Annotated in this window: 43 protein-coding genes; 2 read left to right on the forward strand and 41 right to left on the reverse strand. The window is 45.7% G+C overall.

From position 1 onward, the window contains the following. Nucleotides 1–80 precede the first annotated feature (80 nt). The 33 genes from BLS59_RS29590 to BLS59_RS29740 all read right to left on the reverse strand — a co-directional run bounded on the left by BLS59_RS29590 (nucleotide 81) and on the right by BLS59_RS29740 (nucleotide 25124). Entirely contained in the window at nucleotides 81–737 is a 657-nt protein-coding gene (locus tag BLS59_RS29590) for an ArdC-like ssDNA-binding domain-containing protein (protein WP_091157219.1), read from the reverse strand. After that, nucleotides 730–891, reverse strand: coding sequence for a hypothetical protein (locus BLS59_RS31890; RefSeq protein ID WP_162842810.1), 162 nt, complete (start codon nucleotides 889–891; stop codon nucleotides 730–732). The genes BLS59_RS29590 and BLS59_RS31890 overlap by 8 nt, the downstream gene beginning before the upstream one ends. Further along, the gene (locus BLS59_RS29595) at nucleotides 888–1355 is read right to left on the reverse strand and encodes a M23 family metallopeptidase (RefSeq protein ID WP_091157222.1); all 468 of its coding nucleotides are present in this window, start codon (nucleotides 1353–1355) and stop codon (nucleotides 888–890) included. The genes BLS59_RS31890 and BLS59_RS29595 overlap by 4 nt, the downstream gene beginning before the upstream one ends. Next, a complete protein-coding gene (locus BLS59_RS29600; protein WP_091157225.1) occupies nucleotides 1327–1746 on the reverse strand; it encodes a hypothetical protein in 420 nt (139 codons plus the stop codon). The genes BLS59_RS29595 and BLS59_RS29600 overlap by 29 nt, the downstream gene beginning before the upstream one ends. A gap of 25 nt (nucleotides 1747–1771) precedes the next feature. Continuing rightward, on the reverse strand, nucleotides 1772–3769 hold the full coding sequence (locus BLS59_RS29605) for a type IV secretion system DNA-binding domain-containing protein (RefSeq protein WP_091157229.1): 1998 nt from the start codon (nucleotides 3767–3769) through the stop codon (nucleotides 1772–1774). Between the two features lie 60 nt (nucleotides 3770–3829). Next, the gene (gene traN / locus BLS59_RS29610) at nucleotides 3830–4693 is read right to left on the reverse strand and encodes a conjugative transposon protein TraN (protein WP_091157232.1); all 864 of its coding nucleotides are present in this window, start codon (nucleotides 4691–4693) and stop codon (nucleotides 3830–3832) included. A 30-nt stretch (nucleotides 4694–4723) separates the two neighbouring features. After that, nucleotides 4724–5941, reverse strand: a complete 1218-nt coding sequence (traM, locus tag BLS59_RS29615) for a conjugative transposon protein TraM (protein ID WP_091157236.1) — start codon at nucleotides 5939–5941, stop codon at nucleotides 4724–4726. Then, nucleotides 5938–6393: a hypothetical protein gene (locus BLS59_RS29620; RefSeq protein WP_091157239.1), complete on the reverse strand. Its 456-nt coding sequence runs from the start codon at nucleotides 6391–6393 to the stop codon at nucleotides 5938–5940. Before BLS59_RS29620 ends, traM begins: the two co-directional genes overlap by 4 nt. Further along, on the reverse strand, nucleotides 6371–6985 hold the full coding sequence (gene traK, locus BLS59_RS29625; RefSeq protein WP_091157241.1) for a conjugative transposon protein TraK: 615 nt from the start codon (nucleotides 6983–6985) through the stop codon (nucleotides 6371–6373). The genes BLS59_RS29620 and traK overlap by 23 nt, the downstream gene beginning before the upstream one ends. A gap of 66 nt (nucleotides 6986–7051) precedes the next feature. Then, nucleotides 7052–8215: a TraJ family protein gene (locus BLS59_RS29630; RefSeq protein ID WP_091157243.1), complete on the reverse strand. Its 1164-nt coding sequence runs from the start codon at nucleotides 8213–8215 to the stop codon at nucleotides 7052–7054. Between the two features lie 10 nt (nucleotides 8216–8225). Further along, the gene (locus tag BLS59_RS29635; protein WP_091157246.1) at nucleotides 8226–9002 is read right to left on the reverse strand and encodes a hypothetical protein; all 777 of its coding nucleotides are present in this window, start codon (nucleotides 9000–9002) and stop codon (nucleotides 8226–8228) included. Then, on the reverse strand, nucleotides 8999–9664 hold the full coding sequence (locus tag BLS59_RS29640; protein WP_091157247.1) for a hypothetical protein: 666 nt from the start codon (nucleotides 9662–9664) through the stop codon (nucleotides 8999–9001). The genes BLS59_RS29635 and BLS59_RS29640 overlap by 4 nt, the downstream gene beginning before the upstream one ends. Next, complete coding sequence (locus BLS59_RS29645) at nucleotides 9661–10314, reverse strand: hypothetical protein (protein ID WP_240315383.1); 654 nt, start codon at nucleotides 10312–10314, stop codon at nucleotides 9661–9663. The genes BLS59_RS29640 and BLS59_RS29645 overlap by 4 nt, the downstream gene beginning before the upstream one ends. 11 nt (nucleotides 10315–10325) lie before the next feature. Continuing rightward, nucleotides 10326–10961, reverse strand: a complete 636-nt coding sequence (locus BLS59_RS29650; protein ID WP_240315384.1) for a hypothetical protein — start codon at nucleotides 10959–10961, stop codon at nucleotides 10326–10328. 26 nt (nucleotides 10962–10987) lie between these two features. After that, nucleotides 10988–13447, reverse strand: coding sequence for a TraG family conjugative transposon ATPase (locus BLS59_RS29655; RefSeq protein ID WP_091157255.1), 2460 nt, complete (start codon nucleotides 13445–13447; stop codon nucleotides 10988–10990). Next, the gene (locus tag BLS59_RS29660; protein ID WP_091157258.1) at nucleotides 13444–13734 is read right to left on the reverse strand and encodes a plasmid transfer protein; all 291 of its coding nucleotides are present in this window, start codon (nucleotides 13732–13734) and stop codon (nucleotides 13444–13446) included. Before BLS59_RS29660 ends, BLS59_RS29655 begins: the two co-directional genes overlap by 4 nt. Then, complete coding sequence (locus BLS59_RS29665) at nucleotides 13734–14039, reverse strand: DUF4134 domain-containing protein (RefSeq protein WP_091157261.1); 306 nt, start codon at nucleotides 14037–14039, stop codon at nucleotides 13734–13736. The genes BLS59_RS29660 and BLS59_RS29665 overlap by 1 nt, the downstream gene beginning before the upstream one ends. Nucleotides 14040–14115: 76 nt before the next feature. Beyond that, the gene (locus tag BLS59_RS29670) at nucleotides 14116–14415 is read right to left on the reverse strand and encodes a DUF4134 family protein (protein WP_091157263.1); all 300 of its coding nucleotides are present in this window, start codon (nucleotides 14413–14415) and stop codon (nucleotides 14116–14118) included. A gap of 2 nt (nucleotides 14416–14417) precedes the next feature. Beyond that, on the reverse strand, nucleotides 14418–14753 hold the full coding sequence (locus BLS59_RS29675; RefSeq protein WP_091157265.1) for a hypothetical protein: 336 nt from the start codon (nucleotides 14751–14753) through the stop codon (nucleotides 14418–14420). Continuing rightward, a complete protein-coding gene (locus BLS59_RS29680; RefSeq protein ID WP_091157267.1) occupies nucleotides 14750–15124 on the reverse strand; it encodes a hypothetical protein in 375 nt (124 codons plus the stop codon). The genes BLS59_RS29675 and BLS59_RS29680 overlap by 4 nt, the downstream gene beginning before the upstream one ends. Next, nucleotides 15121–15753 (reverse strand): ParA family protein, encoded by a 633-nt coding sequence (locus tag BLS59_RS29685; RefSeq protein ID WP_091157269.1) that lies wholly within the window; start codon nucleotides 15751–15753, stop codon nucleotides 15121–15123. Before BLS59_RS29685 ends, BLS59_RS29680 begins: the two co-directional genes overlap by 4 nt. A gap of 18 nt (nucleotides 15754–15771) precedes the next feature. Next, the gene (locus tag BLS59_RS29690) at nucleotides 15772–16947 is read right to left on the reverse strand and encodes a relaxase/mobilization nuclease domain-containing protein (RefSeq protein ID WP_091157272.1); all 1176 of its coding nucleotides are present in this window, start codon (nucleotides 16945–16947) and stop codon (nucleotides 15772–15774) included. A 234-nt stretch (nucleotides 16948–17181) separates the two neighbouring features. Further along, nucleotides 17182–17523: a hypothetical protein gene (locus BLS59_RS29695; RefSeq protein ID WP_091157274.1), complete on the reverse strand. Its 342-nt coding sequence runs from the start codon at nucleotides 17521–17523 to the stop codon at nucleotides 17182–17184. A gap of 92 nt (nucleotides 17524–17615) precedes the next feature. After that, entirely contained in the window at nucleotides 17616–18131 is a 516-nt protein-coding gene (mobC, locus tag BLS59_RS29700) for a plasmid mobilization relaxosome protein MobC (RefSeq protein WP_240315385.1), read from the reverse strand. Nucleotides 18132–18209: 78 nt separating this feature from the next. Beyond that, nucleotides 18210–19160 (reverse strand): toprim domain-containing protein, encoded by a 951-nt coding sequence (locus tag BLS59_RS29705; protein WP_091157277.1) that lies wholly within the window; start codon nucleotides 19158–19160, stop codon nucleotides 18210–18212. 46 nt (nucleotides 19161–19206) lie between these two features. Further along, on the reverse strand, nucleotides 19207–19515 hold the full coding sequence (locus BLS59_RS29710) for a hypothetical protein (RefSeq protein ID WP_240315386.1): 309 nt from the start codon (nucleotides 19513–19515) through the stop codon (nucleotides 19207–19209). A gap of 208 nt (nucleotides 19516–19723) precedes the next feature. Next, nucleotides 19724–20002, reverse strand: coding sequence for a hypothetical protein (locus tag BLS59_RS29715; RefSeq protein ID WP_143014280.1), 279 nt, complete (start codon nucleotides 20000–20002; stop codon nucleotides 19724–19726). Nucleotides 20003–20111: 109 nt separating this feature from the next. After that, nucleotides 20112–20960 (reverse strand): RteC domain-containing protein, encoded by an 849-nt coding sequence (locus tag BLS59_RS29720; protein ID WP_091157285.1) that lies wholly within the window; start codon nucleotides 20958–20960, stop codon nucleotides 20112–20114. Between the two features lie 454 nt (nucleotides 20961–21414). Further along, entirely contained in the window at nucleotides 21415–22068 is a 654-nt protein-coding gene (locus tag BLS59_RS29725; protein ID WP_091157288.1) for a TetR/AcrR family transcriptional regulator, read from the reverse strand. Beyond that, complete coding sequence (locus tag BLS59_RS29730) at nucleotides 22043–23323, reverse strand: aminotransferase class I/II-fold pyridoxal phosphate-dependent enzyme (protein WP_091157290.1); 1281 nt, start codon at nucleotides 23321–23323, stop codon at nucleotides 22043–22045. The genes BLS59_RS29725 and BLS59_RS29730 overlap by 26 nt, the downstream gene beginning before the upstream one ends. Before the next feature lie 117 nt (nucleotides 23324–23440). After that, nucleotides 23441–24280: a helix-turn-helix domain-containing protein gene (locus BLS59_RS29735; protein ID WP_143014281.1), complete on the reverse strand. Its 840-nt coding sequence runs from the start codon at nucleotides 24278–24280 to the stop codon at nucleotides 23441–23443. Between the two features lie 173 nt (nucleotides 24281–24453). Continuing rightward, nucleotides 24454–24579, reverse strand: a complete 126-nt coding sequence (locus tag BLS59_RS32585) for a hypothetical protein (protein WP_262492982.1) — start codon at nucleotides 24577–24579, stop codon at nucleotides 24454–24456. 83 nt (nucleotides 24580–24662) lie between these two features. Next, nucleotides 24663–25124 carry a protein-disulfide reductase DsbD N-terminal domain-containing protein gene (locus BLS59_RS29740; RefSeq protein WP_091157320.1) on the reverse strand — a complete coding sequence of 154 codons (462 nt, stop codon included), beginning with the start codon at nucleotides 25122–25124 and terminating at the stop codon, nucleotides 24663–24665. 219 nt (nucleotides 25125–25343) lie between these two features. On the opposite strand from BLS59_RS29740, the gene BLS59_RS29745 reads away from it, so the two are divergent. Next, nucleotides 25344–28169 (forward strand): lantibiotic dehydratase, encoded by a 2826-nt coding sequence (locus tag BLS59_RS29745; RefSeq protein ID WP_162842811.1) that lies wholly within the window; start codon nucleotides 25344–25346, stop codon nucleotides 28167–28169. A gap of 110 nt (nucleotides 28170–28279) precedes the next feature. Here BLS59_RS29745 and BLS59_RS29750 read toward each other — a convergent pair whose 3' ends face one another. The 7 genes from BLS59_RS29750 to BLS59_RS29780 form a co-directional block, all read right to left on the reverse strand. Beyond that, the gene (locus BLS59_RS29750) at nucleotides 28280–28996 is read right to left on the reverse strand and encodes a LytR/AlgR family response regulator transcription factor (protein WP_162842812.1); all 717 of its coding nucleotides are present in this window, start codon (nucleotides 28994–28996) and stop codon (nucleotides 28280–28282) included. A 706-nt stretch (nucleotides 28997–29702) separates the two neighbouring features. Further along, a complete protein-coding gene (locus BLS59_RS29755) occupies nucleotides 29703–30296 on the reverse strand; it encodes a TlpA family protein disulfide reductase (protein WP_162842813.1) in 594 nt (197 codons plus the stop codon). Nucleotides 30297–30303: 7 nt separating this feature from the next. Further along, nucleotides 30304–31698 (reverse strand): RagB/SusD family nutrient uptake outer membrane protein, encoded by a 1395-nt coding sequence (locus BLS59_RS29760; protein WP_162842814.1) that lies wholly within the window; start codon nucleotides 31696–31698, stop codon nucleotides 30304–30306. 4 nt (nucleotides 31699–31702) lie between these two features. Further along, nucleotides 31703–35080: a TonB-dependent receptor gene (locus BLS59_RS29765; RefSeq protein ID WP_091157304.1), complete on the reverse strand. Its 3378-nt coding sequence runs from the start codon at nucleotides 35078–35080 to the stop codon at nucleotides 31703–31705. 214 nt (nucleotides 35081–35294) lie between these two features. Further along, nucleotides 35295–36461: a FecR domain-containing protein gene (locus BLS59_RS29770; protein WP_091157305.1), complete on the reverse strand. Its 1167-nt coding sequence runs from the start codon at nucleotides 36459–36461 to the stop codon at nucleotides 35295–35297. Between the two features lie 113 nt (nucleotides 36462–36574). Further along, entirely contained in the window at nucleotides 36575–37168 is a 594-nt protein-coding gene (locus BLS59_RS29775) for an RNA polymerase sigma-70 factor (protein WP_091157307.1), read from the reverse strand. 264 nt (nucleotides 37169–37432) lie between these two features. Continuing rightward, nucleotides 37433–38749 carry a phage integrase SAM-like domain-containing protein gene (locus tag BLS59_RS29780; RefSeq protein ID WP_091157309.1) on the reverse strand — a complete coding sequence of 439 codons (1317 nt, stop codon included), beginning with the start codon at nucleotides 38747–38749 and terminating at the stop codon, nucleotides 37433–37435. 529 nt (nucleotides 38750–39278) lie between these two features. On the opposite strand from BLS59_RS29780, the gene BLS59_RS29785 reads away from it, so the two are divergent. After that, nucleotides 39279–40541, forward strand: coding sequence for a site-specific integrase (locus BLS59_RS29785; RefSeq protein ID WP_091157311.1), 1263 nt, complete (start codon nucleotides 39279–39281; stop codon nucleotides 40539–40541). Nucleotides 40542–40610: 69 nt separating this feature from the next. Here BLS59_RS29785 and BLS59_RS29790 read toward each other — a convergent pair whose 3' ends face one another. Further along, nucleotides 40611–40907, reverse strand: a complete 297-nt coding sequence (locus tag BLS59_RS29790; protein WP_091157315.1) for an HU family DNA-binding protein — start codon at nucleotides 40905–40907, stop codon at nucleotides 40611–40613. Nucleotides 40908–41242 lie beyond the last annotated feature (335 nt).

Genomic DNA, 41242 nt, shown 5'->3' on the forward strand with positions numbered 1-41242 from the left:
AAACTTATAAGTTATGCCGTATGACCGCACCGGAAAGTGGCCTAAATAACCAGCCAGTCTATCCGGTGCGGCATAATCATTCACGCGGCATTATGGCCGACCTCGTGCAGTAAAGTGGCATAATATTTCGCGGCGCTGTCAAACTGCTCTTTTTTGGGCAGCTGGATATAATCTTTGGTTTTGTTGTAAAAGGCATCATTGCCGCCATGCTTCAACTTAGCCTGGCTGGCAGCAAAGATTTGCTCTGCCCGCTCAACGGGTGACCATTTCTGTTCGGCCTGTTTTTCGGCATATGCCTCTTTCCATTCGGGGATGCCTTTGATCTGTTCGCCATTAAACACCCAGGCGGTGGTAATGATGGGCTTGTCCAGTTTCACGGTTTGCATTTTGGGCTTGCCATTTTCGCCCATGACCTTTTCGCCTTTGGCATCGGTCACCGGCACCAGGTCGGTCGTTTTCACAAAATTGATAAGCGTGGCTTTGGAGCCTTTTTCCACCGTCCATTTATTGAAGGAGGCTTGTTTAAGCGTCATCCAGCGCGGATCATCCCGGTTCTGCATGGCCAGCCATAAGGCGTTCATACCGCGATAATTTTTGCCGGTAGTCGGATTGAGCGGGGTTTGGTAACCCGCGGTATGGTCGTCCGTCCAGGGCTTTTGAAAAGGCGATGTGCCTTCTTCCAGCGCCTTGATCAGTTTCTCGGCGATCTGTTCATGCAGGGCTTGTTGCTTACTCATAGTTCAGTTCTCCTTTCTCGTTAAAAAAATCATCTTCCAGTACATCCATACTGTCGATGCCGTATAATTCTGCTTCGGCCTCGGTCAGGGCGATCTCTTGCAGATCGATGAGCAGGCGCAGCTTGCGGGTTAAATTGATTTCTGTTGCATTCATGGTTCTTTTGGTGTTTGGATTGGTTTCAGCAGTTGCCGCAGGAACAGCAAGGGGTTGAGATAATGCTGCCCGAAAGCTATACTGAAATGAAGGTGTTCACCGGTTACCTGCCCGGTGGCACCGGTAATGCCGATAGGCTGGGATTCAGTCAGGGTATCCGCCTTCATTACCCAGCTTTGAGACAAATGCCCGTAAGTGCTGGTGACACCACTGCCGTGATCAATCCTGATATACAGGCCGAGCTTTTGATCATAGCCGGACTGCCTGACCACGCCATCCAGAATACAAAAAACGGTATCAGCACGGGCGGAAAGGTCGATGCCGGAGTGATAGGCCCATTTCCCGGTGATGGGATGAATACGGTAACCAAAGCCGGAGGTCAGGTGCAAATGATGCAGCGGCAGGCAGCACGCCAGGATCATGAGGCAGCGCATGTTAACGCCGCCGGCCTGCGGCCATTTCATAGTTCAGTTCCAGCCCGAGCTTATCCTGCAAGGTCGTTAGGCTGTTTTGCATCACTGCTTCACTTGAGCGCGCCATTTCCAAAGCGGTTTTGGCGTTTTCAGGTCTGCGGTCGGCCTGTAATAAGCTGATCTCCATGAGCTGCTTAAAATCAGCGCCGGAAATTTCAAAGCGTTTATCCATCGCGTTCTGGCTGATGATATCCGGTTTTTGCAAAACCATCAGGGCGTTGGTCGAATAGAGGCCAACCTCGCTTTTGCCGAAGCTGACCCAAATATCGTCATTGTCGATATTGGTATCCACGATCATACCGACCATACCCTGGCGCTTGGCCGGGTCATTTTCCACCTGCGGATTTACCATCGCGTAGGTGCCGTTGGGTACATTTTCCATAAGCTAAAAATTTAAAGGTGTTGGATTAAAGGGTTACTTTTTGTTGGGGCGGAGCCGTGGCAGGCTGGCTGAACTGGCGGACGATGGCTTCCACCTCGCGGTTGATCCGGAAGAAATTTTGCAGGAGCGTAAGTTCCTTATGGTCGCCGAAATCATAATAGACCGGCAGTTCACGATAGTTCTTTTCTTCCTTTTCGATCTCCGGCCGGTCGAGGTTAATGCGGCAATTCACCGCCGAGGTTTCAAATTTGCCGGTGTACTTTTCCTCGGCATCCGAAGCGATCAGCCCCACCATCTCGCCCGTATTTAAGGAAGCGATCTTCCCGGCGGGTATCAGCGCTTCCAATTTTTCATTCAGGGAAGAAGAAGTTTTGTTACGGTCAATGGACAGGCCTTCCCCGATCTGCATGGATTTACCCATCAGGCGTTCCAGCCATTCCAGCGTATCCTTGTTGCGTACCGAGCCGGATAAAATATTACCGACCACGGAGGTGATGGTTGCGGCTGTATCTTTCCCGTATTGCTGGTTCAGCATGGGTAACTCCTGCAAACCGAGTAAAACGGCCGACAAATTCGATCTCGCCTGGGAAATTAAATTTTCCACTTTATGTGTATACAAGCTGGGTGCTTCGTCAATCAGCAGGCCCGCTGGGTTATTTCCTTTGGAATTGATCAGGCTGGTGATGCGGTTCAGGATAACCGAGTAGCTGGCGGAGTTGGTGCTTTGTGTGCTCGGATCATTGGCCAGTATCAGGATGGCCGGATTAGCTTTACTTGAAATTTTCAGATCGAAATCATCGCCCGAGAAAACCCAGAAAGTTTCCTTCGTGGCCAAACGGCTGATAAAGATCTTTAGCGTTCCGACCTGGCCTTCCAATTGGTCGAAAGCCTTTAACTGGTAGGCGCTCCGAAATGGTGATAACAAAGAAGTCAGTTCCGGCTGGGAAAACAGCGTAGAAAAGATCTCTTCATAAGAGCAGTTCAGAAAGGCCAGCACATGCGGAAAGCTTGAATAGCGGCCATCTTCGTACTTACTGAAAAAATAAACACAGGCCGTTAAAAAGTTAATGGCCGATTGCGTGAAGAACTGGTCGCTGCCACCGGCTTTATCGCCCTTTTTCATCGCTTCTACCAAACCTTCGGCGCTTTCCGAAGCATCGGCCAATGTCCGCAGGTAATCCTTGCGCCAGGGATTCACGCGCCGGCTTTTTTCTACCTCGTTCAGGTTAATGACATGGAATTTGTGCTTCTGGCACTTACCCTGCTGCTTAGCCAAAAGGTACTGGTAGTATGCGATCTTACCCAGGTCGGGGAATTTGAAATCATAGATACAGGCGCAGTATTCTTTGGCGATCATTTGCCGGATAAAGGAATTGACCACGCCATAACTCTTGCCCGAACCCGGCGTACCGATCAGCAAGGTTCCCCGGAAAGGGTTGACGATATTGATCCAGCCATCCCTGACCTTACCTTTGTAATAAAACTGCATGGGGATATTGACCGAGTAAGGTGTTTCGATCTTAACCACCTGCTGCATAAAGCTTTCCTGCTCCACGTTCCACTTGTCTTTACCCAAACCGGAGCGGATCATTTTGGAGACGTTATCCATCGCGAGGCTCGTGATCAGCGCGCCGAGCACCGAGCAGGTCATATAGGCCAAGTTAAACCAGGTGGTATAAGGCAGCACGATAGCCGAAGGCCGGTTATAGAACCACATACTGCCGAACAGCAATAACAAACCCAGCGTCAGCGGGTACAGGATATGTTTTTTCGGGTCAAGGTCTATTTTCTTTTTTGCCAGCGTCCCTATACTGACCAGGCAGATCAGGGTAAGCGTGGCGAATTTGCTGTAGACCAATTCCTGATAGATCGGGATACGCTGTATCTTCAGCAGTGCATGGGCAAAAAGTCCCCAGAAGGGTGCGGGTAAGTAAACGAACAGCACCGCTTCCAGTACGACCAGCATGTAAATGGCGCATTGCAGAAAGCCATGCAGCTTCTGCATCTCTCTGGTTTCTTCCATATGATTTGTTTTTTAATGGCCGGAAGGAGGGCTTCGCCGTTCTTCCATAAAAAATCCGAATTAATGCACCGGGATGGTGTCTGCCTCCAGGATATCTGAATAGGCTACCTGGAGCATAATGATCCGGCCGGAAAGCTGCTTTTCGCTGACCTCGATATGCAGGAGCTTATTGCCGGGAAAAGTGAACTTCTTAAAGACGAAAACATTGCGGTAATGCTTTTTGAAAAATGGCGTATCAAACAGCGTAAACTCCGGCTTGATTTCAACCGACTGAACATTACTGGCTTTGGTCACTTTCTTATCATCGATCTTGAAGCGCAATTCATCGATGTCATAGCGCAGGTTCGTTTTGTTTTCATAGCCGATATCCAGGAAGATATAATCGCCCAGCGTATACACATGGTTGAGGTTAGCTTTGATGCCATAGGCTGACGAATGCTGTAAATGCTTCTCCGGTTTTTGCGCCAGTAAACGGAGCGCAAACTGGTGCAGTTCCGGCTGGGAAAGACTTACACCCGGCACATCTAAGGGCCTGATCTCAGCCGGGCCGATCTCAATATCCGTTTGTATGGAACCGGCAACTAAGTCGGCACTAACCACATGGTATTGGGCGATAAATTTCTCACCAACGATGGTCACCACCGCATCGGTGCCGGTATCTCCAAAGGCATGCGCCTTTAAGCTATCCAATGTCATACGCCGGATGCGCAGGATATTTTTAACTGGCAGATCGCCTGTAATTTGTTTGGTCGAAATATCCACGTACTGGATGGGCTCGGGGGAGATAAAATGTACCGTTACGTTCGGCGGCAGGTAGACTACCGGCAGTTCGAGTAACTTGGTCGCATTAACCGGGAATTTCTGGGCATAACTGTGGCCCGCGGCCATCAGCGTGGCCGCTAAAAAAAACAATAATTTTCGCATCGTTAAAGGGGATAAATGAGGAAATAAGATTTAATAATTCTTTTGCGCGTTTTGCAGCGCCTGCGGATCAATGAGATAGATGTAGGAGTTGTATTTAATTTTTGCTTTGTTCTTGCGGATGGCGCTGGCAATGGCGGAAGAAGTAGACTGGAACATTTTATCCAGCGTACTCATGAGGAACTGGTTGCCATCAGCGGAACCGCTCTGGATATTGATGCCCTGCATGGAGTTGCCGCTGAGGTCTTTGGTAAAATCGCGGAAAGCGGATTCGGGCACATACAGGCCCGGCAGGCCGTCCTGGTCATACACTTCCAGTTTAACCGGCAACACCTGGGTACCGTACATGATGGAGGGAACGACGAGCGTTACTCGTTGCTGTGAAAATCCATTGATCAGCGCATACAGGTAAGTGCCTCTTTTAACCAGGGTGTGCCCGGCGCGGATATCTTCCAGTAAGCGCAAGCGGATGCGGGAACCGGCGTAACCGGTCAGGTTTTCATCTATGATCGCCATGATAAAACCCTCCGTCTTGTGCGCGTAGATGGTATTGAAATCATCGGGCAGATCATCTGCTTTACTTACTGCTAATTTGGGCTGCTGCGACCTCGTTGCTTCTAAAGCCGCTATGGCCGCTTTCTTTTGCTGTTCTGCTTTATAAGCAGGGTCGTTGGCCCTACTCATGCTGTCGGCATAAGCCATTTGCGCTTTGAAAAGTTCCATCGGATCTTTTTGCCGCACCGGCGCGGAACTTTTGGGCGGTGTATGAGGCTGGCCGGAAAGATTGGCCAGCGCCTGGGCCAATGCTTTATCTTCTTTGAATTGGTTGTTATGCCGCAAAGGCGGCGGCGAGGTATAAGGCAAGGGTGCGCCGTTATTCCCTGATGGATCGGTACCGCTATGGTACTTTTGTTTCATCGCCTGGTCGACGGAGTCCAATAGCCGCTTCTCCCTGGAAGAATATTGGTTGCCAAAACCGGCGTTCGTGCTTTTTTCTTCGCCGATCGGCGCTAAAGCCGTATAGCCATCCGCCTGCTTATAGGTGTTGCGATAAGCATCCAGTTTGTCTGATAATTCTTTTTGCTGGACGGCGGCAGATACCGCGCCGACATTATCCTGCATGCCGGGAGCTTTTTTCACTTGGACTTGCTTTTTGCTTTGACTGCTGTGGTACACAAAAAAGAACAGGCATAAAAAAGGCAGAAGGATCAGGGGCAGGATGTACTTGGGTTGTTTGAAATTGATCTTCATGGTTTGATGGTTATGGATTGTTGGAGATGCTGTAACCTGTCGAGCGCGGTGGCCAGCCGAGTACTGTCGGCAGCGGTGAGTGAGCGCTTAGTGAGCAGCGTATCGATCTGCTGTTTGAGTTCCAGCGTTTGTCTGAGCGTGAACGTGGTTCGCAGGATCTGCCCGAACCCACTGCTAACCGGGGATAACATTTCTGTCGGCTTACCTGGCTGCACCGAAGTAATTGCAGGTGTTACCGAAACGGCTGGTTCCCGGTGACGAAAAATTGTAAATGATAAAACCAGCGAAACCAGCATGAGCACGACCATAGCGCCGTAGGCTTGTTTCGGATAACGCCGCAGGGAGGCGGTGATCCCGCTTTCTGCCTTGCCGAAATAAACGCTGAACTCCTTTTTAAGCTCCCGGAATAAAGTGTCGCGGGGATCGCGGTTAGAATGTAGTTTTCTGAACATTGTCGAGGTCTTTATTTTCGAGGGTTTTCCAATCGGTGATGAGCACGCCGTGCGGATTATTCTCGCTGCGCGGGATGTCTTTGAGATAGCCTTCGGTGATCAGTGAGCGGGTAACCGTGGAACTGCGCCGGTCAATTTTGAGCTTCCCGTAAAAGCGGAAATACTTTTTGGGCGCGTCCAGTACGATAGAATCGGTTTGCAGCGTAAGCACTGAACTGGATGATAAAATGGAAGTGAAATAGCCTTTTTCTTTTAAGTTGTTGTACTGCTGGACGCCGGACTCATCGATCAGGTACATCGCTTTTTTCATCTGGTATTCGATGTACTTGTCATCAGGCGTGAGCGAAAAGAAAATGGAATGGAACAGATCCACGTGCGCGCGATACTCGGCCGGCCGGTTCATCTGCGCGTCGGTTTGTTTGGCCAGGATCGGCACATTATTATCCAGGATGTAAACCGTTTTGCGGGAACTTTCAACGAGCCGGTAAGCATAGGCGGCGATGATGCCTACGGTAATTACGGCCGTTAGGAAACTGCCGAGCGCCACGAAAGTTGCGAGCCGGACTTTGGCTTCAATACTTTTTACGAGCATGATGGGGAAATAAAAAAGGCCGCTTTAATAAAAGCAGCCTGATAAATAAATAAGGTTAAAGACAGATCAGAAGAAACTGCCGGAGGCTTTACGGGCGAGGCCGGTCATCGTTGCGGCACCACGTCCAAAGCTGGATGAAGCTGAGCTGATGCCCGAAGTAGAAATGATCCAGGTCGAGATACTGGGCACGGTGAACATACAGATGGCACCGATCAGGAAAACCACGATCACCGTACCAAAAGAAAGGATACCATTGCCGGCAAACCAGGCCATTTTTTCGAGATTGGCACTGAGGCCATCTTCCCCGACCAGTTCCTTATACTTGCTGATCTCAGAGGTCAGCGCATATTTCTGCATCAGCGCAATGAGGTACATGATCAGGTAAGCAATACCGGAGTATAGGTTCACCGAAACAAAGCGCGCGATCCAGGTGCTGAAACTATCGCGGAACGCAGGCAGGATACTGACTGCGACGGCAAAAGGGCCGAGAATGATCAGGATGGAAGAATAAATGATCTGGATCATAAACACGATATACACCGCGATGCGCAAGATCCAGATGCCGAGCAGTTCCAGTAATTGGGTAAAGAGTAACTGCATACCCACTTCAAGCCGGTTCTTCAATTCCAGTAAAGGGGAAACCACCGTAGAGATCCCTTCCTTAACCGTACTGGTCACCGAATCCCAGGCCCGGCCGTACCAGGTGTCGGATTCTTTTTCCGCTACTTCAGTTTGCGCCTGAAAGGTGTATAAGGAGTTAGCGACCTTGATCATCAAGTCGGCTCGGGTGAAGCGCAGGTCATCCACATTGCTTTGTTCGCTTTGGAACATTTCCTCGGTTTTAGCGGCCACCAGGTCGGTGGGAAAAGCCACCACTTTGGTAAATGCGCCCCACCACAGGATGACCATCACCAAACCAAAGGGCCGTAAGAGCGGCATGATCTCCATGCGCTTATCGCCAGCCATCATTTCATAGGACTTAATGGCAAAAAAGATCACCATAAAAATGGCGGCCAGGGCTTTGGCATCGGTAATAAATAAATCGAAATGTGTCCAGATGGAATCTTTCAGACCTTTTAAAAAGACCATAACACCTTCCTCATAAACGCCATTGCCCTGCAAAAACTCTAGGGACTTTTTATAGTTGGTATTTGGCGCAGTTTGCGCATAACCCAGGCTGATGCCAAGCAGCGCGAACAGGGCCGTTAAACAGCAAAATTTTCTTTTCATAAAAATGGATTTAATATTTACGGTCTGCCAATACTTTGCGGGCGATGGTCACATCCGTTGCCGGCGTCCAGCTGTCAATAGGGACCTGGTTGGCCCTGACCTTGTTTTGCTGGTCGGTCATTTGGATCGTCATTGCCGCGGCGGAGATCCGCGTGGCCCAGGTAGCGGCCAACACCCGGTATTCCAATAACATCCGGTGGTAAGCCAAAATGCGCGCGCCGCGGTCAAGCGTCGTACTCCTTGCGCCGTCCAGCCTTTCTTTCAGCATATCCAGTTCTTTAGCGTACCAGTCATATAAGCCTTCGGCAACTACTTTTTGCTGAACTACGGCGGGTAAAGGCGAAAGAATCGAAGCAGCCGAATGATCGGTTACCGGTTTTAATTCTTTGGAATAGTAAAGCAACCATAAGGGATCAGCGGGCGCCACTAAACCGGACTGGTTCGCGATCTCGGAAAGTGCCGAATTGCGGAGCGTATCAGCCTGAAGTTTATAGCTGTTCTCCGTGGAATTGAGTACACCAACTAAAGCCAGGCGCTGGGTTTGCGGGCCGGAAGGGCCGAGCGGCCGCAGGTCATTATCGGGATAGCCGGGATGCAGCGCCCAGGTCAGCCAGTAATAAGGATTGAGCCACAAAAAGCCGTGGGTCGGCGTGAATTTATTTTTATCCCATTGTTTAAAAACCATGCGTTCCTGCTGGTAACGCACGCTCTGGTCATTGATGACCATTTGGGCGGATGCCTGTTGCAGCGTCAGGCCCAGTAATAAAAACATACTTAATTTCTTCATCGTTGGAGGTATTTAGCGTTTCTGATAATGTCATCGACAAAAACCTTGTCGTTACTGATCCAGGCGGCGTAAGGGTTGAGCGCTGCGACAATACCCTTTTCTCTCGCCCAGAATACGGCCCGGTAAGCGCCGTAGGCCAGCCCGGATATGATCTGTAGTTCCTGGCGCACATGGCGCAGCAGCTGGTCGCGGCTGTTATAATCGGCCAGCACATTATCACCTTCTTTTAAAATATAGCCGGAAACATCGGTCAGCAAGCGGGTGGCCCTGCCCTGGATCTCGCTGCCATATTGCTGGGTAAAAAGTAAGAGATAGGGTTCGGAACGGGCCATCGCCAGCGTTTGATTGGTATAGTTCAGGATATCGGCAATAATGACCGCCATATCTTTTACCATGAGGCCATCCTTGAGCGCCGAGTTAACATTGGATAGTCCTTGGTAGATCATGGTTTGTGCCACCACCACCGAGCCTACATTGGTATTGATGGTTTGCAGGTTGTTGTTGATCTTATCCAGATACTGGCTGTGCGTCGTTTCCGCTGAGCTTTGCACGGCACCGTTTTCAATGACCGTAGCAGCGTGCTGCGGATCGATCACCACGTATTGCGCAAAAGCGGCAGGACAACAAAAGGCGAATGCCGCTAACCAAAGCAATCGTTTCATTGCTTCAGGTATTTGGCGTTAGTGATAATATCACCCACGATGGCTTTGTCCTGATCGATGTAGTTTTGCATAGGATTGAGCGAACGCAGGAGTGCCGAACGGTTGGTATAAGCAACGGAATTGACCAGGTTCCCCGACAGATCCTGGATATTACTCAGCTCGGACAGGATAAAATCGAACAATATTTTCCGGTCGGATAATTTCATCTGGTTCACATCGCCGATACTGGCGCTCAGTCCGATCAGGTAATTCACCAGGCTGTGCGCTTTATCGACAAACTCGATCTCGGTTTGATAAGCCAGCGGAATGATGGCCGGGTTGCTGTTCGCCAACTGGTAGAGCTGCTCCTGGTTGCTGATGATCCGGTTCACCATCGGCGTAGCCTGGATGCCGATGTTGGCGGCGCTGATCGCAGTGCCCAGCGTATTGTAGCGCTGCTGCAAGGTGCGGTAGGTATTCTTCAGTTTGGTCAGCAAGGTTTTATTACCTGCTTCATTGGTATTCACCACAGCCTGTTTGCTGCGGGCGTCATTTTGCAGGCTGTTCTCGGATTTGGAATAGGATACCAGCTGGTGGATGGCCGGAATGTTCAGTGCGTTAACCTGCGCAAATGAGCGCATGACGAACAGCCAGAACAGGATCGGGGTCACGATAAATACTTTCATCTTCTTAAATATTTAGCTTCAGTTAATACACTGTTTGCGATCTGTACATCCATATTCTGCCATTCGGCCCAGGGGTTAAGTGATGCCCAGATGCCGCGCATGTGCGCCCAGTACATGGCCCGCTGCATACCATAAGCGATACCGCGCAGAATGCGCATTTCGCCGGCGATATGGTTGAGTAATTTGCCCCTTTCACCCGAATCCATCAGGTTATCACCGCCGCCTTTGAGTACGAAGGCGCTGACCTCGATAGCCAGGTTGGTGGCCCGCTGTTTAAAATCGTTGGCCCCCTGCTGGGCGAATAGTAATAGCGCCGGGTCGGATTTGGCGATGGTAACTGATTGTTCTACATCGCTGACGATATCGATACCAATGTCCGTGATCTCGCGGATCGTGCTCAGGTTATTCAGCACGCTGGCGACCTGACTCAGGCCTTTATAAATCTTATCCTGCATATCGTTGACGATCACCAGTTGCGAGGTGACGGCCAGCTGTCCCCGCTGGATCGCGCTCAGGTTATTATTGGTGGTATTCAATTGCCCGTTGATCACGGAACTGTGGGCCAGCATCGCGCCCGAAGTAACCGGGTCGATATAAAGGGTTTGCGCACGGCCTGCCTGGCAGACCAACACAAATAATAAGAGAAAGAGCTGTTTTTTCATGCGGATAATTGGTAAAGCGGTTTGCCGTATTGGTTGACCGCGGTGATAAATTCCGGTAAAGATTTACGGCTACCGGCAAGGTCGGCCAGGAAGGCATCCAGTCCCTGCGGGTAAGTACCGAAATGCGAAGTGTAAATTTCCACGGCAGCCTTTTCAGGTTTTTCGGTGGTGAAGGTGAGGTATTGGGCCAGGGCTACTTCGACCCCATAAACTTCCCCAATTGCGCCCCGCCGGATATAAAATTCGTTGAATTTGCTGCGGCCGGTTTTGTTATCCAGTTGGTTGATCGTGAAGATCTTTTTGCGCTCCGTTTCGTTGATGGATAGCAGCGCGGCGATATCATCGTAATTGTCCTTGAACTTGGTTTGATCGAGCAGGCAGATCGTATCCGAGTTACTGATGATACTGTCTTTAACAATGGCATTTCCGATAATATCTCCCAGTTCCTGGGTAACTAAGGTCGCCGACCCCCAGAACTTACGGACCGTTTTATAGAGGTATAGCAGGTAGCTGGCCATGAGCGGGTTGGAAATCGCTTTCCAGGCTTCTTCGGCGATCAGTGCTTTTCGGCGATCCTGCCGGTGGCGCATCTTCTGGATGAAAACATCCATGATAATGAGCGTGACGATGGGAGCCAAAATCTTGTTCCCGGAAATATTGTCAATTTCAAAAACGATGAAAGGCGCGCTGAACAGCGAAGCATCGGCATCCTCGTTCAGGATGGCGGCAAACTCCCCGCCCCGGTAAAACTTTTTGAGCACGTAACGAAACTCGTCGACATCAAAAGGAATACGCTCGACCGTTTTGATCTCGGGTACCTTTTCCAGCGCATATTCATAAAAGGAATTAAAACTGAGCTCCGGTATCACGCCGTCCTGGCTGAAGTACTGGCTGTAATAGCTGCTAAGGACCTGGGCGATCACATCCCTTTCTACCGGGTTAAAAGCGCCTTCGGCACCTTTCCAGAGTAGGCCGATCAGTGTTCCCAAAAAATCCTTTTTCTCCACGTTATATTCTGCTTCGGAGATCTTAAAAGGGTTCATGGTGATCGGCTTCGCATCCGAATAGGTAATGTATTTCCCCTTGTAATAACTGCACAGGCCGGAATAGGAATGCCCGGTATCGATGATCACGATATCCATATTGTACAGCATGTATTGTTGCAAAAGCGCATTCATAAAAAAGCTTTTGCCCGAGCCGCTGGGGCCTAAGACGAAAGAGTTCCGGTTATTAATGCGCCCGGTGCGCATGGGCAGGTCTGCAGGATCGATCCCAACCGGGATTCCCTGGCGATCCGTAAAGCGGATCAGGAATTTGGAATCTTCATCCTGCATTAAGGATTCCTTAAAGAAAAAACAAAGCGCAGCATCACAGGTGGTCAGGAACCAATCGTAAGGTTTCAGTTCCACGGCATTACCCGGCAATGCGGAGCGGAACAGTTCCAGCTGGTTATAGGCATTCTTGTTCGGGATAATGCCCAAGGCGAACAGTGAACTTTCAATGAAATTGGAAGCCTTCTGCATGTGGCCCGGTTCGGCGGCAATGATGATATTAAAATGAGCGTTAACCAGTAATTGGTTCTCTCGCGCTACGTCCACTAACAACTGATCGATATCTTCCACGCACAGGCTATTAGCCGGATCAGGAATACCGGAGTGCCGCTTCCGTTTAACCTCCAGTTTATTGAGTGTGATTTGCTGGTTGGGAATTTCGATCACCTGGTTAAACAGGATCGTTTCATACGCAGGCACTTTCAGTAAAAATGAAAGCACATCTACCGGGAAACCCCGCATACTGTCCTTATCGTTCAGCTCGATATGGGTACCGACCTCGGTAGGCAGATCGATGTTATCAATATTTACGAGGCTAATGCTGCGCACTTCCAACCCGCCCATTTTGAGTTCCGTTTCGGTGGGCGCGATATTATTCAGCGATAATTTGTCCCGGCTGAAATCCATCGCCAGGATGCGTTTGATCAGCGTATTGATCTCCTTTTCCCCCAATAGCTTGGGCCGGTTTTTACCGGCGACCAGGATATCCATCACCTTGCTGACCGCGCTGCGAAAATCCCGAAGCGCCCTGGCATCATACACATAAAAGCGGCCTTTTTTGACTTGCCGCGTGATCGTGAGGTAAGTAGTGATCTGCAAAAAATCACGTCCCGCAAAATGGGCGTTGTATTTATCCTGTAAATATTCCGGCGAGGGCTGGTACTCGTATTTGGAGCGGCTGAAAATATCCTGTTTTTGCAGCAGATAGCCATCCCCCAGAATTTTAACTAAACCGGTGAACAGGCTGTGAAATTCATCATAAGCGGCAGGCGAAGCCGAATATTGGACCACGGGATTAGTGATTGCGATGACCACTGAAAATTCACCGTTCAGCCCGTACAACAGCTCATAATCTGCCGATTGATCCACCCCGATGAAGGGCAGTTTGAAGGCATTCTTTTTCATGAAATTTTAGATTTTTTAAGGGTGGCCTGGTGGATGTAGATGCCGGCCGAACGGGCCTTGTCATGGAGGCCTCCCTTCTGTTTGTTGAAGGTGTAGATGAGCCCTCCGGCAATAATACCGATCAGGACCAGTACCCCGGCGTACATATTGATGAGTGCCATCGTTACTGAGCCCGCTACCAGTCCGAGTAAGAGCGAGCCTACGCCCCAGTAAATGAATTTACCTTTGAAGCCTTTGAAAATAAGGGGCTTTTGCAGCCCCTTATAAACAGCGAAACGCTTAGCCATTACAAGCCGAAGAAGGCTTTAATGATGAGCGATGACAGTACCAGGAAAAGGCATGAGCCGCCCCAACCCATCAGTTCCTTGTTGATGTCCTGGTCGCCGGAATTCCATTTGGAATACACCCGGATACCGCCGACGATACCGACAATACCGCCGATCACGAGCGCGATATTGGTGACCGGATCTACATAGGTTTTCAGCGTACTGGTGGCCGTGTTTAAGCCGTTGACACCGCTCTGCGCAAACGCAGGGATTTGGGTAATGGCCAATAGCATGGCCAGAGCGAACATTTTGGTTGTTCTCTTCATGTTGATCAAAAAAAATTGGGTTAAAAAAAAAGCCGCCCCGATGAGGGCAGCCCAGGAATTGAAAAAGAATTATTGGCTAAATGCCGAAGATGGCTTGCAGGAATGCGCCCATCAGGATGACGAACAGCGCAGCGTAAAACCAGGCGGCCACATCGGCCGTGATGCGCTCTTTGCCCATTTGCCAGTTATGGTAAATCCGAACCGCGCCGAGCAGGCCAAAGATGGCCGAGAGGATCAAACTGCAATCGACCGCACCAAAAAAGGAGCTGGTTAGATCATCTTTAACCGACTGCATTTCGCTGAGGCCCGGCTGGGCCAGGCATAGCAAAGGGCTAAATGCTAAACATAACCCCAAAAAGAACAGGGCCTTTTTCATCTTTAGTAACTAACCGAACGGGTGTATAAAATAGATTCATCCCGCGCCATTGAAAAAAGGGCTTTGAGGGATACGCCGCCGGAGCCGATCACTTCCGGTTCGGCCTTCGGTTTAAGCACCTGCTCATTGGTAAAAGCAGTTGCGGGTTTAGTGTCGCTAACCGATAATGGTTCAGGCGATAATTTTTGCACCTCCACAGGCTCGGTAAAAGTGAGTTCATGACTTATGGCCGCGCCGGCTTTTGCGCGGTCTTTCCCGCTCACATCGAGCAGGATCATCAGCAGGTAATACAGGGTGTATAATCCTGCGACCCATAGTAAAAATTGTAACCAGGTCATAGTTCGAGATCTTGAATAAATTGTTTGATAATGGATTTGAGTTCCGGATGCTGTTCAAAAAGGTGATGAACAGAGAAGGCGATCAGCTTGGTGATCTCGGTGCCGGTGGCCATTTTAAAGCGGGCCAATAGCTGCGCGGTTTGGGAATCAAAGCGAACGTGCAGCACATTCTTGTGTGCAGTACTGTCGAAATCGCGAATCGCCTGTAGGATGTCAGGTATGTCAGGCGGGCTTTTACTGGCCGCCTTGACCTTACCTGTTTTTTTGGAGGGCATGACCTTCGGCACCGGATCATTAGGAGCGGCAACATTTCCCGCACTCTGTGCTATTTTACTGCGCAGCTGGTCGGCCAAGGATTTAATTTCATTCATGCGATGGCGGCTTTGAGGTAATCGTTATAGATCTTTTCAAATACGGGGATGATAACCGGAAATACCGAGAGCGGCGTTTGAAAAGTATTGATGCGCTGAAAATCCACCCGGTCAGGAATGGGCGCGGTGATCTGTCCGAAGTTGGCCAGTTGCGCATTGACTTCCTGCTGCGTATCGTATTTGACATTCGCCTTGATGCGGTTCGGCACATAAGCGATCACCGCGTCAGGGTTGATCTTTTGCAACACCACCGAAAATAAAATGGTGGATTCAAAGCTGAACTCATCGTAAGCGAAGGGGCAAATGATCAGGCCAGCTGAACGGAATACAGGGATGAGCCCGTCATCATCCAGTTTACCCGGCAGGTCGATCAAAACAACAGCAGTTTTATCCTGCGCCATCGTTTCGTGCATCATGGGAAAATGCTCCAGTTCCGCGGCGATCACCTGGTAAGGTTCCGCATTTTCCAGCAGCTTGGCCCGCTCATATTTCTGGGCGATGGATTGCTGGTAATCCATATCCACCACGGTAACGGTACATTTTTTATTCAGCGTAAGATAATTGGCGAGCAGCAGCGTAAGCGTACTTTTCCCTGCGCCACCTTTTTGGTTGCCGATGATAATGATCATAAGAAATAAATTGAATGGTTAACGGGTATTGGTTCTTGCCTTTTGCTGGCGACGGCGGCGCATGCCGTGAATTTGCTGGTCATCCACGTCATCAGCAATCATAATAGGCGGGATATAAACGGAGCGATCAATAAAACTGTCAGCAGGCATGGCTACGTTGAGGACCTTGTCCGTCAAAACCAAACCTGTGGCGCTATCCTCCAAAGCCAGTTCGTTTTCCTGTAAACCCTGCGCAAAATCCGGGTAGTTTTCGTGCGCCGCGTGGACCAGGGTTCTGTAATAATCTTTGACCTCGCTACTCACTTCATTCAGCATTTGCGGTGCATCAACCGGTATGGCGGTATGTTTCAGAGCCAACAATTCGGACAGCGGCATGATCTCGCTGCCCTTCCAAACCCGCTTGTTGGCATGGTCGAGTATTGAATAACCGTAAAATTCTTTGCCAGGCTTACCGTGAAAAAGCAATTGAACCCCCAACTTATCCCGCAAATAATCCTCAGGGTGTTTGTGCAACAACGCCGCTAATTGCTTCCGGCGCGCATCATCCGGCTGATAGGTTTTCTCTTTTTCGATAACCATTGCTACCGATACCTCTGCCAGTTGCCTTCCGAATTTGATAATCGCCATCTTATCATCTGCTTGTTTGAGGTGATATCCCTTGCCTTCCAGAATCATCATAAAAGCAGCTTTGGTACCAAATTGATAAGACAATGCTTTTTCCAGATCCTGTTCGGCGAGTAGCTTTTCGTCCAGTCCCAGCACTTTATTGAGATTTTGTATAGCACGGTTATGCTCAAACGCTGACGATATTTTCTTGCCCTGCCGGTCAATTCGCGTGGATACGATATGCACGTGGTTATTAGCCGTGTCTTTGTGAAACACAATCAGGTATGGCTGTTCAGCGTAACCCATGAGCTTCAACCAGTCCTCTGCAATTGTGGTTAAAGCCACTTTATCGTGGCTTTTGCCTTTCGCGGAAATGGTCGCATGAAACTGGGGCTGTTTAACGCCTTTGTTTCGCGCCGATATCATTTGCAGATAGTTGACATAATCTTCCGGTCGTAAGGTGCCCAAGCCTTGCAACGGCCCAAAGTTGGCGACTTTCATCAGCTCCCCTTTGTTTTGCTCCATTTTATTGGTGTTATAGCTGACACCGCCGAACGATGCCGAAGGCCGAAGGATCTTGACTATCATATAGGTGTAGCTAAACAACGCTGCAACTCAACAACCGGACAGCGGCGCAACGTAACACCCGGGCAGCTAAACAGCGATACAGCCAGACAGCGGGGCAAGGGCATCGCTAAACAGCCCGACAATTGCACAACCAAACAGCCGAACCGCATCACAGCAGCACAACGGGACAGCACGGCAACCCAACAACGCCTTAGCCGGACAACCGGACCGCGATGCAGCGTAACAGCAATTAACCTATTGGCTGGTATCCGCCGAATCTGGTTCGAGCACTTTGATCTCACTCACTGGCAGATTGATCAGTTTGAAAGTCCCCAACTTATTTTTGTACAAGACCTTTTGTAAGCCTACCGGCACCTCATCGAATGTCGGCCCGTTCAATGCCAGTACGGTATCGCCTGTGAACTCAAATAGCGCCCGCTCGCAATAGTCAGTATCCGGTTCCGGGGGGTTGTTGAACTGCGCCAATTTTTCGGGGTCAGGCGGGTCGGGCCAGTTTAAAGGACGGGAGAAGCCAGTTTCGGGTTTTGAATTGGATTTATGATCCCACCATCGCGTCAAGCCAAAGGTCAGTGCCATCACGGGTAAGAGGATGATCGGGAGGATACCGATCTCAAAATAATGTTTGGTTTGAAATTTTATGAGGATATGTATTAAAATGTTCAGGAGAATCAGGTGCCGAGCATCCGAATAATCTTGCGGAGCGCCACTTCCAAAGTTTTTTGCTGTTCAAGGTAAATCGCAAAAAGGAAATTAAAACGTTCGGCCACAACCGGTGATAGCGTGCCCTGCTTTTTCAGGATATTGGCGTAACGCGCCAGTTGATTGATGTTGTTCCCGGATCGACCGAGTTCCGCGCCGATTTTGTCCAGCAGGCTAATCATTTCTTTGGCGTTAACCAAAACGTGCTGCGCCTGGTGCAGAACCCGCAGGCGGATCAGGTCGGTTTTCCGGATGTCCAATTGTTTTTCCAGGTCTAGTACGACCGCATATTCTTTTTCGGTAAAGCGGGCATCTATTTTTTTGATCCGCTTACCTTCGGTCAGTTGTGGCCGGCCTTTAAGCTTAGTTCCCATCAGAGAAAACGAGTTGCGAAGTTTTCGATATTCCTTCAGTCCGCGCGGCGGTTGAAGGCAAGTTTCTTTTTGGCCGGCTGGAAAATGCGAACCGCATTTTTCGTCGGACAAAAAGACATCTTGCAAGGATAAAAACCAAGGAACAGCTATATAGCTGGACAACAAAACAGCGTTGTCCCTGAACAACCGCTATCTGGAGAATGAAGTCCGGCGGACCGCTTCGGTTTCGGGCTGAAAAGAAACGGAAGCTGCATTTCTTAATCCGGCTTTCAGACGGTCATTATAATCTTTGAACCCGTCATAAATCGCGGAACGATCCTGTGCATACGGAATGGAAGCTTGGAAAGTGAGTGAGGCCTTGTGCCCGGATTTATCGCGGTCAAAATAAAGATCGATCTCGGGATAAGCCTTGGCGCGCCTGATGCCTGCCTCTAAAAGGGAGAGGGTATTCAGCACTAAAATGCTGGCGTTACTTTCCTCATTCTCTGTCATCCAGCTGAGGTAATCAAGATACCCTTCAAAGACGACCAGCTTTTCAGCATTGCCTTGTATAACAGTGTGGGCTTTATGGCCAAGGCAACCTTTGAAGTATCTATTCCGCACTTCCCAGCCACCGAGTTCGTTTTGCCAGCCTGCTGCGAAGAAGTGTTTGCGTAATTTCTTCTGATCTTCCACGTAATAGTAAACTTCTTTGAGTTTGTCCTGACCGATCTGACCGATACCCCGGTCTTTGATGTACCAGGCGATCGCGGCATTATTGCCCATATCCTTAACGTCTTCAATTTCGTAATGGGGAATTTTGACCGGCATTCGCTGACGGGCGTTTTCCCGGATATGGTTCGGGACGATCTCCTGTTTGACGGTGGACTGGATCTTGTGCAGCACGTCTATGAAGGATGTCATCGGCCAGTACGCCACGCCAAAATCTACAATGTTGCCGCCTTTACCGCTGCCATGATCAAACCAAACATTCAACACTTCGTTAACCGCGAAGGATGGTTTTGTGTCGGATTCCCGCAGCATGCTGAGGTATAACAATTCTTTGCCGGTCCGCCGTACAGGTTCATGCCCGAGGCGGGATAAGAGGTCAACCAGCGACACCTGTTCTTTGATGTCGGCTGCATTTAAAAGGTTGTTCATGAGGTGTTTATGGATTTATTTAAGAATATTATAAACTGATTGTCAGCTACTTATAGTGGAAGTAAAACAGCAGATCCTCGGCCGCCGAAATTGCTTCAAGTTCTATTCGTTCCAACCGCAAGGCTGCCGAATGGTCGCCATCTTTGCGTGGGATAAGCAAGGCATCTTCGATCCAGTGCTCAACGTTCCGGCGACCGAACTGACGGAATGCTTCTGATTTTTTGAGATAGGGTTTAAGACGGCCGGTTTGGGTGAGCGCGTGTTTAGCGCCCATTTCAGCGGCCTGCTCGATCAGCAGGGTAAGGTGGTGGGTAGAGATGGTAATGTCCATAAAATTTGGGATTGGTATAAACACAAAAAGCCCATTGGATGAGCACAGCTGCGCTCGTCCAATGGGCTTTTAATTCGGGAATACTCGCGTCAGATCCTACGATCCGGGCCGTCGCCTGCCAATGCGCTTTCGGTTTATTGATATGATCTCACCTTCGCAAAATTCCCTGCGGCTAAGCAGGGCAATGTTTCTTCCCCCGATGTCAAATAACGAGCGGTGCAGCAACTGCACCTTACCGCTCTGCCACTGGCAGATAGGTTACGCGGTTGCTGGAAGCCGCAATGGCTTCCAGTTTTGCGCGGTCAAAAGTTTTTTTGGAAATGGATGGGTTCACTGAGGTGAGTTCGATCAGGCCTTCGCTTAGCCAACGGTCCACATTGTAGCGGCCGAAGCGGCGGTAAGCCTGGGCTTTGGTTAGCCTGCCTTGGGATGGGCAGCAGGTTGCGAGCGCTTTGTTCGCGCCCGCAGTCACTGCCGTTTTTAGTAAGGAGGACAACTCTTTCAGCATCATCAGCATTTCCGCACCACGCTATTTGTTATTGGTTTTCTGCGTGGCACGGAACAAAGGTTGCCCGATTTGAGGGGGTGTTTTGGTGCCTTGTTAGGTCGGTACCAAAGATTTATTTGTTGCCGTCATCGATCCTTTTGAGGATCTCGGCTTTACAATGGTCTATATATTTAGTAGGGCTGACCATCTTGCGCTGGGCAATTTCGGTCCAGCGGCGAAAAGGCCGTCCGATCTTAACGTGGAAGGCTTCTTCCAGTAACTCGATGATCTCGGTAATGGTGGCGTTTCCGTGGTTAACCTGCCCGGTCAGCCAGATGCCATAAGCGACCTCCACTAGGTTGATGCTATCGCCCGTCCATTTTAGATCAACTGAAAATTTGCGACTCGCCAACGGTTGCTCCAGGTTGGGATGGCTCAAGTCCCAAAGTTGTTTAATGATAAAGTCCTGTAATTTTTCATAAGCGATGAATTTGGCAAACAGGTAATCGGCATTGGTCGAAAATTCCGGGTCGCGGTCAGGCAACACGGGCATGATCATACTAATCGGGCCGGCATTGCGCAGGAAATATTTATCATCCAGTTCGGTTGCACCCATCTCAAAATAGCCGTACTGGAATTTATATTGCTCAAAGAAGCGGAGCACAAATTTAAGCTCATTCTGATAATAAGTACGCTGCAAGTCCGTGTCTTCTGGCGGTTTTTGGCTCTCAATGGTAAATTGTTCCAGCAGGAAAATTTGCTTGGCAAAAAAGCGGGGCTTCTCATATTTAAAGAACTCGATCTCCTCGCCAGCATCTTGAAAGGGGTGGGTCAAGATGAATGCACGAAGTTCTTCCAGCGCAAGGGTAATACTGTTCAGCCCGCCGCTCAATTTCTTCACGGGCAGGATGCCCATTTCGGAAAAAAGAGCCAGTTCTTCTTCCAGGGCCGCGTAACGTTCCTGGCAAAATTCAAGAATCATAGGTAGTAGATTTTAGTACAACAATTCGTTAGTTATCAGATCAGCCAACCTCAAAAAAATGAACGTAGTTTGTCCTTACGATCAGCCGGGCTGCCGTTCAAACAGGGGTCAGTAAAGTTCAATTTTTCGGGGCCAATCCCTTTTAGCAATGAATTGTGACAAAGCAATTGGTTCAGGTCATAATTGCTTTTTAATAAAGGACCGGGGTGATCTTATAAAAAGCGAAAACACGGGTTAGTGCAAGTTCAGGCCTTGAAGGTACTGGTATACCCGGAGAGCCATGAACAAGCACGCCCGCGTTTTCGCGGGCATTGCACTTGCTCTTGACTCTCCTTTAAAATTACCAGTTTTTCAAGGCCAAGAAATGTGAATGCTAAATCTTATAATATGTTATGTATGCTTATCTCTGTCTTTTACTTGCATGTTAAATCCTCCGTAAATATAGTTATTCCATTTATTTCGTCATTTGTTTTTGCGCTGCCGCCTGCCAGGCCCAATCCAGGACCTGTCCGATGGTTTTGAGCATCGCGCGCTGGTCAGCTAAGCGATTGACATCTATGCCGCTAACTGTACTTTTATTCTGCTGGCTGTGCAGTACCGAATAGTAAATGCCACCCAAAAGGATCGCCATCACCATCCGGATATTGATGCCGCTACCTTCAAAAAAAGGATCGGCCATCGCTAAAATCTTCGCACCGGCCACTTCGCGGGCATCAGAAACCTTGCGCAGTAAGTCATTGTGCTCGCTGATCTGCCAGAGAATGATCTGCTGCATTTCCGGGTTTGCTTTAAAGAACTTAAAATTCTCTTTCATCAGTTCGGTGAACAATTCCTGTACCGCTGAACTTCCTGGTTCATCCCCTAAGCGAAAACGTACAAAGAAAGGCGGCCAGTAATCTTTATCCGTGATGTAAGCTTCCAGCAAACCATCCAGGCTACCAAAATGGTAAAGGATCAGCTTCTTATCTTTCCCGGTTTCCCGGGCGATCTTACCCGTAGTCAAAGCCTTGAAGCCCTGCTTTCGGAAAAGCCGGCCCACAGCATCGAGAAACTCCCGCTGCGTTTGCGCGGAATCGCGTTCTTTACACGCTGTCCTGCGGGTACCCATGTTTTTTGGTGATATTTAATTTGCCGTCGATCCATTCAAAAGCATTTAATACCTGATCCATGTGCGCGATGGTATGCGTCGCCATCACACTCATACGGATGCGGGCATTGTTGCGCGGCACCGCGGGATAGCCGATCTGGTTAGCGTAGATACCCGCCTCCATTAGCAGGTGGCAGATCTCCGCGTTAAATTGCGGATCGCCGGTCATCACTGGGATGACGGCAGATTGCGTGTTCCCGGTATTAAACCCCAATGTTTTTAATCCGCTTTTCAGATGATCGATATTCTCCCATAATTTATCTTTCCAAAATGGCTCCTCATCAATCAGATCGATACTTTTTAATATCGCCGTTGACGCCGGTGTAGCGGTAACTGAAAAGATATGCTGGCGTGCCTGAAACTTCAAAAAATTGATCAGTTTAGGGTCGGCAATCACGTAGCCGCCTAAATGCGCGAAGGTCTTACTGAAAGTACCGGTAATGATATCCACTTCCTGGTAAAGGTCATGCAGTTCGATCACCCCGCGACCGGTCTGTCCGATCACACCTACGCCATGTGCATCATCCATCGCGAGATAGGCCCCATATTGCTTACAAAGTTTAACAATCTCATCCAGCTTGGCGATGTCGGCTTCCTGCGAGTAAACGCCATCGATGATCACCATGCGCGTGCGGTATTTGTCTTTGGTGGATTTCAGGATTCTTTCCAGAGCATCCATATCATTATGCGGAAAGGTTTTCTTGGCCGTTAGCTGGCAGCCTTCAATCACACTGGCGTGGACGCCCATATCCAGGATCGCGATATCGCCCTCTTTGAGCAAAGCCTGAAAGGTTGCGCTGTTCGCCGTATAACCAGTCGTGTAGATCATGGCGCTTTCCCTTTTAAAGAATCGGGCGATCTTTTCTTCGATCTGGTGATGATACTCAAAATGGCCACCAATGGCCGGGCTGGCCGCGGCTCCGGCACCGTATTTTTCAATCCCCGCAATGGCGGCAGCTTTCACTTTCGGGTGCTGGGTAAAACCCAAATAGTCATTGAAAACCAGTGCCACGAAGTTTCTATTCGCAATGCCAGGAATATCCATTTCGACTTCGGGCCTGCAACCATTCAAACTTAACTGACGATAATTCCAGTGGCCGCGGCTGTCCCAGTCCTTTACATATTTGTCGAATTCATCGGCCCAGCCAAACGGGTCGAGCTCCGGGATATTCTCAAAATCCTTGAAGCTTGCTTTTTCATAATTGATCTGTTTCATAGGTATCTGAATTTTGCTTTAATTCTCCGGTTAGAGAATTAAAGCGCCTGATTGATTAATTCAAATTTCGATACTAATGCAAAGCAAAAACGTAATCGGTTTGCAGGTAGTTGACTATCATTTTACCATTTTGCGGAAAGCACTTGGGGTCATACCTCTCCGCTTTTTGAAAAAGAAAGCGAAGTGCGTGTTATTGACGAAGCGCAGTTCATAAATGATCTCTTTAATACTTAGAGCGGTAGTTCCCAGCAAGGCTTCGGCCTCCGAAAGCAAACGGTCATAGATCAGATCCTGTACGATTTTACCCGTTAACTTCATCGTTAATTCGTTGAGCTTGCGGTCTACGATACCCAATTTCCGGGCGTAAAAGGCCGTATGCCGCTCAACGATAAAATTGGCTTCGATCAAATTCTTTAATTGCCTGATCTGTTCCACTTGTGCCGGATGTATGGCCAAAGTCTGGATCGGAATACTGAGCTGATTCGCGTGATAAAGCAGGATCGCCAAATAGTTGGCAATCACCGGGTCGAGTGGGTGGGTACGTGCCAATTGTTCCAATAAGGGCACTATTCTTTCAAAGATCAGGGTTGTTGCCGCATCCATGGCCACATCAGGCGTCCGGCTTAAAATATCAAATAAACCGTGCTGATCCTGGGCAGGGTACTGCTGAATAAATGTTCTGAATAGCGGTGGTAAGAATAAGATCATCCAGCCATCTTCGGGCTGCTCAATGACCCGATGGACCTGTTCCTCGCGGACAAATACTAAACAACCCGGTTCCAAGTTCACCGTTTTGAAATTAACCTGGTGAACGCCCGTGCCTTTGGTTACCCAAAGCAGCATTAAAAAATTATGGCGGTGTGGCTGGAAAGAGGAAGAATCATAAAAATCACTGATCCGGATAACCTGGATAGGTACATCCACTAACATTTTCTGAAAAGGCAGGCGACGTTTCAAATCGATAGATTTTATTTGAATAATCGCAGTACCAGCCGATCATTATCAAGATGTAAAAACTAATAAAGATGCCTGCCGCTCCATCAACAGGCATCTTTGAATTTATTAACTTAACTATTTAACTCTCTCTCATATTAACTAAATGAAGAAATGGGTAAGAACGGGGAGTGTTTTTAAAAGAACCCATCAAGTTCGTCACGACCATTGATGCGGTTCCAGATCATTTTTATAATTACATAGAGCAAAACGATAATCAGCAGGGCCAAACCAGCGAATATGCAGTCATCTGTAATATCCATTGGTTAAAAAAGGGTTCGGCTTGCTTCATACTTTACTGATTTATGCCCTGCATCATTTATTTGTCCCGGTGATATATCGCTAACTATTTGACTGGGATACTGAAATCCACATCTTCGGGCGGCAGACATTTTTGATCGTTGCACACCATAAATTCCAGTTGCCCTTTCACTTCAGTCTGTGCATGTTTCAGCTTTATCTTTTGCTGAAAGACTACCGAATGCTCGAAGTAATGCACGTTCATCGCGAAGCTCGGCTCGTACTTGGTAACCGGTGCCGGTTCTGAAACCTTACCCAGTAAGGCATAGCCTGTCAGCGGCTTAAAAGTGAACGAGGTCTTTACCGGCCCACCGTCTTTCTGCCTGGTGGAATAGATATGCCAGCCATCTTCGATCTCCGCTTTCAGGAAAACTACGGCTTCACCATTATTGCCTTTTTTCGCGGCATAGCTCCATTTGATCGGGTGCAGTACCTGAGCGGTTAATTTCGAGCTGCCAATGAGCAATAAGGCCAACACTGTATTTTTGAATAAATCTCTTTTTTTCATGGATGTCATTAATGCCTGATTCGCATTATTTAACCCCATAGTCAGAAAAAAAAGCAAGCACCCTTAGTCCGTTTTGAAATAAAATTCAATAAAAAAAGTGTTCAAAAATTATCTATAGCGAACCCTTGTTTTCATCTACCGAATCGTTCGTTTCATATCGAAAACTATAAAATGCGGCTGCCGATAATTAAATTGGAAATTAAAAAGACCCGTACTGCTATGAAACTCAATATCCATCCACAGGTACTTTACCGCATTCCCCGGTTTCCATTAAATGCCACACTTGCAGATTCCTGGGAAGAACTGAAAGCAGCTATCGCCTTGTCGTCGCCGGAATTTTACGGGCTGATCAAGGATACCGCAAAGGACGACTTAGATCGCTTGCCGCCTGCCACCCTGTTTTCGATCTGGAAATACTTTAACCGGGCGAAGTACCGGCCGACGCCATTCGCGAGTTTTGCAGGGGTGGGCCTGTGCGAGGTCAAACCCGGTAATCAACCCTCCAACCTTCTCATTTCGGATGAACAAATCCTGCATACCTACGTAGATTGGCCGCATAAAGAAGACGTAAAGATCAGCGCCGCTATCATTGCCGAACAAAACTTAAAGCTGTTCGCCAACAGCAGCTATTATGTCATCAAGGATGTCATCCGTTATATCAGCTTTATTGACGGCCAGTTCCAGCTTTCCGAAATTGGTTATTATGAAACCGTGATCGCGATTCTTCAAACCTGCGCCCAGCCGGTCAGCTTTACCCAGCTTATTCAATCGCTTAACGAAAAAGGTCATCCTTTAGATGACCCTATCGAGTTTTTAGACCAGCTCATCGAACTGCAATTGCTCATCACCGAACTGCACCCCAATATTATCGGGCAAGATTATTTCCAGCGGATCAAGCACCCCGTTGCACGGTACAACGATGCCTGTATTTTAGCCGAACGCAAATTAGTATCCGGCGCACTCAACGAAAACCTGTTTAAAGACCTGCAAAAACTCATCCCTATTTTGCAGCAATTAATTCCCGTACCTGAAAATATTTCCCTGCAACAATTTGCTAGTAAATTCAGCCAGCGATTTGGCACCGAAGAAATCCCGCTTTTACAAGCCCTTGACCCCGAAACCGGAATAGGCTATGATGACTTGGCCCAGGCCGGCGAAGGTGAAGAACTGGTCACCAAGTTCGCAGGCAAGCGGGCCAAAGCCAACAAAAGCAAAAACGAGCGATCTTATGATCAATTAAAAAAAGCGCTTTTAGCACAAGTTACCCAGCAAATACCCGGAACTATTCCCATTCTCCGACTGGAACAAATTCAGCAGGAAACCCCTGAAATAACTGAAGCATTACCCTTACCTAATACTTTTAGCCTGCTATGCTCTATTGTCGACGACCTAATCTGTATCGATTCCATTGGCAATGTTACCGCTAACAGTATGCTTGGCCGTTTCACTCACACGGGTGCCGCCGTTACTCAAACATGCAGAAACTTGGCCGAACTGGAACAGGCAGCAAATCCTGATGTCTTGTTTTTTGATATCGCTTATATCGCGGAAAAGAAAATCGATAATGTCAGTCGGCGAAATAAAATCTACCCGCTGCAATTGAGTATATTGAATTATGATACTTCGGCCACGCCGCTAACGTTAGATGATCTTACCATTTCCGTACTGGGGAGCAATTTATATCTCTGGTCAAAACAATATAATAAACGTTTGATACCGCGCTTGAGCAGTGCCTATAATCATACTCGTTCCGACCTGGCTCTGTTTCGCTTGCTTTGCGATCTACAAAGCCAAGGTGTACAAGCTGGCTTAACGGCGGCCGGTTTGCAGAACCTTTTACCAGACGGCGCATATTATCCGAGGATGCAGTATCGTAACCTTATCCTGGCACCGGCTAAATGGAAGGTAAACGCTAAAGACATAGGTACAAACACAATTGGAGCCTATTTACAACAAATTGGTGCTTCACGTTATTTCAAAGCTGGATTGGCAGATCAGACGTTATGCTTTGATCTTAGATCTGAAGCTGATATGTATGCCTTTAGTCAATACCTCAAAAAGCATAAAAACATTTATATCGAAGAAGCATTCATTCCTGAAAACAGCCTTATTCGCGACGCTAAAGACCAGCCTTACTATGCCCAACTCTTAATGAGCCTGACCCATAGTGAAGCCATCTATAAAAGTGGCTCGCATCCGCTACCAGAATCGCCTGATCCAAAAGTGCAACAGATCACCCCTCCTGGCCAAGACTGGCTTTACTGGGAAATCTATTGCCATCCCCAACGTTCCGATGAACTATTGGCCAATCAGATCAGTCAGTTCCTGCAACAATACCGAAATCATATCCATAAGTGGTTCTTTATCCGCTACAGCGAAAACGGTGAACATATCCGCTTCCGGGTTCAAATGAAGCATATTAAAGACGGTTATTACTTGATTAGCGCATTAACTGGTTTATTGCAAGATGATATTCAGTCGGGCACCATCTCCGAGCTCCTGCTTAAAACCTATAAACGGGAAACCGAGCGTTATGGCTGGGCGACCATGACCGAGATAGAAAACCATTTTAACACTGACAGCGCCTATATCCTTAGCCTCATTACTAACCAGCTATCCCCCAATGGTAAATACGCTTTAGTCATCAATCTGGCTTTAGCCGTAAAAGAGGCCGAGCTTTTTGACGAAAAAGAATTTCTTTACATCGTCAACAAATTTTCCAACTCTTTTAATGCCGAGCATCATATCGAAACAAGCGACTTTAAAGAATTGAATAATGCTTATAAACAATACAAAGTACATAGCCCTGTGGAACTTACATCGGAACAGCATCACCATTACCAAACCTTTAAAAAATCCTTTATTTATAATCTGGGGCAAATCAAAACCATTAAAAGACGATCGTTATTCGGCAGCCTGATTCACATGCACGTTAACCGCTTATTCAGCAGTAACCAGCGCGTTCATGAAATGATGATCTATTACTTCCTGCTCAAAGAACTACACCGGGCCAAAGCAACGGCAACGGCAGTGGTTATGGAGTAATTGCCTAACTCAACATATCAAAAATGCCTGCCGGTCATTTACCGGCAGGCATTACTATTTTTACACCAGCTTTATCAATCGAATTAAAGCACCAGGTCAGGCTGCCGGAATCACTTCTTACTTTTCATCACCAGTGAGCCGATGCGCTCAAAGAAATCTTTCCGGTAATTTGGACCCAACACAATCGTTTTGCCATTATTTAAATGGATCATATTACCTTCCACCACATTGATCTTGTCCAGGTTAATGATAAAAGACTTATGCACTCTTATAAAAGGCCCGCCCGATAAATTTTCTTCCATCTCTTTGATGGGGAGATAGGTCGCATGTGAACTGGTATCCAAATGGATATGCAGGTAATTCAGCGCACTTTCCACATACACGATCCTTTCCTTAGCGACCCTGATCAGCTTACCCTTACCATCGCTTTGTATAAAAAAGCAAGAGGCATTCGCACGTTCTATCACTTGGTTGATCAGCCCAAACCTCTCTTTCACTTTATTAATACACCTTAAAAAACGCTCATAAGATACGGGCTGCTGTAAATAATCTACGGCATCCCAGTCAAAAGCAGCAGCCGCCAGATCATTATCCAGTGAAGAAAACACTACTTGGGTATCCCTGTCCAGCAAGGCCGAGCGCACTTTCAACATGTTCGATCCCCGCAACACCTCGCTATCCAAAAACACCATATCAGGTATCACTTCCGAACGGCCGATCTTCGCCACTGCATCCAGCGGATCACTATTACAACCGATCAATTTCAGTCCTGAGGTTTTCCCCACATGCTGGCTTAATAAGCCCAGTGCAGCCGGTTCTCTATTCACAATATAACAGTTGATCATCATTGTTTTAATCGTATAAAACTTAATAAAAAACAGCCTTAAAACCACTTCATATACTCAATCACGGTTTACATCTACCCAATCCACCTTTACATATAAAAACCTCGCTACAACACCCTTAAACTCTTAATTTTAATACAATAAATACTTTAAACCCGTTAATTCATTACATCATGAAAATTCAAAATCAAAACGTGAAACTGAACCGCAAAACAGCGTTCACTTTCAAAAAAAATGTAGTAGCACATTCAGCATCAGTATGCCCTGATCCACCTAACTCAAGCGCATTGACACCAACTACAGGTACCTTAAACTGCACAGTTTAATTAAAACTCCAAATAAGTATGCCGGGCATTCCGGCATACTTATCTGAAAAAACTACTGCCTTAACCAACGCCCATCCCGCCTAAACCTTTTCCTCTTTCCCGGCCTTCACCCAACTACCCGATCTCATTCCCGCAGCCCGAAATTTGCACCTGATCCGCGACGGAGCAATAATTTAGCGCTATCTTTAAGCGCCCACAATAAGGTAAACAACCCTATATAAAGCAAAGGCCCAACAAGCATTTTATTAAAAACACTTATTCATGTTGATAAAGGACTACCTCACAAATATGAGGCAGCCTTTATGTTTTAAATGTTTAGATCGAGGAGTAATAACATTGTCTTTGTTGATTTATATCGTTGGTTATTTCTTGCCATATTTTGCTTTTATCATTTTCCTTCTCTCGGTATTACGGTATGCAATGGGCATGGAAACATCTTTATCAGCAAGAAGATCGTTTAAGTTTTGCTCGGTAACTTTATAAGTTATCCCTTTTACTATTCCATTTGGATTAATTACAATGATATAGGGCACAGTCCAAATGTCGAATCTGTGAAACAACAACGAATCGTAGGCAATGGAAAGATTCAAATGTTCTTGCTTCCTGTTGCGTTCATAGGTTTTCCTAATTAAAATATCGTCCGATTTTTTTACATATTGGGAACCTGTATATCCGACTAAAAGAAATTTTATGTCTTTTTTAAATTTCTTTTGCAAACTATCAGTTCTTGGTAGTGACTCTATGCATGTACCGCAATGAGCACCAAAGAAGTCAAGAACTAACCACTGGCCTTTAAAATCATCTAAAGTCACTTTGTTCTTATTATAATACTTAACATGCGCTAAATTAATGGCTGGCATTTGCTTACCCACTTCTGGATAGACAATGTCAGATTGTTGCGCCCACGCTACTTTAGTCATATATACCAGCCAAATACCGATAAATAATCTTTTCATTTTTATGTTAATTGGTATAGCCATTGTTTTGAGTCAAAAAAGGGTTTACTAAAATTTGCGGACTTGGAATAGGATACAACTTGTCAGTAGATTGCCAGTTTGGTGCTTTTATGGGCGCAAGAATTGCATCAGCGTTTCCGGTGCGTTTTAAATCAAACCACCGGTTTCCCCACTCTGTAAACAACTCCGTTTGACGCTCCTTTAAAATAGCTATTAATAAATCGCTTTTCCCGATAGCCGGATTTTGACTTTTTATTGTTAGCAAACCTGCGCGTGAACGAATTTTATCAATATCATCAATTGCCGAACTTAGATTGTTCAAGTTTGCACGCGCTTCAGCACGTATTAAATACTGCTCGGCCAACCGCATTATCACTAAATATTCTGTAATCGGTGTACTAGTTCTTACTTTATACTTATAGGGATAATAATAAGCCACACCACTAACAGTATTGCTTTTTAACCATGTGGTTTTTCTATTGTCGCCGGACTCAAAAGCAGCCATCAAATTAGACCCAATTGAAAATGTTGGTTTGGCTGTTGTAGATGATGGTATAAAGGAAGATGCTTCGGAAACATTACCCGTTTGTTTAGAAATTTGATAGATCGTCTCCTTAGATGTGGATACAAAAGCATTTGTTAAACTCTCTAATGTGTACCGGCCGGAATTAATTACTTCTGTCGCCATTGATTCCGATTCAGCCCAATTACCCTTATAAAGATCTACGCGGGCAAGCAGAGCAGCAGCTGCATCTCTGTTTGGTCGTTGATTAGTTGAAGATGCGTAACTATTTGATAAAAGGGTATGAGCTTGTTTTAAATCAGCAATGATCTGATCGTAAATCTTATCCACGGTAGTACGAGGCATTACTGCATTAACCTGATAATCCGTTCCGGTAACCAAAGGAACCTCTCCATAAAGATTCACCAAATAAAAGTAATGTAAGGCCCGGGAGTATAGCATCTCACCTTGAAGTTGATCTTTTAGATTTGCCGAAAGCGTTTTTGAATTTTGTAAACCTTCTAAAATAGCATTGATCTGATAGATATTTTTATATGGTCCTATCCAAAAAGTGCTATTTATTATAGATGTGCTTGACAAAAGGCTGTTTGTTTTGAAGGGATCGTAATTTGAATTACTGCTAAGGTTTGTAAGCTCATCTGATGACAACGCAGCATAGAGCGTGATGCCGCCATTACAAAAGCTCAGGCTACCTCCGAGCATTTGAGAATAAAGTCCCACAGTAGCCGAATTAGCGGTTTGATCGTCAGCGAAAATCTTGCTTAGTTCAGCCTGTGTTTCGGGCGGGCTTATTTCTACAAACTTTTTACAAGATGACGTAATCGTTAACAATGCCGAAAGACCAACGACAATGCTGTATAGATAGTAAATTCTTTTCATTGGATTAAAAATTAAGTTGTAAACCGGCAACAATTGTCCGAAGTGGGGGAAGTGCGTAAAAATTCTGTTGCTCGGGGTCTGCACCTTTATAATTGGTGAGTGTAAATACATTTTGCATTTCCAAATACAAGCGGCATTTGCTAACCTTTAACGGTTGAAGTATTGAAGCAGGCAGACTATACGAAAGCGCAACGTTTTTTAATTTGATAAAGGACGCATCTGTGTAAGCGCCATTAGATAGACTTAATGCCGCTATCGTTGAATTTGCTGGGCTATCAAAAGACGCGCCGACTTTTTGAATTTCAGAATTATCGCCAGGAGCACGCCAACGGCCTAAAATCAGCGACGGCTGATTAATAATACTTCCGGGAGAAGAACTTGCCAACTGACTGATATAATTTGCGCCAGTTTGTTTAGTAAACTGAAAGAAAAAAGACAATTCAATTTTTTTGTAGGTTATGGTATTTTGCAATCCTCCTAAAAATTTCGGGTCTGTGTTGCCAAAATATTGATAATCTCCGTCATAAATCTGCCCATCCTTGTTAACATCTTCAAAAGTATATAACCCGGTTTGTGGATCAACTCCCAAATATTTGAATCCACGAATTACGCTTAAAGACTTGCCCTCGACGTATTGATTCGCATAACTGGAGGTACTTAATCCAGGGAAAGAGATCAGCTTATTTTTAGGGATCGAAATATTAAATGCGGTAGTCCAATTAAAGGACGGCGTTGTGATGTTTCGGGTGTTAACACTTAATTCAATACCTGTATTTTGTACTAACCCAGGGAAATTCTTTATTACGCTACTAAACCCGGTTTGATTTGGAAGTGAATATCGAATGAGTTGATTACTGGACCTGTTTCTGTAATAGTCAACATTGACTAAAATACGATCTCTTAAGAAACCAAGTTCTATAGCTGCTTCCAGTTTTTTATTTACCTCCCACCTGTAGTTTGGATTATATAAACTTTGTGGTGTCAATCCTGGAATACCATTGTATCCATTAGTGGTATTCGTCCATAAATTAAGGTATTTATAATCGCCAATCTGATCATTACCTGTAGTCCCATAACTTCCGCGAAGTTTCCCAAAACTTAAAAATGGTATTTGATCTTTTAGAAAGCTCTCCGATGTAAAAATCCAAACTAAACCAATTGCTCCAAAGTTGGCCCATTGCTTGTCAGGACCAAATCGGCTACTTCCATCGCGTCTTCCGGTGATATTAACGATATATTTGTCTTCATAGTTATAATTAATTCTCCCAAAAAAAGCGTTATAATGGTAAAGTGCAGCATCATTTTTAGCGGTAATAACCCCAGCTGCGGCTATAGAGTTCAGCAACAAGTCTGAATTATAATTGGTGCCATATTGGTAGGAGGAACGACCTGATTTTTCCTGAAAAGTACTACCAATCAAAAAGTCAAATTTGCCAAAGAAGAAATTACGGGCATATTGAATCTGCGGTTCAATAATCCAACTTTTATTTGTCGAATTACCAAATTCAGATGAAGGCAAGGTCGAGGTGGTAGCGTCTATCGCGGTCGACGGTATTGCAGAATGTTCATTAACGTTAAATGCGTTATAGCCCAAATTAGCTTTAATTACAAGACCTGAAATAATGGTGTAATTTAATCCAAGATTACTTGAAAGGTTATCATTAGTGCTTGTATACCTTTTATTAAAAACTGCAAGCGGGTTTGTTAAATTCAAACTGGCGAATGTAACCCCATTATCTTGCCAATTTAGGTTTCCAGCATTATTATATAATAACAAATTTGGCGGGAGATTAACGAATTTCGTTAAATCAGTTGCCGGAAGTTGATTGTTATCACTGGAAAAAATACTACTAAACTGCAAATTGAATTTTCCGTTAAGAGAGGTGTGATTTAAGTTAACGTTAAAAGAGCCGATTTTATCTGCAAAATTGTCTGAATAAACGGTTGTCTCTCTATGATAATTTCCGCCAATGCGAAATTGGGTATTATTATTCCCTCCAGATATAGAGCCTTGTATGTTTGTGTATTTTGCGGTATTTCCTATTAGCAATTTTTTAAAATCAGTATATCTTGAAGTATCCCATAATGTAATATCAGGTGCATACCCCGGGTCAGAAGGATTTGTACTTGGTACAAGTCCGTCATTTGCTAAAGCCTCTTTACGTATCTGAACGTACTGCTGGGTATTTAACATATCCATTGTTCTGCTGACTTTACTTACACCGGAATTTGCGTTGATATTGACAACTGTTCTGCCCGGTTTGCCTTTTTTTGTCGTAATCAAAATAACACCGTTGGCACCGCGACTTCCATAAATAGCTGTTGCATCAGCATCTTTAAGTACATCAATGCTTTCAATATCTTGAGGATTAATTGAATTTAAAGGGCTCAATCCGCCACTACTAACCGATACCGGGTTGTTAGCAGCGGAGTTAATCTGATTACTTATCGAATTACCGCTTTCAAAGGGAACACCATCAATTATAAATAAGGGATTAGTTTGGGAAAGCGTACGATCTAATGAACTTTGCCCGCGAAGTTGAATCTTAAATGCAGAGCCAGCAACACCGCTGGTCTGTGTGATTACCAAACCCGCCACGCGTCCTTGCAATGCGGCCATAGGGTTTGATACAGGTTGGTTCTCAATTTCCGCCGCTTTTACCGTTGTAATGTCGCCAGTGCTTAATCTATGAGTAGTTGTGCCATATGCAATCACTTGTACTTCATCCAATTTCGATACACTTTGATGAAGCACAACCCTTAATTGCCCGTCAGCAGGAACAAAAACCTCCCTGCTTTCAAAACCAATTGAAGATATTACCAACACGGCATTATCAGGCACCGTCAATGTAAATTCACCGCGGCCGTCCGTCATTACACTTAAACCGGAGTTTTTTACTTTAATCGTAGCACCGGGAATTGTCGTACCTGTAGTATCTACCACGGAACCCTTTATAGTTTTATCGACCGGTGCAACATTAGGAGCAGGCACCTGTTCTTTCTTTTTCCTAATAAAAATCGTCTTATCAGCGATTTGAAAAGTCAACGAACTGCCCTTTAAACAAGCAGTTAAGGCATCAGTTATCGACGCATCGCTCACCTTAACCGACACATTCTGTTTCACCAGTTTCGAGTCAAAGAAAAACACATAACCGGTTTGGGATTCAATATTGTGCAACACCTTTTCCAAGGGCACATTCGTTGCATTCAAATTAATTTTCTGGCTGAACCCTTTAGCACTGACCTGCATGAGGGCCACAATCAGTAGCAGTGTCGTTAATTTCATGGTCTTCGCTATTTGTCTTTTAAGGGAGCCATTTATGAGAAATCTTTTGGGAAGCCACGCGTTAGGCATGGCCTTAGTAAAAGCGTTTAATTTCATTACTTTTGTAATTGTTGGGTATACGTGAATACAATGTTCCAATTGATATTTTCCCGATTTATCGGGAGGGTTAACCCAACTTATTCCGTATCCTGATTCGCTGTCGGGATGCGGTTTTTTCGTAAGGCACCTTGCTGCTTTTGCTTAGTCTGTTTTTTCCATAGTTTCCTTTCTTATTTTAGGGGTTAATCTTCATCTTTATAATTAGGTGTACTTATGGTTCTACAATAATTTTCTTGCCCTCGATCCGGAAATGGATATCGTTATAGCTTAAAATATCCGAGACTTTCAAGGCACTGATATTTCGGTAAATCTTACCCGAAAACTGACGGTCTGAAACTTTACCCTCATAAGTAATGTCTACATCATACCAGCGCGCTAACTGACGCATCACCGACGGAATATCTGCATCATTAAATTTGAATAAACCCTTGTGCCAGGCAATCGCTTCTTCCGTATCCGCATCCGGTACGATCTTGATTGTGCCGTTTTTAACTTTGGCTTGCTGACCAGGATTTAAGGTTTTTACAGCGTTTCCAGCCGTTAGCTGTACACTGCCTTCCAGTAAAGTCGTTTTGACAACCGGTTCATCGGCATAGGCATTGATATTGAATTTGGTACCAATATCTTGCACTACCTGCCCGTTGGCAATTATCCTTAAAGGTGGTTTATTTTCGTTGTGTATTACTTCAAAATATACCTCGCCCGTAATCTTCACCTCGCGGTTCTTTTCATTAAAAGCAGTCGGGAAAGTAATTGAAGAAGCCGCATTCAGCCAGACCTTGGTGCCGTCCGCTAAAACCAATGGAACCGGCGATTGCTGACCCCTGGTCGTTGATAAAGTGTTATAGGCGATAGCAGTTTGGTCATTGCTGGTGGCACTATAAGCAATGGTGCCTGATTTGGCTTGTATAGCGGTATTACCTTGGGTAGCGATCTGCCCTTGGAGTTGATTGGTTAAAATAATTTTACGGCCACCTGCTAAAGTCAAAGTAGCCTGATTACCGCCCGGTGGCAAATCCAGCACTTTAGTTTTCGCAACTATTGGCGTAGTTGTTTTATTTCGATGAGCAGTATATTCATAGAATCCTAATCCTAAGCAAAGCAGGATAGATGCTGCAACGGCGGTGCGTCGCCAATAGATAGGAATGATCCGACCATGTTCTGTCTTATCTGCCTTTACCCGTTGTTTCAGGTTTTTGAGCATGCGGTCGCGGATCACGTTTGAATTTCGCGCATAATCTTCCGGCAGTTCTAATAACTCGTCTTTATAGCTATTATACCAGGTATCAAAAAAAGCTTGTTCTTCGTCAGTGAGGCCGCCCTGTTTTGCTTTGTGGGCCAGTTCCTGCAAATATTCCTTACGATTTTGCGCTTCCATTAATTCATTTTTTCCTATAGTCAGAAAAAATCGAAAACACCCTTAGTCGATATTAAAATAAAATGAAGTTTTTGTAAATTATTGGCGGAGAGGGGGAAGTAACGGACAGGATTTTATAAATGCTGGCTGATTATGTAAGCCACAAATGCCGGTACGGTAGTAGCTAAATTACCACGAATATCTTTCATGGCTTTAGAAATATGAGCTTCGACCGTTTTTTCAGAAATATCCAGCTCAGCCGCAATTTGTTTATGGGTTAAGCCTTGTTCGCGACTCAGTTTAAAAACAACACGGCATTTTTCAGGAAGTTGATTAACTGCATTGGCGATCTGTTCTGACAACTCCTTTTCGAGCATATAATCTTCCGCAGAAAAAACACTAGTTTCGACCAGATCAGCATAACTCCGTTCCATACGGGTACGTAAGCGGTATTGCTTATCCATTGCGTTGATCACCCGGTATTTTACGGCTACGGCCAGATAAGTAGCTAAGCTATGCGATAATTGAAGTTCTTCACGGCGTTGCCAAAGGCGAAAAAAAACATCCTGTACGCATTCTTCTGCTTCTGCCGGATCGTCCAGGCGGTTTGTGGCAACGATCAATAATTTATCCCAGTAACGAAGGTACAGCGCGGACAAAGCAGATTCATTACCTTGTTTTAGCAACAGCACCAATTTATCATCAGGAAGGCTGCTAAATGCCGCCATTATTCTTTGTTTGTTTAAACGAATTTAACAAAAAATTAGCGCAAAGTAAATAATCGGCTTTAAATAAGGTGGCAAAAGTGTTAAAAACAGAAGTTTTAAAAAAAATTAGTCACTAATTACCCCGATTTACTCGCTTTCCAGGGTGGACGTCCCTAACGACCTTTCCAGCAAGCCCCACTCAGCTTTTTTGAAATCAACACTTAACTTTATCTATGCTTGTTGGATAAAATAAAGGGTGCGCTACCGGCACCCTTTATTATGCATTTAAGTTGTTAATTTAGGTAACTGAATGTGCGCAAAGATCGGCCTCGTAGATCGCACGGCCGTTCCTTTTAGTTTCATTTCCACGCGCCTAACATATCGTATGACTGCGATTTGAACTTCGTCAATGATAGTCCAGTCTTTCGCTAAGTAAATATCGGTGGTTTTTTTACCATGATCTACATGGTTCAATGCCTCTGCAATATTATCCTTCGGGATTTTACATTCATTTCTGGCCAGGGTGCCGAATGTATGACGAAATTTATAGTACTGCAATCCTGGAGTTTTGGTGAGCGTAGATAACTTTACCATGCCTCTGCTCAACGCTTGATTAAGGTTAGTAATTGAGGCATACCTTTCAGGTAGTGTGGAAGCGTATTTCAAAAGGTCAACTGCTTCCGGCACCAGTTTGATGCTAATAAATGCTTGGTCCTTCCTTTTTCCTCTGGTCTTCGAGCGTTTGTATTCGACCCTGCCATTAACGATCTCATATTGCATTTTATAAAGATCCACAGCATTAATGCCACATAAGTAAAAGGAAAGCAGGGATAGCTTTTGTGCTAACTCCGCTCGGCTCCCAGGTAAAGGAATAGCATTTTTAACTTTCAGTAGTTGTTCCGTTGAAAGGTTACGCTTTTCAGTTGTTGGTGCTTCCACAATCTTATATTCCTCAAATGGATTATAAGTGATAGGAATTAAACCTAATGAGGGCTTATTATAGAATGTCATCGCGGCGGTAAAGAAGCCCTGGAAATCTCTTAAGTAACAATGAACACTTGCATCACCTAACGCTTTACCTTTCATTTTGTATTCCCTGCCGAACTGGTCCTTCCGAACCATTTCGCGCTCATTCCGCAGATAGCGTTCGTAAGTCCCAATAAAACTAACAGTAATATTTTCTATCGGTAGGGGCTGTCCTCTTACAAAGTCACTGAGGCTATTACGGACAGTCTTATAGTTGGCTTCACTTTTGGTTTGATCATTTGCTTTAAGGGCGTCGAGGTGAATCTGACAGAATTTTATAAAATCAATAACCTGATCTTTATTCAGCAAAAAATCGCGCAGATTTTCAACATCAAAAAAATCCAAACGTTTGCCGAGTTTACTCGCCGCGGCACGGTAGTCGTCTAACGTGGCGTTAATAAAAGTATTTAGAAATGGATCTTTAATTGTAAGATCCTTGGTTAACTTTTTGTCATTAACATAATGCACGGTATCAATATACCGGCGATCTCTGTTATGACTGATACAGATTTTAACGTTGTACGTTCCATCTGCTTTTTTGTGGTGTTTAAAAACTTTAGCGCTGAATGTGGCCATTGCTCAAAAAATTTAGCCACGAATCCTGTAACACAGTTGTAACACAACTGTAACACAAATTCGTGAAGTTTAACAAAAAACTGTGCGAAACTGAAAAATTGATTGATATAGCCCCCGATTGAATCGATAGACGAAAATCTTTGTCAAAGCGACAAAAACCTGCACAACTGCATCAAAAATGGCTTTTTTATTGAAAAAAAAAGCCCCACGGACGTGTGGGGCTTTTGCTCCTGAGGCTGGGCTCGAACCAGCGACCCTCTGATTAACAGTCAATTATAGGCAATTATTGATAGTTTGCAATTTCTTGTTATGTATTGATTATCAGCATTTTATGTAAAAATACAATATTGATGGTTTGCAGTTTTTTGTGATTTGTTGCCTGTTTTTCTGCAAATTTTCTGCAAATAATTGAATGATTATACTTATATTTGTAATAAGCAAGTAATTAAACATCAGCTACTTATGTAGATAAGTAAGTTTTAATTGGTTGTTTTATTCTGCAAATTTATTCATTTTAATCGTATTTATTATGAAAGCTGAAGTTTCTCTTTACCTCGACACCAGGCGTGCATTAAAAAATGGAACATACCCATTAAAATTACACGTTTACTTTACTGCCAAAATGGAGCGGTGGTACGGCACGGATTATAAATTGAGCAAAGAACAGTTTGAACAGTCCTATCTCGCTGCGAAGCCAAGAGGGGAAAACAAAGACCTCAAAATCGAACTGGATGCCGTTATACAAAAAGCCGCTGACCTGGCTAAAGATTTAGGCGACAACTTCACCTTTGAAAAATTTGAGCGCAAGATGTTCCGTACTAAAGCCAGTGCTAATAATGTGATCGAGCATTTCGCGAACTATGTAAAGGTACTGGACAAAAACGAGCAGATCGGAACAGCGTCGAGTTACGATTGCAGCATAAAATCTATTACAGCTTATTTAAGTGAGGGTAAAAAAAGTCCGGTTACGCATATCCCCTTTACCGCTCTTTCAGCGGACGTTTTAAACAAATATGAACAGTGGATGGTTTCAAAAAACAACTCCAAAACCACCGTTGGTATTTATATGCGGAATTTAAGGGCGATCTTTAATAAGGCGATTGCCGCCGGTGATATTTCCCCCGAACTTTATCCCTTTAAAACCTATAAAATCCCTAACGGCAAAAATGTAAAAAAAGCATTAGAAACTCCCGATCTTAACGCCCTGTACCGTGCAGATGTCTCTACAGACAGCTTTATGGAAAAAGCCAGGGATTTTTGGTTTTTCAGTTACCAGTGCAACGGCATGAATTTCAGGGATATTGCTGAATTAAAGTTCAAAGATATTCATGATACTTACTTTTCATTTTTAAGGCATAAAACCAAAAATACCACAAAGGAAGACCCAGCGCCCATTGTCGTCCCGCTGACCAGCCATATCAAAGCGTTTATTAAAAAGTACGCTAATGAAAAAGGCAAGCCCAACGACTATGTATTTCCCATATTCCAAACAAGCATGTCAGCCAAAGACAGGCACAAGGTCAACCAAAATTTTATCCGCTTCGTTAACCAGCACATGCAAAAGCTGGTCGATCAGTTAGGTTTATCATTTAAGTTAGGCACGATGGTCGCCCGCCACTCGTTTACCACACAGGCCACCCGTACAATGGGGCTGGAATTTGCACAGGAAGCTTTAGGGCATACTACCATGAACACGACACAAAATTACTGGAAAGGCTTTGAAAAGGATGCAAAGAAAAGCATGGCGGAAAAGCTCATGGAGTTTACAACAGCAGATCAGGAAGCCGTCTGAACGGCCTCCTGATCTGTCCTAAACATCATTGCTTATACCTATTTGTACTTTAGCCACGATCTGATGCTGCTAAGCGGTATGATTTTCTAAGGCGGCCTTCACCTCATTCTTAAAATCATCGCCTGGCCTAAAGGCCGGTATATAACTTTCGGGTATTTGAATGGCGGTGTTTTGGGTGATATTCCGGCCAACTTTCGCCGCCCTCTTTTTCACCAGGAAAGTACCGAAACCACGGACAAACACATTGTCTCCCTTTTCGAGGGATGCTATAACAACTTTAAAAAAGCCCGCTACGATGGCTTCGGTTGGTTCCTTGTCTATTCCTGTTTTCGCGGCTATCGCTGCGATTACATCTGCTCTGGTCATATTGTAATTATTGTACCGGTATAATTTAAACGGCCGCGAACGCCAAATATAAGCGGAAACGGCTTTACCGCCAAACCAAAGCCGCCGGAACGGTTATGGAAGCGGACATTCCCGCCTTGCAAGTCAATAACGCACACCTACCCATTTTCACCGCTTAAGCAACTAAAAGCGCGGAGCCGGGTGAAATGTCAAGGGCAGGCGGGCAAAAAAAAACAAAACAACAACCGCCTGTTTATGTACCCTCCTATGTAAAGCGTTTATATAAAAATGGTTATTTTTTCTCTTTTATACATAAAAAAATATTTTTTTCTTCTGCCAGCCTTCAGTTAGGGCAA

Source organism: Mucilaginibacter pineti (assembly GCF_900101875.1).
Classification (GTDB): domain Bacteria; phylum Bacteroidota; class Bacteroidia; order Sphingobacteriales; family Sphingobacteriaceae; genus Mucilaginibacter; species Mucilaginibacter pineti.

Bases quoted from the DNA above. Each gene is read 5' to 3' on its own strand.
- BLS59_RS29785 (WP_091157311.1), top strand. From the start codon at position 39,279: ATGAAAGCTGAAGTTTCTCTTTACCTCGACACCAGGCGTGCATTAAAA.
- BLS59_RS29635 (WP_091157246.1), bottom strand. From the start codon at position 9,002: ATGAAGAAATTAAGTATGTTTTTATTACTGGGCCTGACGCTGCAACAG.
- traK (WP_091157241.1), bottom strand. From the start codon at position 6,985: ATGCTCGTAAAAAGTATTGAAGCCAAAGTCCGGCTCGCAACTTTCGTG.
- BLS59_RS29640 (WP_091157247.1), bottom strand. From the start codon at position 9,664: ATGAAACGATTGCTTTGGTTAGCGGCATTCGCCTTTTGTTGTCCTGCC.
- BLS59_RS29695 (WP_091157274.1), bottom strand. From the start codon at position 17,523: ATGGCACTGACCTTTGGCTTGACGCGATGGTGGGATCATAAATCCAAT.
- BLS59_RS29665 (WP_091157261.1), bottom strand. From the start codon at position 14,039: ATGAAGAGAACAACCAAAATGTTCGCTCTGGCCATGCTATTGGCCATT.
- BLS59_RS29685 (WP_091157269.1), bottom strand. From the start codon at position 15,753: ATGATCATTATCATCGGCAACCAAAAAGGTGGCGCAGGGAAAAGTACG.
- BLS59_RS29715 (WP_143014280.1), bottom strand. From the start codon at position 20,002: ATGATGCTGAAAGAGTTGTCCTCCTTACTAAAAACGGCAGTGACTGCG.
- BLS59_RS29690 (WP_091157272.1), bottom strand. From the start codon at position 16,947: ATGATAGTCAAGATCCTTCGGCCTTCGGCATCGTTCGGCGGTGTCAGC.
- BLS59_RS29780 (WP_091157309.1), bottom strand. From the start codon at position 38,749: ATGGCCACATTCAGCGCTAAAGTTTTTAAACACCACAAAAAAGCAGAT.
- BLS59_RS29775 (WP_091157307.1), bottom strand. From the start codon at position 37,168: ATGGCGGCATTTAGCAGCCTTCCTGATGATAAATTGGTGCTGTTGCTA.
- BLS59_RS29760 (WP_162842814.1), bottom strand. From the start codon at position 31,698: ATGAAAAGAATTTACTATCTATACAGCATTGTCGTTGGTCTTTCGGCA.
- BLS59_RS29680 (WP_091157267.1), bottom strand. From the start codon at position 15,124: ATGAATGAAATTAAATCCTTGGCCGACCAGCTGCGCAGTAAAATAGCA.
- BLS59_RS29605 (WP_091157229.1), bottom strand. From the start codon at position 3,769: ATGGAAGAAACCAGAGAGATGCAGAAGCTGCATGGCTTTCTGCAATGC.
- traM (WP_091157236.1), bottom strand. From the start codon at position 5,941: ATGAAGATCAATTTCAAACAACCCAAGTACATCCTGCCCCTGATCCTT.
- BLS59_RS29755 (WP_162842813.1), bottom strand. From the start codon at position 30,296: ATGAAAAGATTATTTATCGGTATTTGGCTGGTATATATGACTAAAGTA.
- BLS59_RS29590 (WP_091157219.1), bottom strand. From the start codon at position 737: ATGAGTAAGCAACAAGCCCTGCATGAACAGATCGCCGAGAAACTGATC.
- BLS59_RS29740 (WP_091157320.1), bottom strand. From the start codon at position 25,124: ATGAAAAAAAGAGATTTATTCAAAAATACAGTGTTGGCCTTATTGCTC.
- BLS59_RS29745 (WP_162842811.1), top strand. From the start codon at position 25,344: ATGAAACTCAATATCCATCCACAGGTACTTTACCGCATTCCCCGGTTT.
- BLS59_RS29725 (WP_091157288.1), bottom strand. From the start codon at position 22,068: ATGGGTACCCGCAGGACAGCGTGTAAAGAACGCGATTCCGCGCAAACG.
- BLS59_RS29675 (WP_091157265.1), bottom strand. From the start codon at position 14,753: ATGACCTGGTTACAATTTTTACTATGGGTCGCAGGATTATACACCCTG.
- BLS59_RS29630 (WP_091157243.1), bottom strand. From the start codon at position 8,215: ATGAAAAGAAAATTTTGCTGTTTAACGGCCCTGTTCGCGCTGCTTGGC.
- BLS59_RS29705 (WP_091157277.1), bottom strand. From the start codon at position 19,160: ATGAACAACCTTTTAAATGCAGCCGACATCAAAGAACAGGTGTCGCTG.
- BLS59_RS29730 (WP_091157290.1), bottom strand. From the start codon at position 23,323: ATGAAACAGATCAATTATGAAAAAGCAAGCTTCAAGGATTTTGAGAAT.
- BLS59_RS29790 (WP_091157315.1), bottom strand. From the start codon at position 40,907: ATGACCAGAGCAGATGTAATCGCAGCGATAGCCGCGAAAACAGGAATA.
- traN (WP_091157232.1), bottom strand. From the start codon at position 4,693: ATGCGAAAATTATTGTTTTTTTTAGCGGCCACGCTGATGGCCGCGGGC.
- BLS59_RS29655 (WP_091157255.1), bottom strand. From the start codon at position 13,447: ATGAAAAAGAATGCCTTCAAACTGCCCTTCATCGGGGTGGATCAATCG.
- BLS59_RS32585 (WP_262492982.1), bottom strand. From the start codon at position 24,579: ATGGATATTACAGATGACTGCATATTCGCTGGTTTGGCCCTGCTGATT.
- BLS59_RS29670 (WP_091157263.1), bottom strand. From the start codon at position 14,415: ATGAAAAAGGCCCTGTTCTTTTTGGGGTTATGTTTAGCATTTAGCCCT.
- BLS59_RS29770 (WP_091157305.1), bottom strand. From the start codon at position 36,461: ATGGAAGCGCAAAATCGTAAGGAATATTTGCAGGAACTGGCCCACAAA.
- BLS59_RS29600 (WP_091157225.1), bottom strand. From the start codon at position 1,746: ATGGAAAATGTACCCAACGGCACCTACGCGATGGTAAATCCGCAGGTG.
- BLS59_RS29620 (WP_091157239.1), bottom strand. From the start codon at position 6,393: ATGTTCAGAAAACTACATTCTAACCGCGATCCCCGCGACACTTTATTC.
- BLS59_RS31890 (WP_162842810.1), bottom strand. From the start codon at position 891: ATGAATGCAACAGAAATCAATTTAACCCGCAAGCTGCGCCTGCTCATC.
- BLS59_RS29720 (WP_091157285.1), bottom strand. From the start codon at position 20,960: ATGATTCTTGAATTTTGCCAGGAACGTTACGCGGCCCTGGAAGAAGAA.
- BLS59_RS29765 (WP_091157304.1), bottom strand. From the start codon at position 35,080: ATGAAATTAAACGCTTTTACTAAGGCCATGCCTAACGCGTGGCTTCCC.
- BLS59_RS29595 (WP_091157222.1), bottom strand. From the start codon at position 1,355: ATGAAATGGCCGCAGGCCGGCGGCGTTAACATGCGCTGCCTCATGATC.
- BLS59_RS29660 (WP_091157258.1), bottom strand. From the start codon at position 13,734: ATGGCTAAGCGTTTCGCTGTTTATAAGGGGCTGCAAAAGCCCCTTATT.